48 protein-coding genes, 2 tRNA genes and 4 pseudogenes are annotated in these 54430 nt (G+C 58.0%); 31 read left to right on the top strand and 23 right to left on the bottom strand.

Translation table 11 applies throughout. The features are described 5' to 3' along the window. A pseudogene (locus HMPREF3155_RS13270) lies at positions 1-163 on the bottom strand (IS3 family transposase); the annotation flags it as partial. A 382-nt stretch (positions 164-545) separates the two neighbouring features. Here HMPREF3155_RS13270 and HMPREF3155_RS04375 point away from each other — a divergent pair. The 4 genes and pseudogenes from HMPREF3155_RS04375 to HMPREF3155_RS12840 form a co-directional block, all read left to right on the top strand. Further along, the gene (locus tag HMPREF3155_RS04375) at positions 546-1451 is read left to right on the top strand and encodes a UTP--glucose-1-phosphate uridylyltransferase (protein ID WP_070432677.1); all 906 of its coding nucleotides are present in this window, start codon (positions 546-548) and stop codon (positions 1449-1451) included. A gap of 189 nt (positions 1452-1640) precedes the next feature. Then, complete coding sequence (locus HMPREF3155_RS04370) at positions 1641-2870, top strand: APC family permease (protein ID WP_070432676.1); 1230 nt, start codon at positions 1641-1643, stop codon at positions 2868-2870. Between the two features lie 332 nt (positions 2871-3202). Next, positions 3203-3823, top strand: coding sequence for a COG1361 family protein (locus HMPREF3155_RS04365; protein ID WP_246817674.1), 621 nt, complete (start codon positions 3203-3205; stop codon positions 3821-3823). 284 nt (positions 3824-4107) lie between these two features. Then, positions 4108-4287 (top strand): annotated as a pseudogene (locus HMPREF3155_RS12840) (IS3 family transposase); the annotation flags it as partial. A 386-nt stretch (positions 4288-4673) separates the two neighbouring features. Here the strand turns inward: HMPREF3155_RS12840 and HMPREF3155_RS04360 are convergent. Next, positions 4674-6716: an ATP-dependent nuclease gene (locus tag HMPREF3155_RS04360; RefSeq protein ID WP_070432674.1), complete on the bottom strand. Its 2043-nt coding sequence runs from the start codon at positions 6714-6716 to the stop codon at positions 4674-4676. Positions 6717-7227: 511 nt separating this feature from the next. Here HMPREF3155_RS04360 and HMPREF3155_RS04355 point away from each other — a divergent pair. Further along, entirely contained in the window at positions 7228-7950 is a 723-nt protein-coding gene (locus HMPREF3155_RS04355; RefSeq protein ID WP_070432673.1) for a hypothetical protein, read from the top strand. 238 nt (positions 7951-8188) lie between these two features. Here HMPREF3155_RS04355 and HMPREF3155_RS04350 read toward each other — a convergent pair whose 3' ends face one another. The 4 genes from HMPREF3155_RS04350 to HMPREF3155_RS04335 all read right to left on the bottom strand — a co-directional run bounded on the left by HMPREF3155_RS04350 (position 8189) and on the right by HMPREF3155_RS04335 (position 11672). Beyond that, on the bottom strand, positions 8189-8422 hold the full coding sequence (locus tag HMPREF3155_RS04350; protein WP_070432672.1) for a hypothetical protein: 234 nt from the start codon (positions 8420-8422) through the stop codon (positions 8189-8191). Next, a complete protein-coding gene (locus HMPREF3155_RS04345) occupies positions 8415-8696 on the bottom strand; it encodes a hypothetical protein (protein WP_070432671.1) in 282 nt (93 codons plus the stop codon). The genes HMPREF3155_RS04350 and HMPREF3155_RS04345 overlap by 8 nt, the downstream gene beginning before the upstream one ends. A gap of 117 nt (positions 8697-8813) precedes the next feature. Further along, positions 8814-9098 carry a nucleotidyltransferase family protein gene (locus tag HMPREF3155_RS13455; RefSeq protein ID WP_371441323.1) on the bottom strand — a complete coding sequence of 95 codons (285 nt, stop codon included), beginning with the start codon at positions 9096-9098 and terminating at the stop codon, positions 8814-8816. A gap of 309 nt (positions 9099-9407) precedes the next feature. After that, on the bottom strand, positions 9408-11672 hold the full coding sequence (locus HMPREF3155_RS04335; protein WP_070432669.1) for a DEAD/DEAH box helicase: 2265 nt from the start codon (positions 11670-11672) through the stop codon (positions 9408-9410). A gap of 360 nt (positions 11673-12032) precedes the next feature. On the opposite strand from HMPREF3155_RS04335, the gene HMPREF3155_RS13015 reads away from it, so the two are divergent. Next, entirely contained in the window at positions 12033-12185 is a 153-nt protein-coding gene (locus HMPREF3155_RS13015) for a hypothetical protein (protein WP_168162304.1), read from the top strand. A 324-nt stretch (positions 12186-12509) separates the two neighbouring features. Here the strand turns inward: HMPREF3155_RS13015 and HMPREF3155_RS04330 are convergent, their stop codons facing one another. Then, complete coding sequence (locus HMPREF3155_RS04330; RefSeq protein WP_070432668.1) at positions 12510-13223, bottom strand: hypothetical protein; 714 nt, start codon at positions 13221-13223, stop codon at positions 12510-12512. 320 nt (positions 13224-13543) lie between these two features. Then, positions 13544-14878, bottom strand: a complete 1335-nt coding sequence (locus tag HMPREF3155_RS04325) for an AAA family ATPase (protein ID WP_070432667.1) — start codon at positions 14876-14878, stop codon at positions 13544-13546. A gap of 293 nt (positions 14879-15171) precedes the next feature. Here HMPREF3155_RS04325 and HMPREF3155_RS13265 point away from each other — a divergent pair, with 293 nt between their 5' ends. The 7 genes and pseudogenes from HMPREF3155_RS13265 to HMPREF3155_RS13445 all read left to right on the top strand — a co-directional run bounded on the left by HMPREF3155_RS13265 (position 15172) and on the right by HMPREF3155_RS13445 (position 17672). Beyond that, positions 15172-15420 carry a hypothetical protein gene (locus HMPREF3155_RS13265; protein WP_246815618.1) on the top strand — a complete coding sequence of 83 codons (249 nt, stop codon included), beginning with the start codon at positions 15172-15174 and terminating at the stop codon, positions 15418-15420. Positions 15421-15573: 153 nt separating this feature from the next. Then, positions 15574-15717, top strand: coding sequence for a hypothetical protein (locus HMPREF3155_RS13010; RefSeq protein WP_160330561.1), 144 nt, complete (start codon positions 15574-15576; stop codon positions 15715-15717). After that, positions 15678-16097: a hypothetical protein gene (locus HMPREF3155_RS04310; protein WP_061923868.1), complete on the top strand. Its 420-nt coding sequence runs from the start codon at positions 15678-15680 to the stop codon at positions 16095-16097. Before HMPREF3155_RS13010 ends, HMPREF3155_RS04310 begins: the two co-directional genes overlap by 40 nt. A gap of 103 nt (positions 16098-16200) precedes the next feature. Continuing rightward, positions 16201-16274, top strand: a tRNA-Ile gene (locus HMPREF3155_RS04305). Positions 16275-16367: 93 nt separating this feature from the next. Then, positions 16368-16880 (top strand): excalibur calcium-binding domain-containing protein, encoded by a 513-nt coding sequence (locus HMPREF3155_RS13260; protein ID WP_246817672.1) that lies wholly within the window; start codon positions 16368-16370, stop codon positions 16878-16880. A gap of 592 nt (positions 16881-17472) precedes the next feature. Beyond that, a pseudogene (locus HMPREF3155_RS13450) lies at positions 17473-17532 on the top strand (tryptophan-rich sensory protein); the annotation flags it as partial. Further along, positions 17529-17672 (top strand): tryptophan-rich sensory protein, encoded by a 144-nt coding sequence (locus HMPREF3155_RS13445; protein ID WP_083281246.1) that lies wholly within the window; start codon positions 17529-17531, stop codon positions 17670-17672. The pseudogene HMPREF3155_RS13450 and the gene HMPREF3155_RS13445, both read left to right, overlap by 4 nt. Positions 17673-17685: 13 nt before the next feature. On the opposite strand, the gene HMPREF3155_RS04290 is transcribed toward HMPREF3155_RS13445, so the two are convergent. Beyond that, positions 17686-18315 carry a hypothetical protein gene (locus HMPREF3155_RS04290; protein WP_070432662.1) on the bottom strand — a complete coding sequence of 210 codons (630 nt, stop codon included), beginning with the start codon at positions 18313-18315 and terminating at the stop codon, positions 17686-17688. A 124-nt stretch (positions 18316-18439) separates the two neighbouring features. Then, positions 18440-19166 (bottom strand): annotated as a pseudogene (locus tag HMPREF3155_RS12830) (IS256 family transposase); the annotation flags it as partial. A 39-nt stretch (positions 19167-19205) separates the two neighbouring features. Here HMPREF3155_RS12830 and HMPREF3155_RS04285 point away from each other — a divergent pair. Further along, positions 19206-19802, top strand: a complete 597-nt coding sequence (locus tag HMPREF3155_RS04285) for a hypothetical protein (RefSeq protein ID WP_239240877.1) — start codon at positions 19206-19208, stop codon at positions 19800-19802. Positions 19803-19851: 49 nt separating this feature from the next. On the opposite strand, the gene HMPREF3155_RS04280 is transcribed toward HMPREF3155_RS04285, so the two are convergent. The 6 genes from HMPREF3155_RS04280 to HMPREF3155_RS04255 all read right to left on the bottom strand — a co-directional run bounded on the left by HMPREF3155_RS04280 (position 19852) and on the right by HMPREF3155_RS04255 (position 28438). Continuing rightward, positions 19852-20988 carry a DUF3322 domain-containing protein gene (locus HMPREF3155_RS04280; RefSeq protein ID WP_070432661.1) on the bottom strand — a complete coding sequence of 379 codons (1137 nt, stop codon included), beginning with the start codon at positions 20986-20988 and terminating at the stop codon, positions 19852-19854. Beyond that, entirely contained in the window at positions 20975-24343 is a 3369-nt protein-coding gene (locus tag HMPREF3155_RS04275) for an ATP-binding protein (protein WP_070432660.1), read from the bottom strand. The genes HMPREF3155_RS04280 and HMPREF3155_RS04275 overlap by 14 nt, the downstream gene beginning before the upstream one ends. After that, positions 24336-24986 (bottom strand): DUF4194 domain-containing protein, encoded by a 651-nt coding sequence (locus HMPREF3155_RS04270; protein WP_062038040.1) that lies wholly within the window; start codon positions 24984-24986, stop codon positions 24336-24338. The genes HMPREF3155_RS04275 and HMPREF3155_RS04270 overlap by 8 nt, the downstream gene beginning before the upstream one ends. After that, positions 24983-26455: a DUF3375 domain-containing protein gene (locus HMPREF3155_RS04265; RefSeq protein ID WP_070432659.1), complete on the bottom strand. Its 1473-nt coding sequence runs from the start codon at positions 26453-26455 to the stop codon at positions 24983-24985. The genes HMPREF3155_RS04270 and HMPREF3155_RS04265 overlap by 4 nt, the downstream gene beginning before the upstream one ends. 142 nt (positions 26456-26597) lie before the next feature. Then, positions 26598-27017, bottom strand: coding sequence for an organic hydroperoxide resistance protein (locus HMPREF3155_RS04260; RefSeq protein ID WP_070432658.1), 420 nt, complete (start codon positions 27015-27017; stop codon positions 26598-26600). A 182-nt stretch (positions 27018-27199) separates the two neighbouring features. Further along, the gene (locus tag HMPREF3155_RS04255) at positions 27200-28438 is read right to left on the bottom strand and encodes a hypothetical protein (protein WP_062038049.1); all 1239 of its coding nucleotides are present in this window, start codon (positions 28436-28438) and stop codon (positions 27200-27202) included. Between the two features lie 354 nt (positions 28439-28792). Here HMPREF3155_RS04255 and HMPREF3155_RS12570 point away from each other — a divergent pair, with 354 nt between their 5' ends. Then, the gene (locus tag HMPREF3155_RS12570) at positions 28793-29056 is read left to right on the top strand and encodes a sugar phosphate isomerase family (RefSeq protein ID WP_235591259.1); all 264 of its coding nucleotides are present in this window, start codon (positions 28793-28795) and stop codon (positions 29054-29056) included. Here the strand turns inward: HMPREF3155_RS12570 and HMPREF3155_RS04250 are convergent. Further along, the gene (locus HMPREF3155_RS04250; RefSeq protein WP_062038052.1) at positions 29053-29355 is read right to left on the bottom strand and encodes a YrhK family protein; all 303 of its coding nucleotides are present in this window, start codon (positions 29353-29355) and stop codon (positions 29053-29055) included. The genes HMPREF3155_RS12570 and HMPREF3155_RS04250 overlap by 4 nt on opposite strands. A gap of 61 nt (positions 29356-29416) precedes the next feature. Between HMPREF3155_RS04250 and HMPREF3155_RS04245 the strand changes: the two genes are divergently transcribed. Beyond that, positions 29417-29815, top strand: coding sequence for a helix-turn-helix domain-containing protein (locus HMPREF3155_RS04245; RefSeq protein WP_062038055.1), 399 nt, complete (start codon positions 29417-29419; stop codon positions 29813-29815). Between the two features lie 27 nt (positions 29816-29842). Continuing rightward, positions 29843-30868, top strand: coding sequence for a DUF3039 domain-containing protein (locus HMPREF3155_RS04240; RefSeq protein ID WP_083281245.1), 1026 nt, complete (start codon positions 29843-29845; stop codon positions 30866-30868). Between the two features lie 194 nt (positions 30869-31062). Here the strand turns inward: HMPREF3155_RS04240 and HMPREF3155_RS04235 are convergent, their stop codons facing one another. Next, entirely contained in the window at positions 31063-31716 is a 654-nt protein-coding gene (locus tag HMPREF3155_RS04235; RefSeq protein ID WP_062038061.1) for a hypothetical protein, read from the bottom strand. Positions 31717-31806: 90 nt separating this feature from the next. Further along, on the bottom strand, positions 31807-33168 hold the full coding sequence (locus HMPREF3155_RS04230) for a lipase family protein (protein ID WP_070432656.1): 1362 nt from the start codon (positions 33166-33168) through the stop codon (positions 31807-31809). Between the two features lie 219 nt (positions 33169-33387). Between HMPREF3155_RS04230 and HMPREF3155_RS04225 the strand changes: the two genes are divergently transcribed. From HMPREF3155_RS04225 to HMPREF3155_RS04185, 9 genes are all read left to right on the top strand, one after another. Continuing rightward, positions 33388-34323: a sugar-binding transcriptional regulator gene (locus HMPREF3155_RS04225; protein WP_070432655.1), complete on the top strand. Its 936-nt coding sequence runs from the start codon at positions 33388-33390 to the stop codon at positions 34321-34323. A 104-nt stretch (positions 34324-34427) separates the two neighbouring features. Then, positions 34428-35177: a purine-nucleoside phosphorylase gene (deoD, locus tag HMPREF3155_RS04220; protein WP_062038070.1), complete on the top strand. Its 750-nt coding sequence runs from the start codon at positions 34428-34430 to the stop codon at positions 35175-35177. A gap of 20 nt (positions 35178-35197) precedes the next feature. Next, on the top strand, positions 35198-36607 hold the full coding sequence (locus HMPREF3155_RS04215) for an MFS transporter (protein WP_070432654.1): 1410 nt from the start codon (positions 35198-35200) through the stop codon (positions 36605-36607). A gap of 10 nt (positions 36608-36617) precedes the next feature. Further along, complete coding sequence (deoC, locus tag HMPREF3155_RS04210; RefSeq protein WP_061923817.1) at positions 36618-37265, top strand: deoxyribose-phosphate aldolase; 648 nt, start codon at positions 36618-36620, stop codon at positions 37263-37265. 27 nt (positions 37266-37292) lie between these two features. After that, positions 37293-38870, top strand: a complete 1578-nt coding sequence (locus HMPREF3155_RS04205) for a phospho-sugar mutase (protein ID WP_070432653.1) — start codon at positions 37293-37295, stop codon at positions 38868-38870. Between the two features lie 325 nt (positions 38871-39195). Next, positions 39196-40122, top strand: coding sequence for a PRC and DUF2382 domain-containing protein (locus tag HMPREF3155_RS04200; protein WP_070432652.1), 927 nt, complete (start codon positions 39196-39198; stop codon positions 40120-40122). 171 nt (positions 40123-40293) lie between these two features. Further along, the gene (locus tag HMPREF3155_RS04195) at positions 40294-41430 is read left to right on the top strand and encodes a trimeric intracellular cation channel family protein (protein ID WP_070432651.1); all 1137 of its coding nucleotides are present in this window, start codon (positions 40294-40296) and stop codon (positions 41428-41430) included. A 130-nt stretch (positions 41431-41560) separates the two neighbouring features. Then, entirely contained in the window at positions 41561-43147 is a 1587-nt protein-coding gene (locus tag HMPREF3155_RS04190) for a peptide ABC transporter substrate-binding protein (protein ID WP_070432650.1), read from the top strand. A gap of 58 nt (positions 43148-43205) precedes the next feature. Then, entirely contained in the window at positions 43206-44819 is a 1614-nt protein-coding gene (locus HMPREF3155_RS04185) for a mechanosensitive ion channel domain-containing protein (RefSeq protein ID WP_070432649.1), read from the top strand. A 153-nt stretch (positions 44820-44972) separates the two neighbouring features. On the opposite strand, the gene HMPREF3155_RS04180 is transcribed toward HMPREF3155_RS04185, so the two are convergent. Next, positions 44973-46679: an alkaline phosphatase D family protein gene (locus tag HMPREF3155_RS04180; RefSeq protein WP_070432648.1), complete on the bottom strand. Its 1707-nt coding sequence runs from the start codon at positions 46677-46679 to the stop codon at positions 44973-44975. A 129-nt stretch (positions 46680-46808) separates the two neighbouring features. Between HMPREF3155_RS04180 and HMPREF3155_RS04175 the strand changes: the two genes are divergently transcribed. Beyond that, on the top strand, positions 46809-47612 hold the full coding sequence (locus HMPREF3155_RS04175; protein WP_070432647.1) for a serine hydrolase domain-containing protein: 804 nt from the start codon (positions 46809-46811) through the stop codon (positions 47610-47612). 258 nt (positions 47613-47870) lie between these two features. Further along, positions 47871-48269 carry a hypothetical protein gene (locus tag HMPREF3155_RS04170; protein WP_062038085.1) on the top strand — a complete coding sequence of 133 codons (399 nt, stop codon included), beginning with the start codon at positions 47871-47873 and terminating at the stop codon, positions 48267-48269. 16 nt (positions 48270-48285) lie between these two features. Here the strand turns inward: HMPREF3155_RS04170 and HMPREF3155_RS04165 are convergent, their stop codons facing one another. Beyond that, positions 48286-49068: an HAD-IIA family hydrolase gene (locus HMPREF3155_RS04165; protein WP_061923793.1), complete on the bottom strand. Its 783-nt coding sequence runs from the start codon at positions 49066-49068 to the stop codon at positions 48286-48288. A gap of 2 nt (positions 49069-49070) precedes the next feature. After that, positions 49071-49370 (bottom strand): acyl carrier protein, encoded by a 300-nt coding sequence (locus tag HMPREF3155_RS04160; RefSeq protein WP_061923789.1) that lies wholly within the window; start codon positions 49368-49370, stop codon positions 49071-49073. 53 nt (positions 49371-49423) lie between these two features. On the opposite strand from HMPREF3155_RS04160, the gene HMPREF3155_RS04155 reads away from it, so the two are divergent. After that, complete coding sequence (locus HMPREF3155_RS04155) at positions 49424-50434, top strand: alpha/beta fold hydrolase (RefSeq protein ID WP_061923786.1); 1011 nt, start codon at positions 49424-49426, stop codon at positions 50432-50434. A 362-nt stretch (positions 50435-50796) separates the two neighbouring features. Here the strand turns inward: HMPREF3155_RS04155 and aceE are convergent, their stop codons facing one another. Beyond that, positions 50797-53553, bottom strand: a complete 2757-nt coding sequence (aceE, locus tag HMPREF3155_RS04150) for a pyruvate dehydrogenase (acetyl-transferring), homodimeric type (RefSeq protein ID WP_061923784.1) — start codon at positions 53551-53553, stop codon at positions 50797-50799. A 184-nt stretch (positions 53554-53737) separates the two neighbouring features. On the opposite strand from aceE, the gene HMPREF3155_RS04145 reads away from it, so the two are divergent. Then, positions 53738-54175, top strand: a complete 438-nt coding sequence (locus HMPREF3155_RS04145) for a DUF3052 domain-containing protein (RefSeq protein ID WP_070497700.1) — start codon at positions 53738-53740, stop codon at positions 54173-54175. 65 nt (positions 54176-54240) lie between these two features. After that, positions 54241-54316: transfer RNA gene (locus tag HMPREF3155_RS04140), tRNA-Val, on the top strand. Positions 54317-54430 lie beyond the last annotated feature (114 nt).

The raw sequence follows: 54430 nt of genomic DNA, 5'->3' as shown, positions 1-54430 counted from the left end.
CGCAGACGCTTGAGCTCTTCTTCCATTGTTTCGCTGCCTGACGCGTCAGAGTCATCGCGTACTGAGGCGCTGTCACGGTACCAAGCCCGCAACGTGTGGTTTTAGATACTCCAAGCAGCTTACCGACCTCCGTGTAGGCGCGCTGGAGAGAGCAAGACTCTAGGCATAGTTCAATGTTTTCCTAGCCGAGGTAGGAACTGAACCCAGGACACTTCATGCTCCGTTTCTTCGTCCACGGCTGCAGCACAATGCGTTCACGAAAACGTTGATACGGAGCATCCCGACCAACCGTCACACCGGCCCTCTTCAACCAGCGATAAACTGTTTCAATGCCGCACCCGATTTCATCGGTGGCATTAGCCGGATGCTCACCGCCGCGAATCCTATCAACCACCAGAGTTCGAAACTGTGCACTCGGATGCTTGCGTCCCACTCCACGAACCCCTTAACGCTAGGTAGGCCAAGGTGTAGCATTCACCACCTGAATGGACCCGTGGCACTATCCCTAAGCAGCGAGGCCATATGTCGTCCTCTAAGATTGGCTTATGGCTAATTCCACTTCCGTCCGCACTGTTGTTGTCCCCGCTGCTGGCATGGGTACACGATTTTTACCCGCTACGAAAACTGTCCCGAAGGAACTGCTGCCAGTCGTGGATACCCCGGGTATTGAGATGATTGCGGAGGAGGCCGCAGCGGCCGGCGCGACGAGGTTGGCAATTGTAACCTCGCCCCGCAAAGACGAAGTGATGCGGCACTTCGATGAGTTTCCGGAGCTAGTGGAAACTCTCCGTGCTCGTGGTAAGGATGAGCAGGCGGTAAAAGTTGAGCGCGCTGCGCAGATTATTCAGCCGATGGCCGTTGTGCAGGACAAGCCTTTGGGGTTGGGCCATGCAGTTGGACTGGCTGAGGGTGTGCTGGATGATGACGAGGATTTCTTTGCCGTCATGCTTCCGGATGATGTCATCGAGCCCACTGCGGCTATGAGCGAGATGATTCGCGTGCGCCAGGAACAGGGAGGCTCGGTGCTCCTAGCGGTTGAAGTGGATCCCGACCATGTATCTAACTATGGCGTGTTTGATATCGAGGACACTGACAACGACCGCGTAAAGAAGGTCGTGGGTATGGTAGAAAAGCCCGCGGTTGAGGATGCGCCCTCAAATCTGGCAGCTACTGGGCGTTACTTGCTCGACAGGGCGATTTTCGGTGCACTGCGGCGCATCACCCCGGGGAAGGGGGGAGAGCTTCAGCTAACCGACGCAATTGATTTGCTCATCTCCGAAGGCCACCCTGTCCACGTTGTTGTGCACGACGGTATTCGCCATGACCTAGGAAATCCCGCCGGCTTTATTCCGGCGAGCGTGGAGTTTGGTCTCCGTCACCCGAAATATGGGCCGACCCTGTTCCGAGACCTTGAGGCGATTATGGAGAAGTATCGGCCACAGTTGGGGTAGCGGTTAGTATCGCGTCCTCAAATCATTGGGCCTGCAGCACGCCCAATAAGTGTTCTCTAGACTCGTCAGGATCTCGCTGGGGACGACGGCGTCGGCAAGCTCCTGTACAAGCGGTGAATTGCCTGGGATGAAGTCAGCCGTCGTCGATATTGACCCTGTGGAGAACTATGAAGCCCTCATGGTTTCGCCATGGCGTTGGGTGCGGCATTTGGTTGGGGTGCTTATGTCTTGCCCCTCGATTGGATGCAGAAGGCGGGGCTTGCCGGAACGCTCATTGGCTTTGTCGTTGGTGGTCTGATGATTGCCATCATTGGTTTGAGTTACGGCTTTACTATTCGTGCGCTGCCGCTGACCAGTGGTGGGGTGGCGTTCGCTATGGCGGCGCTCGGCCGGACGCATGCGTTTATTGCTGGGTGGGCGCTGACGCTGGGGTACTCGTGCGTTGTCGCGTTGAATGCGTCGGCGGTCACGCTCGTCTTCCGCGTCACGTTCCCTGAATTGGTTATGAGGGGTGCGCTTTCTGGCCAGTTTCAGTTCTTTGCCGTTGTGATCATGATTGTGGCGGTGGTGGTCATAGTGGCGTCGATGGTGATTTATTACGTCGCCAAGCGCCCGGAGCTTGCACCAGCTTTCCCAGTGGACGTCCCGCTGGCGGCAGCGGTTGCGACCATTATCGCTTTTGCCCCGTGGGCCTACGTGGGCTTTGATTCCATTCCGCAGCTGGCGGGCGAGTTCAATTTCTCACCGAAGAAAGCGCTAGGCCTTCTGATATGGGGAATCTTTGCGGCGACCTTGATTTATTTGGCGATGATGCTCGCAACCTCTATCGCTGTGGGAACCCATCACAATGCTTATGAAGGGGAGGCATGGCCGCCGGCGGCAGCCATCAGCGAGGTGATGGGGCCTGTCGGTTTGGTTCTCATGGTTGTCGCCGTCAGTGCTGGAGTCCTTACTGGACTGAACGGATTCTTCACTGCGGCAAGCCGCGTGTTGTTTACTCTTGGCCGCGCCAATCTAGTCTCTAGCCGGTTGGGAGAGCTAAACGGGAAGCAGCACGCCCCACGTAATGCGATTCTCTTGGTGTGTGCGGTGTGCCTGGTAACCCCGTGGTTTGGGCGCGCGGCTTTGACGTGGGTCGTCGATATGTCCAGTGCGGGTATCACGGTGGCGTATTTCTATACGTGCTTCTGCGCATGGAAGATTGCGCGCACCGGGCAGGTTCCTGGGATGACCGAGCCGATTGCGCCGAACAAGTTCTATGAGTACTTCGCGCTGGCCGGGTGCATTCTCTCCGTCGGGTTCTTGGCGCTGCTCTTTGTACCGGGCTCGCCTGGCGTGCTGGGAACGGCCCCACTTATCGCGTTGGGTGGCTGGATTGTGCTGGGATTGGTGTCGTGGCCATCAAGAGCCGGTAGCTGAAGGATGTGCCGCCGGAGGAGACGGCGGCGTTGATTTTGGAGTAGTGAGGTGGGTTGTAGGTAGGGGAAAGGAGTAGCGGCCAGTAATAGGCAACCGAGGTGAAGACAGCGATGACTCCGCTGTTGTCAGAATTGAGAAACCCGGACGGCAAAGAGTGATGAAGTCGCTTACTACGCCGCCAGTGACTGGTCTCCATTCACGATGATGCTTCAATGAGGAATGTAAAGCACTATGGAACGAACATCGTGTGAAGAATAGCTACCTGAGAGAGGAGTCGTTTGATGGATTGGGTGTCGATGTCATGGTGGACAGCCGAAAGGTTAACCGCCGCAATGAATGTTGTGATTGCAGTAGCTGCCATCTCGTCTTTTGTATTGGCGTTACGATCGCTTCGCCTGAACCGAAAAATAAATGTCAACGCGAATAGGCCCATGGTTATGGCTGAAGTTCTCCAGCCAGACTATGCGCAGCAACCGTTAAGGCTAATGATTTCCAATCGTGGCCGTTCAGTAGCCAAAGACGTTGTGGTGGCGTTTGAACCGGATCTATCCGAAGTCAAAATGCAAAGCGGAAGCCGAGAAGGTGAAGCATTCCACTCAGCGGTCGACCGGGTTGAAACAATATTTCGGAACCGTGTTTTCTCGACTTGGGTTCCAGGCCACCAGATAGATGTAGCGTATTGGTTGCAACCAAGTGGAAAGCTAGTTGATGGTGGAACGATCGCCGATTCAGCTGAGGGGGTTCCTCCTGAGGTCTTTGCGCGAGTCGAGTATGACGACGAATTGGGTAACCACTACTCGGAGCGATATGAGCTGAATGTTCGCGCCGTCCTCGGAAACGACTTTCGGGTGAGCAAAACCAGGACTAACGGTCGGTTCAACTTCGAGGAACAGATTTCGAAAGATATCCAAGAAAACACGCGAATGCTGGGAAGGATTTCCCGCAGGCTATAGCTGTTGGAGATACTCGCGTTCTCAACAGGGGTGGGGTATGCACGCCGTGCTCGAAGAGGGTTCGAGCAAAGTTCTGGTACCAGGGCCGTTCATTTTACGGCCCCTATCGATGGGGCGGAAGAACGATTAGGATTCTAGGTCCAGTGGGTGGCGTAAGACTGTGATGTCTAGCCGATTTTTTGGACGTGGAGTCCAGGATGTTCTGAATGGGATGTCTAGTGGCTTTTGGACGTTTACGGCGGTGGAATAGCCGGATAGCTTTCCGGACAGTCAACTCTCTTTAAAAGGCAGAACTGATTCATGCTCAAGGTCCGTGGACGTCGGTCGGAGAAGTTGAACTAGCCACCTTGCGGTGAGTGCATTGGTGGAACACCAAGCAGCTTCATGAAGCATCGGACTACGCCACCTCACAGGAAATAGAAACCGAGTACTACCTCACCCAGACCATCGACACAGGGGCGTAAAAGAAGCGGAACTAAACCCAAGACGCTTCATAGATGGGGCGTCGAGTCGCTGGTGCTCAGGCACTGCGGTTGGTCGCGAGTGGTGGGGCTAAAGATGGCGAACGCATTGATCAGTCAGGTTTGTGTCAAATTTTGCTGCTTCACCTGCCAAAACGACAAGGTGGTTGGTAGCTCTCCCGATGATATTGGGCCCAGAAAGATTTGTTAACTGAATGGAACGAAACTAGAACGGTGAGGTCTAGCGTCCTTTGTAGACTTGGGGTCCCGATCTGCGAACAACCCTACGGAGCAGGAACACGAATCCGAAGTTCTTTCAAACGACACCGCCCACAGAGTAGTGGACACTTCTTGGATAAAAAGGCTCCTCGTATCCGTTGAGTGTTCGACTACGTGAAGTTCGAGTTGACGAGACTGCGAGTGGCTGCCAAGACATTTTTTAGAGCCTCGGGCATGTCTTCGAAATTCGACCCAGAAGCGACGCGTGCAAAGACACCCGCTTTCTTGGAATTGCGGAAGTCCTCTGCGAGTTTAAACTTTTTGGACTGGGCCCTGAAGGATGGCCATTCATGTAGTTCACTCTCTAAATCATGACCGAGAATGACGACGGACTCGCCGATTTGGACTCCTCCACCCCAAGTAAAATTCTCTAGACCGTTCCCCAGGCCAGCCTTGCGGGCCTCCTTTACGAATTTTTCTACACTGTTCTTCCAGCTACGCATTATCTGATCGCGTTTTTCCCTCGCAATTCTCAGGTGCTCTTCATTCTGGAAGTCTGGTTCGCATTGATACTTATTCAGTATCTCTTTTCGGCAGCGATTCTTTGCTGTGTCCATGGCGATCGTAGAGTCAGAATCACCATCTCTGACTACTAGTGTGGGGACGCCGAATGCTCGGATGACTTGTGCCATTGTAAGCAAAGAATCTGCGCCGCCAGCTACCGCCACAGAGACTCCCAGCTCCCGCAACGTCAGTCCGCTGTGATCACAGGGCATCGTATCAAATATTGCTCGTTCAGTATCTCCTTCAACTACTAGCGCACCCTGTGAGAAGAGGCTTTCAGTGACGGTTTCAAGAAAATATTTGTCTAGTTCGCCGTTAGCTTGTTTTTTGAGGAGACTTCCCTCGAGAGTGGGGCGACGAACAGTGGAACCGTCTCGTGATCCCTCTACACGAAATGTGTATTCCAGTTGGGAAGGATCTAAGAAATAGGGGCTGTGCGTAGCAACAACGAATTGCACGCTACCTGTATGCGCGGCTGTTATAAAAGAACGTGCCATAAGGCGGGCTTGGACAGGGTGTTGGTAGACTTCTGGTTCTTCGATAAACACGATTAGGGGGTTATTACCATTTTCGTCCTCGGCGCTCGCCTCTTTTTCGTTCTCTCGGTCTTGAGCCAATTCGGAGCGTGATTCTGCTGTAGCTTGGAGCAGAGCCAGCAGGGTGGCCCGTTGCACGCCGTGTCCTTCCCGTTCAATTAAGAATTCACTTCCGCCTTTGCGCATCTTCGATAGTGCATTTGGGCTAGCTTTTGGAGCCCAATCTTGTAACCCCACCTGAAACTCAATTTTCGTGTCAGGAAGGTACTTTTCTAAGTGATGATTAACTCTGCTGGCACGCTGGTCAAGCTTACGAGCAGCTGATTCTTTTACAGTACTTTCTAGCTGCTCCAGTACGTCTCTATTCTCTTTTGTCCACTCAGCTACGGACTGCCCTACGACGCCTTTCAGAATGTCACCGAGTAGTAGTTGGAGAGCGGAACCTTTACCCGAAACGTCGAACTGTCCGGTCAGGTCAGGTGCAGCGGGAATAAACACGAATCCGGAATCTACTTTTAGCTTATCTGTGCCTATGGCTCCGAAGAAGTGATTTGCCTGTTCGTCGGAAATTGGCTCTAGGTGTGGTTGATTTTCCGGGACTGCCTCCCAATCGTCGAGAGCTGCTAAAATCTCACTTTTAGAAGCCTTACTGGAAATCTCAAGATTCGAAAAGTGTTCGTAGGAGCTTCTCAGTTCTTGTAGTTGCTTGCGCATTTCCCCGACTTTTGTGCCATTTCGCAATTCGGTGAATGCTTTGCAAACTAACCGTTCCCCGTAGAGCTTGGACTTTCTGTCAAATCCGCCGATGCGTGTTAGCACTATTTCATTTCCACGAGCGTAGGGGCCAAAATTCTCGCGATCAGTAGTCGTTAATTGGTCAAAGGTAACTGACACTTTAACGTCTTTCTTGAGTACGTTCTTGGCGTCTTCTGCGTCTTTGGCGAAAATGTCTGAGGGCTCTAGTTCGAAGTCATCGAAAAACCATCTCACCGCGTGAAGGATGGATGATTTTCCCCCGCCGTTGTAACCGATGAATGTGGTATAGGGGCCAATGTCCTCGTTTAGAGCTGCAATGGCTCTAAAGTTTGTGATGCGCAAGTGCTTGATCTTCATGGATTCAAACTTACAGGCGCTTCGCGTGGAAGATGTTGCGAAGCAGCTGTTAGGTAGCTCTTCTACGTCCTAAGAGGGGTGGACCTGACGTACCTAGCGCATGTTTTCTCGAAGGGGGCAGCTAATTCAATACCTTGATGTGGGGGACTCATTGATTTAGGATGCTTCAGACTGCTTCACAATGAAAAGCGTGTCTATCGAGCATCCTCCAAATCAGCTATGGTACTAGGGGGGTAGATTGGTTGGACTTGGTTTCTATTTCAAGCGACTTTTAGCAGGCTAGGGTCGCCCTCAATTACTATTTTAAAATTTTGATGAAAGTTCGATTGGCTTGATGGACCTTCCTAAGGCAATTCAAAGTCACATTTGGCGAATCGATGGAAGGAATTCTAAGAATTTACCCGCTCAATTGGCTGAACACCCTTATTACCGATGGAGCTGTGAACGTCCCAGTGGTCTCTGGTGATTGCTGTGCTTGGGAGAGCAATGGTCACCTGAACAAGGATACGTAATGCACATTCTTCCCCAAGATGCTAGTTGGTTTTCGATCGCGAGTGGCACAGTGGCTGCGGTTTCATCTGTCGTAACCATCATTTTTTCGCTGATGCCTGTCTTTGAGGTAAATCGAATTGGAAAGAAACTCGCGCTGGTGAATTCGATCGTCGAAAAAGAAGATAATCCAAGCCGCTTAAATACTCTGATCCTGGAAAGAATTTCACTAGAGGCGAAGGTCATCGCACATCAAATTTGTCCAGTTTGGAAAAGTGCTGTTTCTCTCTCCCTATCTTTGTTCCCTTGGTTCTATTTTATGCATCTTGCCTCGGATTTTGAAGGGGCTGCTCTTAGAGTACTTGCGCTGGTTGTCGTCTGGATAGGGGGTTTGGTTTTGATCGACGCATGGGGCTCATCAATTTTTCAGAATCGAGTCATTGAAGCTTTCTATATTGCGGGCGAGCCTTTACCCCGCTCTAGGGTCAGCAGATTTGATGGGGAACTTCCGAAACCCTTTCAACTCTTGGCAGCAGAAGCCGCTGCCGCTATTCATTTAAGCATTTATTTTTGCAATTACTTATTGTTGCAATGGCGGGGAGCCGAAACACTGGAGGTAATGGGCACGGCCGTCATGCTGCTCTCCTTGAATAGTTGCATGGGATTGAACATATACCGAACACTTGTGGACGAAACAGAAAAGCGCGCTGCTCTATTGTTGGGGGCCAGGCAACTGTGCGGCTAGTTCTTCAAGCGAAGAGCGATTTGTTATTAAGCCATTTCCTTATGCAGAAACAGCACGTTGCGTGAAAGCTATATTTACACAGGTTCAAAAGGCAAGCTTGTCAAGCTGGCTCTGACGGGAGTCATAGACATGTGCAGCGAAGCCTGGCTAGGCGTACTGAAGACCTGTGATGTGTGTGCGACCTTTTAAGCGCAAATCAAATTAGTTAACCCCGTAGAGAGGCGACTCACGTGCAGCTTTAGGCCGCGTCCACTTTACTGCCTTCGACTTCAACGCTGCCCATGAAATACCGGGAATGTGACTTTTTCAAGGACTCCAAGGAGGGGGATGAGATGTGGACGATCTCAATATCAGGATCGTCAATCGCTGCTTCGCGGCGGAGGCGTTCCTTAAGCGCTTGAGTCGAGTCCGAGAATTGCTCGATAAAACACTCACCTGAGTTACGTTTGTAAGTGATTATGAAATCAGCCATTAATCTGCTCGCTTTCGATTGGCAGGTCGGTAAGGGCGTCCTTTAGTTCTCTCAGCGATTTGAGGGTCTCATTGTTGTTCTCGGCAGTGTCTGCCAATTCTAGCTCATAGCTCGCCATATACATATAGAACTTGGCTCGTTCTCTGTGTACTCGTGGGTCTACCGGGATGGCTCGTGATGTCGCGGTTATGGTCTGCAAACCACTTTGTGCTGATTCGTATCCCTCTTCCAGATCTGTCTCTATGCCGTAGAACTTGTCGGAGATTTCGAGCAAACTATCCAATATAGATTGCAAGGTGGGATGACCTGGACGGTAGTCATCTTCATACCGAATTCGGCGGCCCGTAAGATCAGCTAGTTTTTCAAATGTATTTGCCCATTCTGCTTCGAGCTAGGTGCGCAATTGAATCTCCACGCGACCAGCAGTTTTGCTGGTAGCCCAAACATGTACCGTGCGGTATCCTCGCTGGGGATTCGATAGGTAATTCTTGATGGTAACTTTGGCATTGACCTGCTGGCCTAAAGCCTCGATAAGGTGGGCAATGTCTAGAAGCGTTGAGTGTGTGGCGCCCGGGTCGAACCGAACACCGGCGAAGTCTTGCATCGCTGACAATCGGGCGCCTCTGTTAATTTTGTCTGCAATCGATGACCTAGTTTTGACTCGAGCGGATTGCACGACCTCGAAAGGTCTTAGCCCGCCGGAGTATATGGTTTGAACCGCAAGCAAGACCAGCTTCGATGTCTCGTCTTTTAACCATTCGTACCAAGAAATGATTTCTTCTTGGCAATCAGGCGGTGTACTACGTTTTCCTGCATAGAATTCCCCCAACTTATCTACTTGCGAGTTTGAGAAGGGATGCTTCTCGCAAAGGGATTTGGCGTCGATACCTATTTCGTTGCTAACTATTGGCCTTTCCCGAGCAGAACAAAAAATTTTAATTGCTCATAGCCCCTAATCTAGCGGGATTCTGTCGAGTACGGGGCTCTAGCTGTTGTCGTGAGTGAATCCCTGCTTGGCTATGGTCGAGCTTCTCTTTCTGAAGGCTGCGGCGAGGGCAGGGACGTTGGCATCGAGAAAGTCGTGGACGGTGGCGGAGATGTTCTCTTTATCATCGGTATCGCGAGTGACTCGGCCAACCTGCTGAATGACAACTCCGCGGAAGCTTACTGGGGCGGCCAGCACAAGAGCATCCAGTGCGGGAAGATCGATGCCTTCGCCAGCCACCTGGGACATGGCTAATAGGACGAAATGCGGTGTTGCGGCAATTTGTTCACGGACGGCTTGCCTCTCGCTTGCCTTTTGTCCGCCGTGTAGCTGAAGGACGGGGAAGGGGTCGTCGGTAAGCAGGGCGTTGAGGGCAGCGAGGTGTTCGCGTCGTTTCACAAGGACGAGGACCGTGTGCTCGTCTTGCACTGCTTGTGTGATGACATCGACGATGAGGCGGTTTCGGTCCTCATCCGCCGCCAGAGCGGTGTCGAGGTCGGGCCAGAACAGGTAAGGGGAGTCGTACGTGAACTCGGTGTTATGGACTACGTAATCGCGGCGTCCGGGGCGCTCGAGCTCGACGGTATGGCGGATAGGGCCGCAAATGAGTGGAAGCAGCTTATCGAGGCCGTCGGAGCGGTACGGTGTGGCGGTCATTCCGAGTATAAAGCGAACGTTGAGGTGTGCGAGGACGTTGGTTAAACCCGCAGCACCGACTCGGTGGCATTCGTCAACGATGATGTGACCATAGTTGGAGAGAAAATCTGTCTTGGAATCATTGCGGCTGATGGACTGAGCTGTAACAATGTCTACGACTCCGCTGAGCTTCTTCTTGGTGCCCGAGTATTGCCCAACCTGAACTTCCGGGAGGAACCGTTTGAGGGCTTGGCGCCATTGGGTAGCTAGCTCCCTCGATGGAACTATCACTGCGGTGGGGACCGAACGCTGGGCGATGATTGCACACGCCATGACGGTCTTTCCGGTGCCAGGAGGGGCAATGAGCATTCCAGACTTGTGCTTGAGTATCTGTTTGACGGCCGAATGCTGGTAGGAACGTAGTTCGCCGGCAAATGACGCATCGATGCGCCGGGGCTTAGGCGTATGGCCACGACGTGTGACGGTATATCCGGCAGTCTTCAAGATGTCGAGGACGTCATCGAGCGTGCCGCGGTCGAGTGTGAGGACTTGGTCCTTCTCATCAAAGCGCACGATGATCCGTGGAGTTCCGAAAGTGGAGAAACGCTGGGCCTGTTTTATATAGAACTGCGGGTTGGCAATAGCGCCTAGGTGCCGCAGGGCTGTACGAGTGGTGGCATCGACGCCTGATAAATCGACGTGGACATGTGAATCGTGCGTGACGTGGACTTTTCCCGAGGCCTTGAGCTTCTTTAGTTCTGCGCGGGTGGGTGCCTGGGGAAGGGATGTTTCGGGATCGGGCTGAAGCGCAGCGTAGATTTTCTTGAGCTCGGAAAGCGTTGACTTCTTCGTTCTTGCCAAAGCTTCGAATTGGTCTGGCAAAGGTTGAAAATTACTGTCGACGAATACTGTTGTGCCTTCGGAACGATGGTGGCCTGCTAATGGGAGGGCAATCAGATTGCCGAAACCACGGCCTTTCGTCGGCAGTGTGTCTTGAGATGGAAAGAACCGATCGAAACTGGAGAAGTAGGAATCCGGGCTAGCCTTGGCAAGAAGCCCGATGCCAACTGAACGAGCGAGGCTGGCGGGAATGGGCTCGTCGAAGAAGAGCCAAACGTGAGCTCCGTTCCCTGATCGTGAAACCTCGATAAGCGGATCGAGGCCGTGGTCCTTGCATTCCTCTGCGTAGGCGCGGGCGGCTTGCTTGAAGTCTTCATAGTCAAAATCGCAAACCAACAGCCGGCAACTGTCATCTGTACACAGCGGATAAAGGCCAACATGAAAGCGGTTGTCCCGACGCAAATGTCCTTCAATCACCTTTGGCGTCAGGGGCTTTAGGTCGGGATTTCTTCGGTCATAGTAGCCATTGCTAGCCGGGTACCAAGCCTTCTTTCCCGCAGTATTCTTGGCCACTGCGTAGACATCTGTCCTCCCCGTGAAGTAGTCCATGAAGAGGGCAATCTTCTCTTCCGGTGAGCGGTTTTCAGAGTGAACGTTCGCCGGCGTCGGTGTGATAACAGTACTGGGGTGCGAAGGAGCATGACCGAGGGCCTGCAGTAGTTGAGCTACCTGGGACTCCAATTCACTAACGCGAGTTTCAAGTGCTTGGAGGCGTTTCTGTTCAGTCATGGTGGGTGTTCCTTGTGCGTCGGAACTAGTTTATCGGACGGTGAGCGGCTAAGAGCCTTGTAGGCATGGCGATGTATTGCTTAGAATAATCGCACGACGAGCCGGCTACCGGAACGTTGTCGCCTGGAGCCGCGAAGGCTCCAGAGCTTTTTGGAGGGCCTCCTAGGCGCAGAGATGGAGTGCGTGCTTTAACAGTCAAGCCTTGATTCTGATAGGTGTGCGGGACAGGCGCAGCAAGTGGAGAGCGTTGAGGTGGCCTCTAGACATTCGCACACAATTCGGTTGTCCTTAAGAAGAGTCTCACTGAAAGGTGAAAGACGCTTCAGGTGTAGGTGTCATGCTGGGAAAGGAGGGATTAACTTGACAAAGTCGACCGTTTCAAAACCTAACCACATTAATACTTCTGTAACTCAGGCCCAAGATATGGATGAGGAAGACCGTCGCCGATACGTCGAGTACTTAGGGCGGGAGATTGCCAATTGGTCCGCGGAACTTAACCGCCGTCTAGCTTAACCGTTTATCCCGACGAGGAGGAAGGCTTAATCGTCGGGGAATTAGCTTGAGGGCCCTCCGCAAATCCGTAATTCCAATCAGTTTTAAGCAAACGTCAACCGGCCTATGATTGTTAAATAACGCCGTATGCCATCCGTGAGACTCCCGACGGGACATTGGAGTCTGATGAAACTCCAGTTCGCGTTGAGTATCGAAGGCGGCGCCGAGGAGATGGCGTTGTGCCTCTTGACTGGATTGGGCTAAATAAGGCATACTCTGAGACAGGAGCAGCCCTACATTATGTACAGCTGCTCGACCCTCACCGAGGCTACTGGCAGGTGAGGGTCATTTAATTTTTCCTGGAGCTTGCGAGGGCTTACGCCTCGGTACCACCATCAAAATTTGGCAATGCTCTCCCAGATACTTGTTGAACCACGCTGTGCTCTGACCGCCGTGAGTCAGCGTTCGGCGGTACATATAGGCCACAAGATCTGGTACCCAAAGGCACGTTTCGTCGGCTGGGCTAACCCATGCTGCGGGAATTCCCTGTGGAAGAACGTTTGATTTTCGTAAGCGCTTTAACGTGTTTCTATCTTTGTCGTTATCAGATTGGGAACGCCGTTCTTCGAAAATGATTCCGTTGAGCGAAGGGTCTTGCCCAGTGATAGTGGTGATCAGTTTTTCAAGGCAATCTTGGCGGGCGTGCTCAACATCCTGGTCGTACTGAAGGGGGCGAAGGCAAGCGACAGAATGGGAGTCACCAAACTCATAACAAAGCCTGAGCATTGCCTCGACCCTTTCTTGACCTTCTCTGGTCTGCATTGAATCAGTAGTATGCCAATAGGTGGATTGTGCAGCTTCTTTCAGACAAAACCGGGTGTCGGCAAGGTGTTTGAACTTAATGGCGGTTGCGACCAGCGAGTAAAAGGAATCGGAAAATTCCTCACCGGGGGCTACGTAGCTCTCGTCGATAAAAACAATCGTGTCTTCGGGAGAAGCTTGTTGGAAGATACGAGTTAGAGAAGGGTGGGGTCGGTGGGGCAAAAGCGATTCCTCCATTCACTTTAGATAACCTGTTCGGCATTGTGGTAAGTATACCTTTTGCGTGGGACACAACTTTGTTCATGCGAAGAGGGGAACCTACGATCTGTGCAGTTTGTAAGCTTTTGGTCGTATAGGTGTTCGTTTGAGCGCGTCTTCGACCTCTTCTATTGGGTAGAATTCTTGTTCAACCTGGGTACGCGCATGCGCAAATGGAATGCGTTCCTACTCAATCGCAGCTAGCCTTTGGTGAACAGCAAGCGGAGATGTGGACAATCTCGATCTTGGGATCGCGGTGGAGTGGTCGGCGGGGAGATGTCGCCAAGCGCCCGCGCCCTTTATGAGCTGTCCCTCACGAGCTCCTTGAGCGTATTGAGCGCCTGGCGGGAGGCGGTGCCGTAGCGCCCGCGCAGGAAGTGATGGGTGGCGTCGGGGTTGTCCAGTGATAAGTCTGTGCCGCTGAGGTTGTGCAGTTCAGATTCGCCGGAGGGCGTCTTCTCCACGGACCAGAAGCTTTCCGGGCGCAGGCCCAGCTCACCGGCGCGTTCGAGGGCGCTGAAGGCGTGGGAGGCGAAGATGAGCTGCGCGCCATTGACGTTGATACTGGGCTCGCGGAAGGCGTGGATGATGAAGTCGAGGAGCGCTGGGCGCAGGGCGGAATCCAGCTCATCGGCAACCAGGGTCCCGCCGCGGCGCAGGGTGTCCAGGACTAGGGGAGCGGTGGCCATCCAGTTCTGCGTGCCACCGGATTCATCGGTCAGCTTCAGCTCGTAAAAGGAATCATTGGCCTTGTGCTCCACGATGATGGCGTGCAGCAGGGATTCAATCTCCGCATCGGAGTAGGCGCTGAACTCGTCGGGGCGGCGGAGCCGTGCGTTGCTACGGCTGAGTGCATCGATGACCGGGCGCATCTGGCGGAAGACGTGCTCCGGGATGTGGTCCTGGTTGAGCCGCACGGAGTGGATACCGGCATCGGCCGCGCGCAGTAGGGCGGCAGCCTCATGCAGGTGTAGCTTGCCGGTGCGGATGAGGGTGGTGATGCGGGAGGCAGTGCTCATCGCAGTATGCCCGTGCGGCAGGTAGGCCACGTCGTGCACCAGGGCGCGGGCCAGCGGGGCGAGGACGGGGTGCCCGTCGCGCAGGCCGGCGGAAAGGATCAGCTCGGTGTCTGTTACGGGGCCGAGCTTGGCCACATCCCCCTTATCCATAAAGGAGCGCGTCCACTGCACCTCCTCACCGCGGGTGCGCACGAAGCAGGGGCTCCACTTGGTCGATGGCACGCGGCTGAGCCACTCGGCATGCACACCGGTGAAACTCCACTGGAAGCCGTAGAGGTAGCGCACGTCATCGAGTTCGAACTCCAGCTCAAAAGTGCTGGGCAAGCGCTGCGTGCGGGGGTTGAGGCGGTACGGGGCGTGGGGGAGTTGGTTGGGTGGGGCGTCGGCAAGCCAGGCGGTGGCAGAAGACTCGATAGCAAGCAGTGCGAAGGCTAGGGCGTTGAGGACGCTGCTCTTTCCGGAAGCGGTGGGGCCGATGAGAACGGTGATGGGGTCGCTGACCTGCTCCCAGCCTTCCTCCGGCGCGGTGGAGTGCTGCCAGTGGTGGTACAGCGAAAGTGTCTGCGTGGCGCGGATGCTGCGGAAGTTAGACACACTAAAGGAAAGGAGCCTCATGGTCGCAAGACTACAAGCCCACCATGTAAATCGGTCCTAGGTTTGGGTGCTGAGATTCGTTTTCTTCCCGTGCCTTAACCCGGTGGGCGCTGGTAGCGTTTTAGTACACACCGCAAAAGCAATCACAGGAGGCCACATCCTATGCACGGGGATACTACCGAGCTGCTCGTGTGTCTCGGGTTGGTGGTTGTCATGGTTCTCTACTGGACCTATTACATCCGGAGTGTGCGAAAACTCCCAGATCAGAAAGATGGTATGACACAGCCGATTCGGAAGGTGCCAAAAGTGATGGCGTGCTCTTTATTTATCCTTATGGCACGCTAATTATGGGCGCTGCCGGTGCCACGGGGTTGGTTGCAAATATGAACCTTCCCGAGCCTGTTGAAGCGGTGCTGTTTCTTCCATTTATTGCTGCTTTTGTCATTGGGGCGATTGGTTTTACAGGCGCTTGGGATTCCGCTTCCGTGGTCTTTTGTGCCGCGTTGGGTCGTGGACATCCGCAAAGCGAAACGCGCTCGGAGGCGCGAGCGCAGGCAAGCTAAGAAAATGAAAAAGCAAGAAAAGAAGGAATAGGCTTGGGCTCCGCTAACCCAGTGTCCGAAGGCTGTGCGCAGTGGTCCGCTGTGGAGTCTGGGGTTGGGGACGTTTCAGTTTTGTGGGTGAAAGTAGCGGTGATGCGCGCTAGGCTTTCTGGCATGAAGTATCGGAACGTTAACATCAGCTCCGTCGCGGCGCTTGTCATGAGCCTTTTAGGCGCGGCGTTCTTTGCTTTGGGGCGGGTCATTTTTGACGTTGGCGGATGGGCCGCATTCTTCTCCATTCCGGCTGGGGATTCATAGCCATTGCGCTTCTTGGACTGTGGTTTATCCCTGTACGCAGCGTGAAGGAGGACGCGGATGCTGGGACGTATAAGGCCTTCGGGTGGCGTGAATCTTGGGCCTTCATCGCGGTGACGGCGTTTCTCTTCCTGACCGGCTTCTTTATGGTCGATTCCGGTGATACGGATGAAAGCGTGAAATCCGCCTTCACTCAGATTGTGGGGCGGTGGGCTTTAGATCTTTCCGCGGTCTTGTTTTGGCTCTGCTGTCTTGGGATGATTGCGTCCTACATCGTGGGCGTAGTTGTGGCGGTGAAAAGGCGGAAGACCGTTGCTGAGGACTCGACGCAGAGATCGGGCCCGGAAAACCTCGGTGAGGATGGCGGCCAGGACGGGCCCTAAATTGCCATTTTCCGGGCCTGCCGATTAATGTTGCTGGGAGCGGATTCGCTGTTTGTATCGTGCGCTAGTTGAATACTGGTGCCCTTAGCAGGCAGGGATACGCGGGGCTATAGCTCAGTCGGTTAGAGCCGCGGACTCATAATCCGCTGGTCCCGGGTTCGAGCCCCGGTGGCCCCACTCTTTGGGATTCTCATCACAAAGTGCCAGCGTACAGGGTGAATCTTTGTAATCTGAAGAAGCCTTAATTCTTCTCTTTCGGAGGTTCTCCCGATGTCTCGCTCTCTTGGTTTGATGGTAACTACTCTGGGCGCTGCCGCACTACTTGTAGGCTGCGGTGGGGGAGGCTCCGATTCTCAACCTACGTCGGAGCCAGCCACGACGACATCGCAGACCACCACTTCCTCTTCTAGCTCGGCTACTTCCGCTACTTCTTCTGTCCAGCCTTCTGAAGTAACCCCGCCGCCGACGGAACCGGCGGTGCAGCCAGAGGTAAGTCCCGCGCAGGTAATGGAAGAAACCGTCCAGCAACAAGCCGGATTTTTGGCTCCACCAGCGGACGTTGATGCAAATGTCGATCCTGATGCAGGCGCCTACGTTGAACAGCCGGCTCCGGAAGCACCAGCTGTTGAGGAACAGCAGGCTCCAGCGCCGGCGCCAGCGGCTGCTTACTATCCGAACTGTGCAGCGGTTCGTGCTGCTGGTGCAGCCCCGATCTATGCGGGAGATCCTGGCTACAGCTCCGATCTCGATCGCGACGGTGACGGCGTAGCTTGTGAAAACTAGCTAAACGGCAACTGTTAAGGAGAAGGCATTTGCGCGGCGTCGCCAAGCATGTGCCCTTTCTTGTCGTGCCTGCCTAGTTGATAAATAGTGGCAGCAGGAACGCCATGCCGGTGCTCCAGACAAGGTGGAGCGTGGTGGTAGAAGAACAGGAAATTGGGCGCATCGTGTTCTTGGGTGGGCTGCGTCCTTCGGATGAAGAGCTCTCGGAGCGTCTGCAGGGCGCTATTGGTCCGGATTGGATTCGCCATGAGATTACGCCGATTTCGGTGCGCGATGTGGTCTTCTACCTGGCTAGCGCGGCGGAGCTACCAGCTGATGCGAATCGCACTTTCGATATTGGCGGCCCGGACACTCTGGAATATGCCTTCATGATGAAGGAGTACGCGAAGACGGAAGGCTTGTTGCCGCGCTTGGCGTTCTCCGCGCCGGTGACCACCCCGGAGTTGGCTGCTCGGTGGATTGCTTTGGTGACGCCGATTAAGACGGGCCTGGCGGAGCCGCTCATCGGCAGTCTGCTGCACAATACTGTGGCCAAGGAGCGCGACCTGGAAGAGATAGCCGCCACTACCGCAGCCTCAAACTCCCGAACTGGCAGCCGCCGGCCATCGCGTTCCCAATTGTCTGGACTGCGCTGTATGGGCCGGTGCGCTGACCGCAAGCTCTGCGGATTTAGTTCGTCGCGCCTGGAAGTCCGCACCTGAGCGCGGTGCGTTGCTAGCACCCTATGCGGCATGGACGGGCTTTGCCACCGTGCTCAGTGCGGAGATTGCGCGATTGAATCGCAGACACTAGCACTGCGACTGCGCTAGAGGATTGTGACCCGGCCATGCCAGAACGGCCCGCTATTTACGGTAAATGAGGCGCCGGAGTTGTGATCACCGTCTTTTTCGCAGCCAAGGGTGTCACCAGCGGAACCGATGCTGCAATCGACGTTGTAGGTCTGGCCAGTGGTTGGGCTGGTGACTGTCACGGTCGTTTTCGGGACGGAAGTGACTTGAGGTTTGTATGGACCATAGGTGTAGGTCGCTGCGGTTGCTGCCTTGTAGAGCTCCGCTACATAGGCACAGGAACTCATGCTGCCAGGGCGAACGGTGATGTCTGCGGGGAAGTCGTAGCAGTCGGTTGAAGCGATGGCATCGCCGTTGGGATAGGTGTTGCTGCCAGACTGGGTATCTGGATTTGCGGCAGCCCCGCTAGCGTCTTGGGCGTTGGTGCCCTCACTGCGATTGGCCAGAGTTGGCTGTGGACCTTGATGTCCCTTTGCAGCGTCTTCGCTGGAGGTTGAACGAGCATCGGATTGCGTAGCGCCGGCAGCTTGAGAAAAGGAGGTTTCCGGCAGTGTCTGGGCAGAATCCTCGCTGTTGTTGCTGCAGCCGGTCAGAAGAAGCGTTGCTGCAAAGGACAGGGAAAGTAGGCGAGAAGAGAGTTTGTGCATAGGAGTAATCTAAGCCGATTGCACAGCGCACTGCGGGAAAATGGGGAATCTTCCCCTACGTGCGTTCCTTGCCTAAATTTGGCTTCGCGGAGCGTGTCAAGTTTTTGTGTGGGGTTTGGTTTTCTTAGAGGTATTTATTGAAGCGGTCGGGGTAGGCCACAGCCATTTGGTTGATGGCTTGCTTCCAGCCGGAAACCTTTTCGCCCTCGACAAGTCGGCTCGCTGACGCTGCGGCCCGTTTCCTTTCTTGGCGCGTTGATCAGCGCGTTTGTCTTCAATAGTGCAGATCATCAACCACAGTGTCTTTAGCGCGGATTCGTCGTTGGTAAATTACACTCGATTGCGGGTGGCTTTACGCAGCTCATTGTTAAACGACTCGATAGAGTTCGTCGTGTAGATGACTTTCCTCGCTGCCGAAGGAAACTGTAAAAACTGCACGAACTGCTCCCACGCGTCCTGCCAGACTTTAACGGACCGGACGTATTTCTAACCCGGCTCAGAGCCTGCAAATTCCTCCAACGTCGCGGCAGCACTGGCCTCATCTGGGGCGGTGTAGATTTCTTCAACGCCGCTGACACTTTCTTCCGGTCCCCGTAGGCTACCCACCGGTTGGCGGCACGTATCAGGTGCACGACACAGGTTTGCACCATGAAACCAGGCGACCGCGTCAGGTAAGCCTTCAGCCCATCACAGCAGACAATTAAGACGTTCTTAACCCCACGGTTCGACAAGTTAGAGCTCACTTGTGCCCAAAACGACACTCCTTCTTCTTTAGCTATCCATAGTCCCAAGATGTGCTTGATTGCTTCGATATCAACGCCGATGGCCATGTAGGCAGACTTGTTGATCACCCAGTGAAGTGCCCCGAGTTTTGTTCCTAGGCATTTGCCTTGATTTCTATTATTTCCTGTGGCGGGATCTGCTTCCAAAAGGTCAAGTCCGCGTCCGTGGTTCGGGCGCTTGCCCGCATCAATATTTTTGTTTTCGTCCCACGCCGCACCCCTGCAGACGCTGGTAGCGTTTATACATACCGCAACCGACAGCCACGGGAGGCCTATTCTATGGACGGCGATGTTACTGTGCTGCTTGTATGCGCCGGGTTAGTGCTTGTCATGGTGCTCTACTGGACCTACTACATTAGGTGCGTGCGGAGGCAACCCAGATCGGAAAAGTGGTACGACGATGTCGACTTTGTAGGCGCAGAAAGTGATGGGGTCCTTTTCATTTATCCTTACTGCTCGCTCATTATGGGCGCTGGCGGCGCCATGGGGTTGGTCGCAAGTGCCAACCCTCCCGAGTTTGTCTACACGGTGCTGAAGGTTCCGCTCGTGGCAGCTTTCGTTGTCGGAGTCATTGGATTTACGGGCGCGGTCGGGGTTCCGCTTCCGTGGCCTTTTGTTCCTCGTTGGGTCGTCGATATCCGCAAAGCAAAGCGTGCCCGAAGGCGTGAGCGCAGACAAGCCAGAAAAAGGGAAAAGGAAGAATAGCTACTGCAGGAAGAGGCCATTTTGTGCAGCGTTCGCGGGGGTGGCAGCGTCACGCTGCTGCGAGCGTTGCATGAATCACCGCATTCACATGAGCAAATGGAATCCGCTCCTGCTCAATGCGCAGCCGGCCCGCAGTGAAGAGAAGGCGGTAGGCGCGCTGCTCTTCGGTGGTGAGGTGGGTAAGGGTGGCGGAGCCGTCGCCGGGGTCGGGGACAGCCAGGTGCTGGAATTCGGTGACGGTGGCTGTGTCCATGAGCAGTGACGTCGTGTGGGGGAAATGGGCGCGCACGGCGTTGAGGATGGCAAAGCCGGCGGCGTCGAGGTCGCCCCAGTAGGTGATGTCGATGAGGTTAAGCCAGTCCAGTGCGTGGAGTTGGTGGGCGGCGGTGCCGGCACCGAGGAGGGCGACGGTGGGAGGGGAGGTGTCCGGAAGCGTGGGCAAAGCCAGGAAGGTTTGTTTGTTCTCCACGATGAGGACGCGGGGAGGGGTATGCGGGAAAAGCGTGGCGGCGTGAGCTAGGGGGATTTCGATATCGCTGAGCGCTGGAGCGTGGTTGAGGTAGCGCAGGCGGATTCGGGCGTCGCTGCGGCGCAGGCCTAAGTCTGTGATGCCAAACGGCGCGAGGAGTGTGAGGAGTAGGCGGCGGTGGGTATCAATCCATTTGCCGTCCACACCTTTGACCGGCACGGCGCGCTCCCACTCGCCGGAGTCAGGGTTGGCGCGCAGCCAGGTCAGGCACGGTCCTAGGCATTTCAGATCATAGGCGCTTAAATCCTTCCATTGGGTATAGCTGCGGCGGACGGTGTGGGCGAAGTCGGGGGAATCGGGAAAGACGGCAGCGATGCTGTGCGCTCGTTCACGGGCGCGGGCGTACTCGAGGTTAAGGCCCGCGGCGGTGGCGATGCGTTCGGCACCGTTGATTGTGATGCGAGCCGGTATGTTGTTCGTGCCCAGGCCCGCGCGCGACCAATTGCGGGACTCGTAGATGACGTCCTCCTGGTGGGGCCAGCGCTGCCAGGCACGGATGAAGCCCTGCGTGGCGTCGATATCGCGGGCGGCAGCAGTGGCAGTGGGCGGGTGCAGGGGCCAGTCGACGCGCACAGAATCCGGGTCAGCCAGTGCTTCGGCAAAGTGATTGCGCAGGTATTTTGACGCGTGTGCTTGCAGGTCTTTAGGGCTGCGCATAGTCGGGGTCCTGGTAGGTGGAGGCGTCGATAAGCGAATAGCCCGTGCGCGCCCGCGGGCGGCCATTGATGATGGGCTCATCGTACTTGACCACAATCGTGCCATCCACGTAAGGAGACAGCGTCTGGATGAGCTTGAAAGGCGTGGCCAGAATCATGTGGAAACCAAAAGACGTAAAGACGGACATGGCAGTGCGGGTAAAGGTGGGATCGGCGCGGTCAAAGGCCTCATCCAGAATGATGGAACCATAGGTGGGCACGTCTTGGTCCGGCTCCGCCAGCCGGAAGCGCAGGGCCGCAGCCAGGCAGAAGAAGACGAGCTTTTGCGCTTGGCCGCCAGACAGCGAGGCGGAATCCTGATAGGTATTGGCTGTCGTTCCGTCGGGGTACAACTCACGGCCGATAAAGCTCACGTGCCGGCGGGTATCTAGCACCACGTTGCGCCAGCGGAGATCCTCTGGCTGGCTCGAGCCCAAACGGCTCAAGATCTTGTCCAACGCGTGGTAGCGCGCAAGGGCAGCCTCTGTATCATCGGAGCCGAATTCGCCCAAGCTGTGGGAGGTGGCGGCATCAAGATCCCGCTGGAAATCCTGGACCACCTGGCCGCGAGCATCCTTGACGTCGATGCGCAGGGTGCGCTCACCGTTGAAGGGAGAGCGCTCCAGGGACTTGTTGATGAATTCCATGCGCCTCTCAATATCACTGCGAGCACGGCGCAGGTCTGTGGTGAGGTGGGAGAGGTTTCGCACGGTGGAGCCGTTGAGAAGCTCGAGGAAGCGGGCGCGGAAATCCGCCAGGCGGTCGGCGCGTAGGAACTTGAGCTTCTCGATGCCCTCGCCAGCGAAGCTCGCCTGCGGCTCAAGGTCCGCGGCCTCCGCCGGCCACTGGGCCAGATATGTGTGGAGGACAGAGACAATTTTGGCGTTGGCGTCCTCGATGCGCCGCGTGGCGGTGCGGGCGGTGTTCTGAAGACTAGCCTGCACCTCATCGCGCCGGGCATCGATGTCATCAATGGTGAGCTTGCGCTTGCCCTTGTGCAGGGCATCTTCGACTGCTTTCGCGATGTCCTGGTCCTCGATGGCGGGCACAATACCGATGCTACGGCGGCGCTCGGTTGAGCGCTCAAGCTCGCCTTCGACGTTGCCCAGGTTCTTCTGGGCGGCGTTCAGCCTGGCGCGTGCGGCCTTGAGCTTGGCCTTGGCTTGCTCGTGGGCTGCGGCGAGGGCTTGGGCCTCCGGGGAGGAGGCCAGCGAGTCATACTGCTCCTGCAGATCCTGCCGGTGAGCCTCGGCGGAGGCGGTGTCGATATCCTGGAAGGAGGTTTCCAGCACCTGCTGGGCTTTATCGCGCTGGGAGCGCAGAACGTCCATCTTCCGGTTGAGGTTCTGGACCTGCTTGGCCGTGGCACGAGCAGTGGCCTTGGCCTGCGTGAGCTGGGCGCGTAAGAGCTCAATCTTGGCGGTGTTGGTGGAACCCACCCGGTACCAGGTAGTGCCGCTAAAACGCTTGCGGTCATCCTTGATGAAGCGGGTTGAGCCGTCTTTATCCTTGGGGCGGCTTTCCAGGCCATCGCGCGTTACCGCCGGGGTGGTGGTGACATGGTCCAGTTCCGCAACCGAGTCCACACACTCGTAGTTGAAGCGGCGCGAAATATGTTGGCGAATCCAGTGCGCCATGGCGTGGTCTTGGAATTCCAGTTTGTGGATAAGCTGCCGCGGGCTGCGCGCGGAGGCCTGCGGTGATGCAAACTCCGGAATGGTGCGGTACTCCAAACGGGTGCCCACGTTGCGCGAATTGACCCACTGGTTGATGGTGTCGCGGGCAGCTTCAGGAACGAGCAGGGTGGCGGCAAAGCCGTGGAGGAGCTTTTGAATCACCGGCTCCCATTCGGCCTGCTGCGGGCTGATATCGATGAGCTCGCCGGCGAAGGGAAGCTCGGATTCGGCATAGCCGGTATCGCGAGCCAGCTGCGCGCGCAGTTCAACTAGAGCCTTGTCGATGTTGGTGCGCCGCGAGCTAAATGAGCGCAGCTCGCTATCGAGCGCGGCACAGGCGGTGGCAGCGTCCCGGGCGGCCACGCCAGCTTCTTGTTGCTCGTTGATGAGGTTGGCGAAGTCAACCTTAAAATCTGCGATGCGCAGCTTCGCGGTGGCCTGCAGCTCGGCGAAGCCGTGTGGACTGAACTCGTAATCATCAGTCCACGCTCCAGCGGCCGCAGCCAACCGTTGGAATTCCTTCGTGCGGTGCTCAATTTCTTTGTCCGCAGTTTCTATCTTGGCGCTTAAGGCATCGAGCTCGCCAGCGCTGAGCTGGGTAACAGCCACCGCGGCCAGGCGCTCGGCATCATCCAGGTGTGCGACCTCAGCGTTGAGGGTCTCCGACTGCGACTGGGCCTCCGATAGCTGTGCTGTGAGCGCACGGATGCGGAAGTCTAGTTCCTCTGTCACCAGGCGGGCGCGTACGGCCGGCAGCGCCTCACTCATCGCCTCTGCTTTCTCCTTATCCGCTTCAGCACTAGACCGCTGAGAGTGAAGTTGGGGCAGCGGCCCGAGCGTATCAATCTGCGCCTTGACGTCCTCAACCCGCAGGTAGGCCTGGCGCAAATCCTCAAACTGTTCCACGGCCTCATCCGCTCTGGTGAAGGTATCCGGCACATCCAGCATGTAATCCCTAAAGAGCTGGTCCAGGCTGGACAGGGACTTCGCGGATTGAGTGCGGTGAAGAAGAAGCTGGCCCTCCACATTCTTAATCCCCAAGCGTTTGCGGAAGCGGTCCGCAAACGTGGCATAGGTCGGCGTAAAGAACGCGCCGGGGCCCTTATACAGGGCCCTGATCTTGCGGCTATCCAAGCTGCGGGTGAGCAAGGGGCTGAGCTTATCGATGTCCTCATCGCCCGGCACCAGCCCATACAACTTCTTGATCTGGCCTACGGAGTTCTCACCGCCGTTGAGGCGAAAAATGGCGATGAGGGTGTGCTGCTTGCCCTGGCCATTGTCGTAAGTCAACGCCACCACTGAGTTGGTCGCACTTTCACGCAGGTATTCCGGGGTAATCTCACCAGTCTGTGTATTCTCCTGCTGCCGCCACGCTCCGCGCACGTAGGAGACCAAGTTACGGCCGTTGTGCCGACCGAGGTCTTGCTGCGAGGCGGCGTTGAACTTCACGTGATTCTGGGGGACAAGGACGGCTGACATGGCATCCAGCAGTGTGGATTTACCTGATCCTGAGCCACCCGTAATGAGGAAACCTTTCCGCGCTACCGGGATGGAAAAATAGCCATGGAAGGTGCCCCAGTTAATCAGCTGGATGCGGCTGATGCGATACTGGCCTGGGTAAAGCTCCGTGTGCTTAGTCATCTGAGGTGTCCTCCTCGGTATCCTCGGCTCGCGCCAGGCGGGCGTATTCATCCCGGATGGCGGTGACCGTGGAGGCATCGAAAAGCTGGCGCAGCACCGGCGAGACCTCCAACCGGCCTTCTGTCTCCGTGGTGCTGAGCAGGGAATAGTCATTCTGGATGCGCTTAATAGCCGCGTTGAAGCGCTTGGTGAATCCGGCCTCGTCGCGGTTATCCACCGCGCGGACATAGCCGATGCTCTCCCGGAGATCTTCTACGTCCACGATGACGCGCTCGCCGGGCAGAGCCAGCCCCAGCTCCTGGCGCAGGTTCAACAAGATAGCGGTATCGATGTGCTTGAGCTTGTCCGTGCGCAGCACCTGCGGGATGCTCAGGCTGTCTTCTTCCACCATGCGGGTAAAGGCAAAGCCCTCGGTCTCATCGATGACGAGCTCCAAAAATACCTCGTGCAGCCTGGCACGCAGATTTTCTTCGTCAGAGATAATTGCTGACCACAGCACTGGTTCCTTCTGCACGCGGATAAGTGGTCCTTGGAGCAGCTGCACTAAGGCGCGGCGCGAGTGGTAAGTCAACGTTCCTTTGTCGTGCTCCCATAGCGGGGGCTCGTGCGTAGAATCCACGCGGGGGCTGTTGGCGGTGGTCACTGAAGCTCCTCAACGGTTGTGTGATCGAAATACATAGTGGGAATCTGTGCGGCACGTACAGCACCGTCTTCTTCAGTCCACGTGATTTTTTCTTGCGACTCCCGTACAGCAGGCAGCGGATGTTGATCAGCAATATGGACCAATCCCACCACGCTGGCTAGGCCTTGTGTTGGGGGATGAGCTTGCAATACCTGCGCAATGGTGCACGGGCCAGAGTCGCTCACTGTCTGCCGAATCGCCTCGTGCAACTCCTCAAAGTCGATCTCGGACTCGCGTACCAGCTCATAAAGGGCGTGTGCGTCGTCCTCGCCCGGTTGGTAGGACACGGGTGCTTCCTCCACGACCTCCCGTCCAGGGTTAGCCAGACGAATGCGGGAGACCGAGTGAATAGACATGCCGATGCGCTGTAGCGGCGTGTCCATCCGGTGGAAGGCCTTGAGTTCTGAGCCTTGCGCGGCATCAATAGCCATGCCGCGGGCTTCTCGCAGCAGCTCAATCATGCGCCGGTCCTCCGCGAACTGCTCCGAGGACACGTAGTGGCGCAGACTCCGTGCCAAGCCCGTCATGGTCTGGTTGACCTCAAAGCTGGTTTCTTCCATATCGCGAAAGAGACGACGCAGCTGCCGTCTTCTCTCCGGTGCCACATCTTGGCCCGCTTCACTATCGAGCACCTGTTCAATCCACTGGTCCAACCAGACGCTGCGTTCCCTATCCATAAGGAGGGAATAAAAGCCTTGGAAGCTGCGGCCCGCATCTGATTCTGCGATGTGGTCTACGCCGTTGAAGATCTCCTCCAACACATCACCGCGGTAGCCTTCCGGATCCAAAAGCTGCCGGCGCAGCTGGTGGTTGAGCGCTTCAAGATCGTGGCGAACTCTGGCGAAATCGCTCGGCACCGCCATAGCCATATTGAGTACATCCTGGACTCGTTCCTCAGTCTCGGCGGCGGTGAGCCTTTCAAACTGACCCAGCTGTGCTTTTTCAATCTCGCGGTCAATGCGCGCGCGTTCTGCCTCCAAACTGGCCACGCGGCTGGCGATGTCCTCATTGGTATCCCGCGCCAACCTCTGCAGAGCCGAGCTAATGGATTCAACACGCGAGGCCGTCACCGTGGTCACCGGTTGTTCCCAGCGCTCAATGGCTTCCAACGCGGATAGGGCTTCCTCGCTGGGCTCGAGTGTTTCACCACGCGAACTCCTTCCGGATTTACGCACTAGCCAACCGGCCTTGACCCAGTCATTGCAATAGTTTTGTGGGGTGCGCGGCATGGGAAACTCGCTGGCAATCACTTCGAAATCGGTGACCATGAGCTCATAGACTTCCGCCGCCGGACGCGCCCGGGTGCCGCGTGGAAAGTACTCCGCAATCAGCGCCAGAATCACCGGCGCATTATCCGCGGCGAGGAGCCGAATCGCGGCGGAATCATGCATCAAGCGCCGGAGTGACAAAGCGCGTGCTTCAACAGACATGACTCGATTCTGACAGGTGGGACGGACATATGCAGGGAAATATGGCTCAATAGTTCGAACAACACCCTGCCATGATAAGGGTCCACTTGTGAGTGAAAAGCGCGAGGCATTGAAAGTTCTCGCGCGTCAGTAGACCACCTTCTTAGTCCTGTGCAACACCAACGTTGACTTCGATGTTGCCGCGGGTGGCCTTGAAGTAAGGGCACATCTGGTGTGCGGCGTCGGCAAGCTCCTGTGCCTTGGCGTCCTCAACACCTGGGATGGTGACCTCGAGGTCGACGCCGAGGTAGAAGCCCTCGTCGTTCTTGCCCAAGTTAACGCGGGCACCGACGGTGGAATTCTCGGCATCTACGCCCTTGTCCTTGGCCACTGCCTTGAGCGCGGAGTGGTAGCAGGCGGCGTAACCGGCAGCGAAAAGCTGCTCGGGGTTGGCGCCCTCACCGCTGCCGCCCATTTCCTTTGGAGCGGTCATGGTGAAATCCAGATCGGAATCCTTAACTACAGCTCGGCCGTCGCGGCCTGCTCCGGTGGAGAGCGCTTCGGTGCTATAAACGGCGTCCATAATGACTCCTTTTCTATCGGGTCTTTGTACGTCCGCCGATTGTACGCAAGAACGCTAGTCTGAAAACCTGGGGCACTTCACGTAGTGGATGTTGAGTTTGCTGGGCACGGCAGTCAGGTCGAAAAACTTCCATAAGTGTGAGAGGTGTGCGCCGGAACCTGTCTAATCCTCGAAGAGGGGGTTCAATTCGACCTCGGGGTGGTGCGCTCGATGCGAATACGCCAGGGGATCTTACCGAGTGCTTCGTTGTAGGTGTCGACGACGCCGTCGCCGGCGCGTTCGGCGGTGCGTTTGATGGCGTCGCTCCAGCCGGTCGACTCTATGGACTCGCGGGTGTAGGCGTCGATTCCGGCGACGGTAGCAAACTCATTGAGCTGGTGGACGAGGCGGTTGCCCGCTTCGGCGGCCTTGGTATTGCCGCCGAGGCGGAGGACGAGTTGAAGATCCTTGAACGTGGCGGAGTCGTTGGCTTTGTCGGCGATGGCGTTAAGAGCGTTGATGATGCGTTCCTCACGCTTGGCCTTTGCTTCGGCGATGCCCTGGCGGTGTTGCTCGAGGTGGTCGGGTTCGCTGGCGGCGACGCGGTTGAGCTCGAGAATATTCAGCTGATTTTGGAGAACCATGACTCGGGCAAGCTGGAAAATCCAGTACGTGGCGTTTTCCTCGGCCTCAGTGAAAGCCTGGTAGGCCTTCTTGGGATTGGTGGCCTTCTTCGCAATTTCCTTGGCTACTTCGTCGAGTTCTCCAATGATCTGTCCCTGAAGCCGTTTGAGGTCGACATCGAGGTCATCGACCTTGCTCCACGTCACGGCGCCGACTTCGCCGGTCTTTTGGAGCAGACTGAACGCCTCTTCGATGGCCTCAGTGAAGCCGTTGATATCGCCGTTTACTTCGGTCTTGCGTTGCTGGATGAGCTTCTGGACGTTCTCGGAGACTTCTTCGAGGTAGTCGAGCACCTGGTCCATTTGTGCTTGTGCAGCGCTTTCTTCGAGGATGGCGGCGACCGCGAGAGGAGCCGCTGGTGTGGCGAGAAGTGCGGTGTTTTCGAACTTCAGGTGCTTGACGATGGACCCGGCATTTCCTTTGGCGCCGGGGAGGTCGCCGACGCGGAGGACACCCGCGCGGATCTTTTCGGCGGCTACCTTGTTCTCTTTGAGGAATTGCGCACTGTCCTTTGAGAGTTTGAGGTAGCGGCCGCTGTTTTCTTGGAATTGGCTCAGCGTGCGGGCGGACTTGCTCAGGTTATGCGCCACCTTCGGGGCGACGCGAGCGAGCTTCTCCTGAGGAGAAGACTCATCGAGTCGTGTCAGAGCGGATTCAGAGCCGAGGAACATGAGTGAGTCCCCGTGGAGGATGACCTGGAGTTCGGCGTCGCTCGCGCCAGGATTCTGGGGAAGTGCGGAACTTGGTGAATCAGACATGGGGTAAGGTTCCTCGGTGCGTGAGACTTTTTAAGGGGATGTATGTAGCTTACTGGAGCTGTGCGCCTGGATACTAAGTTGTCGAAAGTAAACTCGCGGGCCTTGTTCGCCGTTTCGGCGATGTCCGTGTGGAGCGCGGTCGGCACGATTCGTTGAGGGACACCCCGGTGAACGTGCAGCCAAGGTGGTGGAGGCGAAGCGCCGCGCTATCGGCGTCGGCAGTGCAGACTGCAGCCTGGATGGGATCGGGGGCTTGAGGGACCGGTTGGTGTGGCAGGATGAAGTAAGCGTGACGGTCGCACACATGGTGGGGCGCGTCGGGTCGAGCGGCGCGGGACGCCTAAGCCTTTCAGGGTGCGGCAGGCAGAAGACTCGGAGGCGAAGGCGGCGATTGCGCGGGCGGCATCGGAGTTAATTGGAGATGACGACGCGGTCATTTTTGACAACGGCACGACGGCGCAAGCCATTGCACAGCGGCTGGCTGGCCGGCCCATTACGGCGATATCGAGGATCTGCATCAGCTGGTCACGACCACGGACGCGCCAGCGGAGCTCCTCGCGCAGATTCGCGACCTTGGGGTGCAGGTCATTACTGTGCCCGCGGGTAAGTAAGGCTTAGTAGTAGGAGCCTTCCTCGTTCGTGACCTCGCGGTCGGCGCCGATCTTTTGCAGGTACATGCGGCGGTGTAAGCGGATGGCGGCGCGGGCGGCCATGGCGAGGCTGTCCAGGAGGAAGAAGACGGTTCCTACCTTGGTGAGGCTGAACAAGAAGAGGAGGGAACCTGCGATAAAGACCACGGAGATGGAGACATCGACGGCGATGGAGGCCGTCTCAAAGCGGTTGCGGATAACGAATTCGTTGTGGTGGGGTGTCGCGTCACTTTGCTTTACACTTTCCCATCTTACCGGTAGTGTCACTTACGACAGATAGTGTAGTGAGATTGCTACACACTATGTTGTGTTGAAGCAGAGGTTGACCATGCGTATTCTCCAGGACGAAAAGCTGACTCCTCAGCAGCTGGAGGAGTTTGATGCGCTTGCGAAAGCGAGCGAATCGCCGGTTGTACGTACTCTTATGCAGAACATCGCAGAGGTGCTTCGTAACGGTGGCAATTTGCTGAGTGCAGAGGAAGATGCTGCGTTGTCGCCGAATGAAGCAGCTAAGCAGCTCGGCATGAGCCGTACATTTCTCAATCGCCTCCTTGATCAGGGAAAAATCCCCTACTTTAAGGTGGGGACGCATCGACGCATCCGTGTAGTCGATCTCGCTCTATTCGAGCAGCAGCGCGATTCGGATCGTATTGAATTGGCACAGCGTCTGGCACGCCAGCAGCAAACCACGCGTGCAGTAGACGCGACGATTGCGGACTTGCTCTAGTTTTGGTTCTGCGGTACGAAAAGGGCTATGCATAGTAGGCGCGGGCGTCCCACGCTTCGAGTGCTTAAAGAGGACTTGAGGGACGGATGGCAAGAACCGTTCGTCATGCGTGCGGTGGGTGATGAGCGTTACGAAGATTTGTTGCCGTTAAGCGAGCTTGCACATCCTATCGTAAGGAAGACCGCTGATTCCTTCACCGACACCGCAGCCGCCGATAACTACGTGGGAGCTATTGGGAGTGCTGTCTCCATTCGTCTGCTAGAGATTAAGCAGTCCCAGTGGCGAGGCGGGGTGTGGACCGATCCTGAAACTGGAGTGCGCTGGCTGGTTGCTGCAGGACTTGCAAAAGGCGGTCTTGAGGACAATGACGATTTCTATAAATTTGTGGAGCGTGAGGAACACAACGGTACTATTACTCGGCTATTGCCGACAGAAGACGATAAACGCTTGCTGAAGTTGGAGACGGCGGCGCGTATTCGTACGGAGTGGGAACTCAATATCCAGCGTGAGGTGCTGGCTGCGTTGCAGGAGATTCGCGGCGGTGGGGCAGCGCGCTTTGACGTAAACCATCCGCTAGCACGATTGGGTAGGTTCGCTACCATCGAGTTATACGTGGAATTGGTGCGGGGCGAGGACCGCATTGCCACAGATGAAGTCATCGTTGAGTTCTTTCCGCAGCGTGGAGTCAACTTCAGCGAGGAGCTCTACTGGCAGCTCATCGTTCGTGTATTAGCTTCGGTCTACCCGCCCGCACAGGGCTGGGATCGTGCTGGGGACGAGTTTCACCAAATGGAAGAATCGGGGAGTCTCGACAAGCGCATTTCCGAGCTAGAAACGCATGATGTGAAGCGCACCCTCGCGGAGGTTGAGCTCGGAGCCGTCGCACACTTCACCCACCGTGAACATTTAGCAAGCAAGATCATAGATGGGACTGGTGTGCGTTCCTTGTGCGGAGTCTATTTTGTTCCCGCACAAGACGCAGACTCGTTGCCAACATGTCCGCAGTGCGACGTGCTGTATGCTGCATTGCCGAAGCTACCCTTGGGCGATTAGCGGCGAAAATGTCACTCTCCGTAGTGCATTCGGTGTCTCAGCTACTTGCGTTCCTGGGGGGAGGACCGTTCCTTCGTAGTGAACCGCATTGTGGATGAATTTGAAACTACCCCGCGGCGGCAGTGATTTACTGCGCCGCGGGGTGGCTATCTGAAGAAGAAGTACTTTCGTGCTTTGTCTGACTTTCTGCCGCTTTAGCGGTCGGCGGTCAGGGTGATGCCGTTGGTCTCGGCGGTCTGCTGCAGTGCAGTGAGAGCCTTGGCGTCCTTTTGCAGGTCGTAGGTCTCAGCGAAGCCAACATGGACGTGAGTTGAATCGTTGACGTCCAGCTCGAACAGCTTGTGGCCGGCTTCCTGCTCCAGCTGTGCGGCCTTGTGCTTCAAGGCGTTGATGCCGGTTGGCAGGTTCTCCTTGTTGGAGTCGGTGTTTTCACCGGCGTTGTCGCCAGCTTCGGCCTGCCCGTCGGTAGTGGCGGCCTGTGCCTGGGCGTCGGTGTTACCGCCGAGGAGCTCAGAGAAGTCCGGGCGGTTGCCGCCGAGCAGGGAGCTGCCTAGCTGCAGGAGGGCAGCAGGGTCGGCAGAGGACAGCTGGTTCAGCGGGGTGTCCGCGTCGATGCCTGCGGTGTTAGCAGTGCCAGTGGCATCGGAGTCTGCAGCCGGATTTGTTGCGGCGCCGTCGGCAGCCGGCGCGGTTGCGGTGGTGCCGGTGGTGGTGGCGGCAGCCGGGTTTGTTACGGCGCCGTCGGCAGCGGTGGTCTCAGCGGCGGTGGCGTTGGCGGCACCGGCGATTACGACTGCGGGAAGTGCGGCGGCAATGGTTGCGCGGCGCAGGGCGTTCATGGAACGCATAGGATAAATCCTTTCTATCGTTGCGGTCTTTCGGACCACGGGTGATGTTAGGAAGCGTTTCTGTGGCGAAGCTGGCTTCTAGCTGTCGGCTTATTGCAAAGCAGACTCGATTGCTTTCAGGGATTCCTTGATGTGCGGGATGGTGCCTGCCACATGCGAGCCGGCATCGTTCGGGATGAAGGTGACGTTGCCGCCGCGCTCAGACCACTCCTTGGCCAGCTGCTCAGCAGTGGAGAAAGGAATCACATCGTCGCCGCGGCCGTGGGTGATGACCACCGGGATGGATGGGGCGTCGTAGCCAATGTGCTGGTCGGCCAGGATCTTGTCGTAAGGTGCCTCAGCGATGAACTCGTCGACGTTCTTGCCGTCGATGCTGACGTCTTCAATCTTCTTGCCCGCGAAGCTGGTCAGACCCAGGGTGCAGGAGTTGGTGGCGTTCTGCAGGACGGTCTTGCCCTCCTCATTGAGGTGGGAGTACAGGTCCACGTCGTAGGAGTTGCTCAGCCCCAGTAGAGCGAAGGACTCGAAGAGGAAGTAAAGCGTGCCGTCGAGAGCCGGCGGCAGCAAGGTCAGATCCGCAGGAGCGGCGCCGACGGTGGCGAGCTTGACGTTGAGCTCCGGGGCGTAGTCGTTGTAAAGCTCAGCGGCAGCAGCGGCGGCGCCACCACCCTGCGAGTAACCGTTGATGATGACCGGGTTATCGGCGTTGATATCCCAGCCTTCTAGCTGGCGGGCAGCGCGGGCGCTATCGAGCACGGCGTGTGCCTGCGAGACACGGTCCATGTAGGTATGCATGCCCGGGGTGCCCAGACCCTCGTAATCGGTGACCACGACTGCGTAGCCCTTCTTCAGGTACTGCTCAAAGAAGAACTGCTCGTAGTCACCCACGCCGTCGGCAATCTTGCGCGAAGGTGCGCAGCGGTCGGCCACACCCTGGGTGCCCGGTGCGAAGGCGATGAGCGGGCGCGGACCGTTGCCGGTCCACTCCGCCTTCGGCTCAATCACGATGCCGCTGACCGGAATCTTCTCACCCTTGCGGTTGGTGGAGGAGTATAGGATGCGCTGTGCCTTGTACGGGCCCACGTTGGTAATGCCCAGCGTGTTGGCGGGATTGCGCACGGCATCGGAGCGGAAGAGCTGGCCTGGCTCAGAGCCTTCGAGCTCGACTGGGTCGTGGTAGAAGGCCTTGTACTCGTCGCCGACCTTGTTATCGGAGGGGGCTGCGGCGTCGGTGCTTGGCGCGGCGTCGTCAAGCTCCTTGGCGTCGGTTGCGATGTCGGAGGCCTCAGCCGGGCTCTCGTCAGCGACTGGATCTTCGAGGGCCTTTTCAATGAGGGCGCTTTCAGGCAGCTCGGTGTTCGGAGCATCGGCAGCGACGGCGGCGGGGCAGATGCTGAAGGTCAGGCAAGCAGAAGCAAGCAGTGGCAGGTAGGTGCGCAGTGATTTTTGCACGGTAACGTCCTTTCTAGAGATCGGAGGAGTCTTAGTGTTTGTCTGGCTACGCCGTTAGGGGGCGGGGAGAGCGCTGCGCGGTGGAGCTGACACCGATTATTATTGGTTTAATTTTGCTAACTAACAATGGGGAAATGAATTTAATCCGTTTGTACAGGCCCGTATAGGGGTGTACGCCGTTAGCATTACGTTTCTGAGCGGGCGTGCTTGAATGGAATCATGATTGACGCGCGCGATAGGCAGGCCCTGGATGTGGCCAAGCTGTACTACAACTCGCACCTATCCCAAGCGGAGGTAGCGCAGTGTCTGGGTATTTCGCGCCCCACGGTCTCCAAGCTTTTGCAGCACGCGCATGACCAAGGCTTCGTGGTCATCAGCATTAACGATCCGCGCGAGCGCTCCGATGAGCTGGTGCGTGAGCTAAAGGAGCGCTTCGCTCTTGCCGACGCCCGCGTGGTCACCACCCCACGCGGCGGCAACCTCATGCAGGACTTGGGCGCGGCCGGCGCCGCGCTGCTAGAAGAGCTCGTCCACGACGGCTCCAGCGTCGGCGTGTCCTGGGGCCAGACCATGTCCGCCGTGGCGGAGCACCTGCGCCAGCTGCCTCTCGAAGGGGTAAAGGTGGTGCAGCTAAAGGGCGGGCACTCGCACACGCAGCGCTCCACCAAGGACTTTGCCACCCTCCAGGGCTTTGCCCGCGCGTTTAATGCGGAGACCTTTATGCTGCCGCTGCCTGTCATTTTCGATTCGGCCGAGACGAAGCAATGGGTGGAAAAAGATCGCCACATTGCCCACATCGTGGAGATGGGCTCTCATGTCGACGTCGCGGTGTTCACGGTGGGCGCGGCCGCGCGCGAGTCTTTGGCGCTGAACCTGGGCTATCTCAGCGAAGAAGAAACGCAGCTTATCTTGGAGCGCGCGGTGGGGGATGTCTGCTCCCGCTTCTTTGACACTGAAGGCCGCGTGGCCGTGCCCGAGGTGGACGCGCGAACGGTGAGCATTACTTTCGACGCCCTGGCGGCGCGGCCGGCACGCGTCCTCGTTGCCGGCGGGCCGGAAAAGGCCGGCGCCATCCGGGTAGTACTCGAGCAAGGATTGGCCACGCATTTGGTCATCGATCACAACACGGCGCAGCGCGTTCTGACAGGGGAGTGAGCCGTATCATAAAGGTGAACAAATGTAAATAGCATCATTGACATTTGTGCTGGCTGGAGTAGGGTAATGCCTGAAAGTCATTATCCTTCCGATAGGAGTTCACCGTGTCTGAAGCCGCACACGCAAACGAATTTTCCACCGAAATCGCCACCCCGCACATCAACCCCAAGGGCGCGGAAATCGCAGAGACCATCCTGCTGCCAGGTGACCCACTGCGTGCAAAGTTCATCGCCGATACCTTCCTAGAGGACGTCGTCCAGTTCAACGAAGTCCGCAACATTCTCGGATTCACCGGCACCTACCAGGGCCACCGCGTCTCCGTCATGGGCACCGGCATGGGCATGCCTTCCATCGGCATCTACTCCTGGGAGCTCATCCACAACTACGGCGTGAAGAACCTCATCCGCGTCGGCTCCATCGGCGCGCTGCAGGAGGACATCGACCTGCACGACGTCATCGTCGCCTCCGCCGCTTCCACCGACTCCAACTTCCTGAGCCAGTACAACCTGCCGGGCCAGTACTCTCCGACGGCTTCGTGGAAGCTGCTCAAGGGCCTTGTCGATGAGGCAGAAAAGCAGGATGCCCACATCCACGTCGGCAATGTCTTGAGCTCCGATGTCTTCTACAACTTCGACCAGACCGTCAATGACCGTTGGGCACACATGGGCGTGCTCGGCGTCGAGATGGAATCCGCTGCGCTTTATGCCACCGCTGCCGAGGCAGGCGTGAACGCCCTCGGCCTGTTCACCGTCTCTGACAACATTGCTGCCGATACCCACCTTTCGGCTGAGGAGCGCCAGACCGCATTCCACACCATGATGAAGCTCGCGCTGCCACTGGCAGGCCTGGACTAGGAAGGATGGCTTAAAAAGCCATGTCAAAAGCTACAAACGCTAAGCCATCGGGCGTCGTAAAGCGCGGCGTCGATGCAGCCCTCAACCCTAAGGCAGCCGTACCGGTGCTGCTATTCTGCTTCGTCTTTTCCCTCGTGGTGGATAATGGTTTTAAGACCATGACCATGCCGATTGCGCAAGGCTTGGGCATTGATGACAACACCGCCTCGCTGCAGGCATCCCTTGCCGGCGTCATCATCGGCATCGGCGCCGTCGTCTACGCGGCGCTGGCGGACTCCGTGTCCATCCGCAAGCTCATGATCACCGGTGTGCTCCTCGTGGCCGTCGGCTCGACTATTGGTTTCGTGGGCTCAGGCTCTTGGCCCATCGTGCTGGCCGCCCGCCTAATCCAGACCACCGGCCTGGCCGCCGCGGAAACCCTGTACGTCATCTACGTGACCAAGCACCTATCTGAAGCAGACCAAAAGACCTACCTCGGCTTTTCTACCGCCGCCTTCCAAGCTGGCCTGCTGATTGGCGCGCTGACCTCCGGCTTTATCTCCACCTACATCTCGTGGACCGCGATGTTCCTCGTGCCGCTCATCCTCGTGCTGTGCATCCCGGCCATCCACAAGATGGTGCCCGAGGACGAAGCAGTGGAGTCAAACCTGGACGTGCTCGGCCTTATCCTGGTGGGACTTTTCGCCACCGCGCTGACCATGTTCATGCAGGCGTTCAACTGGAAGTGGCTCCTCCTGGCCGTCGTGGCAGTGATTGGATTTACGCTGCACATCCGCTCCGCTAAGGCGCCCGTGGTGCGCCCGGAATTCTTCACCAACGGCCGCTACGTGTGGGCAATCACCCTGGTGTTCTTCATCTACTCCACGCAGCTGGGCTACATCTTCCTGTTGCCATTTGCGGCCAACGAGCTGCACGGCATGAGCATTGACCGCGCCAGCCTGCTGATGATTCCGGGCTACATCTGCGCCATCTTGGTCGGTGTCTTCTCCGGCAAGATCGGCAAAGTCCTGAACTCCCGCCAGACCATCTACACCGCACTGGTCATGATCGTCGGCTCCCTGGCCGTAGCCGCTCTCTTCGTACAGGAGCACGTCGCCGTGCTGGCCGTGACCATCGTGACCTTCGCATCTGGCTTCGCGCTGATGTATGCACCGCTGGTCAACACTGCGCTGCAAAACATCCCGGCCGCGAAGTCCGGCATTGCCATCGGCTTCTACAACCTGACCATCAACATCGCCATCCCGCTCGGCATCGCGTACACCGCAAAACTCATTGACGTAAGCGATGGCTTCAACCTCGCCCTCGGCGTGCTGACCGCCGTTGGCGCATGTGGCGCCGTCCTCTACGTCGTGGCCGACCGCATCATGGCCCGCAAGGCGCGAGATGTTTCTCGCGCGAAATCTGTAGATGCTTCCGAAACACTCGCTTAAAGGAGAAGAAATGTCATCCAACGTCGCATCCATGATCGACCACACCCTGCTCAAGCCGGAAGCCACCGCGCAGGACGTCGCCGCACTCATCGAGGAAGCCCAGCGCCTGGGCACCTACTCGGTGTGCATTTCCCCGTCCCAGCTGCCGGTCGAGGTTCCCGAGGGTCTACACGTGGCAACCGTGGTGGGCTTTCCCTCCGGCGCGGTCAAGCCGGAGATCAAGGCCGCCGAGGCAGGCCTTGCCGTGGACAATGGCGCCGAAGAAATCGACATGGTCATCAACATCGCGCTGGCCATTGAGGGCCGCTTCGACGCACTCGAGGAAGAGATCCGCACCGTGCGCAGCGCCTGCCAGGGCAAGGTCTTGAAGGTCATCATCGAGTCCGCCGCGCTTTCCGACGACGCGATTGTCGCCGCCTGCCGCGCCGCCGAGGCTGCCAGCGCTGACTTCGTCAAGACCTCCACCGGCTTCCACCCAGCCGGCGGCGCCAGCGTTCACGCAGTAAAGCTCATGGCAGATACCGTGGGCGGCCGTCTCGGCGTGAAGGCCTCCGGCGGCATCCGTACTGGCGCGGACGCGCAGGCGATGATCGACGCCGGCGCCACCCGCCTCGGCCTGTCTTCCTCCGCCGCGGTGCTGGCGGACCTAGAAAACTAGTGGCTTAGAAGCTGAATCGAGGAAACAATGTCACTTGTTGAATACGCTCGCACGTGGGCCGAACACGACCCAGACCCGTTAACCCGTGACGAGGTCTTGGGCTGGATTGAAGCTGGCGACGAAGCCGCGCTGTCCGGCGCCTTCGCCGGCCCGCTGGCCTTCGGCACCGCCGGACTGCGCGCCGCCGTTGGGGCAGGCGAGTCCCGCATGAACCGTGCCGTGGTCATCCGCACCACCTATGGTTTGGTTTCGTGGCTAAAACAGCAGGTTGAAAACCCAGTCGTGGTCATCGGCTGCGATGCCCGCTACGGCTCGGCCGATTTCTACCAGGATGCTGCGGAGGTTATCTCCGCTGCCGGTGGCCGTGCCCTGGTGCTGCCCAAGCAGAACCCCACGCCGTTGACCGCCTATAGCGTGCGCGAGCTCGGCGCCGACGCCGGCATCATGGTCACCGCCTCCCACAACCCTCCAGCCGATAACGGCTACAAGGTTTACCTGGGCGGCCGCGTGGCCACCGGTGACGCCAACGGCGTGCAGCTTGTCTCCCCGGCGGACGCAGAGATCTCAGCGGCGATTGCTGCGGCGCCGTTTGCCAACGAAGTCCCGCGTTCCACAGACAACATCGAGGAAGTCGATACCCGCGCGCAATACCTCGAGCGCGCCGCCAAGCTGGTGGGGGAGTCCACCAGCGCCAAGATTGCGCTGACTGCCATGCACGGCGTGGGCGCAAAGCTGGGCACCGCGCTGCTCGAGAAGGTCGGCTTCGAGGTTTCCCTCGTGCCGGAACAGGCCGAGCCGGACCCGGATTTCCCAACCGTTTCCTTTCCCAACCCGGAAGAGCCCGGCGCTCTGGACCTGGGCAAGGCGCACGCGGAAAAGATCGGCGCAGACATCCTCATCGCATACGATCCGGATGCTGACCGTTGCGCGGCCGCTATCCCGACGCACGGTGCGCAAGGCGGCGTCGTCTGGCGTCAGCTCACCGGCGACGAAACCGGCGCCCTGCTGGGTGACTACCTGGCGCGCCGGGGCGTGGGCGGAACGTTTGCAAACTCCCTCGTGTCCTCGCGCCTGCTGGGCCGCATTGCCGCGCACTACGGCCTGCCACATGAGGAAACGCTCACCGGTTTCAAGTGGATTGCCCGTACGCATGACTTGAGCTTTGGTTACGAGGAAGCCATCGGCTTCTGCCCCGACCCGCAGGCCGTGCGCGACAAAGACGGCGTTGCCACCTCGGTGGTTCTGGCCAGCCTGGCCTCGGAGTGCAAGGACGCAGGCATCACCCTGCAGGACCGCCTCGCAGAGATTTACTCCACCGTGGGCCGCCTGGCCACCGCTCCGCTGACCTTCCGTGTGGAAGACCTTTCGCTGATTGCCCGCGGCATGGAAAAGATCACCTCGACCCCACCGACTCAACTGGCGGGCTCGGAGATTGCAAAGGCAGAAAAGTTTGCTCAAGGCATGAAGCTCTACACCGTGGACGATGACCGCGTCATCGTGCGCCCGTCTGGCACCGAGCCGAAGCTCAAGTGCTACTTGGAGTCCCCGGATCCGGCCCGCCTGGATGCCATTGCAGAGGATCTGCGGGTCTTCTTCGACATGTAGCTGCAAGTTCTTTGCCCTAGGCCGTGATGCCTGGAAGGAGATGGGGCGTAACGCTGAGTGCGTTACGCCCCCTTTCGCGTCTGGTGCCATTAATTTTAAGAAAATTATGGGTTGTGACCTAACCGTTATCTAACCCTATAAGCTGGCTTTTAACGCTTGAATGAAGACATTTCACAGGTTTATGACAGGCGATGTTCACACATTGAGGTGGCGGAATCTCGCGACTTCCGTACTGTGGGTTTCGGCGCCGTAAAGAGAGCTAGCACAAACGCTTAGTTTTTCCAAACGGCCTGATAGTTGCCCATTTTTAAAGGAAGAGGAAATTATGACTAACCAGAATGCACGCGATATCAAGGACCTGTTCAACAAGACCGCATACGACGTAAACGGCGACAAGCTGGGTTCCGTCAAGGAAGTATTCGTTGATGACAACTCCGGTCAGCCAACCTTCGTTGAGGTTAGCCACGGTCTGTTTGGTATGAGCGAGTCCATCGTTCCGATGCGCGGCCACAAGTTCGCTGGCGAAGACGACCTCATCCTCGCATTCGACAAGGAGCGCATCAAGGATGCTCCAAGCGTTGACACCGACAAGGCTCTTAGCGCAAACGACCAGAACGAAATCTTCCGCCACTACGGCGTTGACACCATGAAGGACGAGCAGGCCTACACCGGTGGCCGCCACGACGTTTCCGATAAGAACAAGGCTGGCCTGGCTGCTGGTGCAGGTGCAGGTGCAGGCGTTGGCGCTGCTGCTGGTGCAGAGCACGCTGCTGGTGCAGAGCACAAGGAGCACGCTCGCAAGGACCACGTTGCTGGCACCGAGGCTGCAGACCACACCAAGAACGCTGGCCACACCCACGTTGACGTTGATGACCGCGATTCCCTGGTTCGTTCCGAGGAGCAGCTGGACGTTAACAAGGAGCGCGTCGAGACCGGTGAGGTTCGCCTGCGCAAGTATGTCGTAACCGAGACCGAGAACGTTGAGGTTCCGGTTACCCGCGAAGAGGTTCGCGTCGAGCGCACCCCAATCTCCGAGGAAGAGGCTGCTTCCTTGCGCGGCAAGAATAACCTGACCGATGACGAAGCATCCGTCACCCTCCACGAGGAGCGCGTCCGCGTTGAGAAGGACACCGTTCCGGTTGAGAAGGTTGAGCTGAACAAGAAGCAAGTTACCGACACCGAGCGCGTCTCCGAGGATCTGCGCAAGGAGCGCATCGAGACCGAGGGTGTAGACGGCAAGACCACCAAGTAAAAACTTGGATAGTACAAGGTAGCTAGTACCTAGTACAGACACCTCCTAAATAGGCCGCTGGCAGTATTGCCGGCGGCCTATTTGTCTTTATGTCTTTCTCGCTTCCTCCCGCGTTCGGAAAAGACTAGGAACTTCCCTGCCGTAGGGCGCCTCTGCCCATAGACTGGAATCATGAATGTTGAGGTGGATCCGCTGATTGAGGCGCTGTACTACTGGTCCGACGTCAGCGGCGTGTTATTGATGGGGATCATCGGTGGCACGCTTGCGCGCCAGCGCGGCTATGACATTGTGGGCTTTTTCTTTATCGCGATGTTCTCGGCCTTGGGCGGCGGCATGATCCGTGACGTCCTCATCAACCGCGGCACTGTCGCTGCTATGTCGCAGCCGGAATACCTCTATCTTGCTTTCGCCGGAGCGCTGATTGCACGATTCTTCTACTTCAAAGGCAGAACCTGGGACTATATCCAATCTCACGGGGATGCCATAGTCTCCGCGCTGTGGGCGGCCACCGGTACCGTGAAGGCGCTGACCTATGGCCTGCCGCTTATCCCGTGCGTGATGATGGGCGTGTTTACCGCAACGGGCGGTTCCATGATCCGTGACATCAGTATGGGCCGCGAGCCAGCCGTCTTTGGCGATAATCAGCCCACGGTGATCCCCGCGGTGGCCTGTGCCGCAGTGGTGCTCGTGGCCGATTCCTTCGACCACCTGGCCACTGGCATGCTGGTGGGCCCGGTCGTTTCCTTCATCCTGACCTTGTTCGGCATCTGGGCCGGCTGGCGCATTCCTGCCCGCCAGGAATGGGCGCCGCTGAACGATACTGCGGCGCAGGTCATGCTGCTCGCGCGCAAGGCCGAGAGCAAAGGCCGGGCAGTGGGGCGTCGCCTAGAGCCCTCCAAGGTGCGCAGCTGGCGGCACCAGCAGATGGAAAAGGCCCTGCAGCGCCGCATCGAAAAGCAAGTGGAAAATGGTCGCCTCCGTGCGGCCGCCACCAGCGATGCCACCGAGCTTCTTGAGTCCTTCACCGACACCATGGAGCAGCTCCACGGTGAGGCCATCCCAGCCACCAACTCCGATTCTGCCGCGAAGAATAAGGAAGCTCTAAGCCAAGAATCCAAGGGCATCCTGCAGGAAATCGGCGTGGACTTAAGCGGCGATTCCTATGAGGACTATGACGAGGATGCACCGCTGCTCGATCCAGAAATGCTCAAGGAGCAGCGTGAGAACCTAGACATCGTGCTCTCGGATGAAAAGCTGACCGATGAGTTGGTGGAGCACTTAGTCCAGCGCTATAAGAAGCAGAATTAAAAAGTGGATACTTAAGTGTAAAAACTCACCTTTTCTTCTGCTTAGCTGGGCACTCATATAAGCTTATGCGGTGGAATCTTTCAGGATTTTCCGAGGCGATTCCTTATATAAGTGGAAAGGGGGAAACGTCATGTTAAAGCGCGTATTAAGCGTTAGCGCAGCCGCCACCCTGGTATTGGCATTATCGGCGTGTGTTCCCCCGGACCAGACCCCGGATATCTCGGGCGTTGACTTCATCACCACTGACGGCGCGGAGCCGCAGAACCCGCTGCTGCCAGCGGATATCAACGATGTGCCGGGCGCGACCATCGTTAATCTCATCTACTCCGGCTTGGTCTACCTCAACGAGGAAGGCGAGGCGGAATACGACGTCGCGCAGAAGATTACCCAGACCTCGCCTACTGAATACGACGTCGTCTTGCGGGAGGATGCGAAGTTCTCCGACGGCTCTTCAGTTCGTGCGCGTGGCTTCGTGGATTCCTGGAACGCAGCTGTTCAAAACAACATGCTTTCCTCCTACTTTTTCAAGCCGATTCTGGGATTTGGGGAGGGCGAGCCCACCATGCGTGGTCTTAAGGTAACAGGCGATAGAACCTTCCACATTGAGCTGGCCGAGCCTACCGCGGACTTCGTGAAACGTCTAGGCCATTCGGTCTTTTTCCCCATGCATCCTTCAGCCAAGAAAGGCTATGACGCATATGGCATGAACCCCATCGGCAACGGTCCGTACCGCCTAGCGCGCTGGGATAAGGATGAAAAGATCAACCTCATCCCAAACGCGGAATATGTCGGCCCGCGAAAGTCCCGTAACGAGGGGCTGGAGTTTCGCTTTTATGAGACCGAGGAGGAATCCTATGCTGCCCTGCGGCGCGGCGAGCTGGACTTGGTCACGGATGTGCCGATCACGCATATCCACCGCTTTGAGGAGGAACTGGACGGGCGAAGCTTCAACGAGACTTCCGCCATGTTCAGCTTCATCACCATCCCGGCCAATGACCCGATGTTCCGCGGAGAGGCCGGCGCTTTGCGACGCCGCGCCATCTCCATGTCCTTCGATCGCACCCGCATCGCGCACGAAGTCTTAGACGATACCGTCACTCCGGTTACATGTTTTGCCACCCAAAAATATTGCCCTGAGATGGGGATGATTCCGGGTCAGGAAGTACTGGTTTATAACCCAGAAAAGGCACGCGAACTGTGGGCAAAGGCTGACGCCATCTCGCCGTGGACGGGGCCATTCCTTCTGGGATATAACGCGGATGGCGGGCATGCGGAATGGGTCGATGCGGTAACTGAACAGGTTTCAGAGACACTTGGTATCGAGGCTTATGGCCGTGCTTTTACGACCTTTAAGAAGTACCGGCAAGCCGTAACGGACCGTCAGATGCGCGGTGCCTTCCGTTCCAGCTGGCAGGCCGCGTACCCCTCGGAGGTCAACTTCCTGGAGTCGGTCTTTGCATCTAACTCGTTGCTCAACGAGTCCGGCTTTAATAACCCGGAATTCGACAGGCTGTTCAAGGAAGCCAATTCCGAACTCGATAAAAAGGTCCAAGACCAAAAACTGGTCGCAGCACAGTCCATCCTTTTGCATGACCTGCCGGCGCTGCCGCTGTGGGAATCCAACGTGGTTGGCGGCTATGACACCGATATCGCGCGTCCACATTTCAGCTGGAAGGGAAAGCCGTTTTACTTTGAGCTGACTCGCGACAAAGGCTAACAGCGCATTTTTAGCTTTTAGCCGGTTGTCGTTGCGGAATCCTGGCTAATCTAAAAATATGAACCTCGTTGGCTACTTCTTTTATCGGATGTGGCAGGTCGGAATCGACCATGTCCTGCCGCTCGTCGCGTTGTTGCTGCTGGGCATGTTGGTGCCGCGGCTGGGTCGGCTGGCCATCCGCGTCCTGGAATCGCGGCTCGATGAAGGCGAAGAGTCCACGAAGGCGCGCCTGGCCTTGGGCGGCGCTTTGGTCTACGTATTGCAGGCGGTGGCTTATTTCCTGCTCGTGCTGGCCGCACTCTCGAACGTGGGCGTGCCGGCGCTGGGCGCGGCAATCCCGGCGACTGTGGTTTCTGCCGCCCTTGGTTTTGGCGCGCAGAAGATAATCGGGGACTTCCTCGCGGGCTTTTTCATCCTTTCGGAAAAGCAATTCGGCGTCGGTGACTACGTGAGCTTTGAGGGGACAACGGGCGTGGAGGGAACCGTGGTGGCGCTGACCTTGCGCACCACGAAGGTACGCACGCCCACGGGCGAGGTGGTCATGGTGCCCAATGGCTCGGCGGGCGTTATCACCAACTTCTCGCAGGATTGGTCCCGCGCTGTAGTGGACCTTTCGGTGCCGCTTCACGAGGGCGAGACCCTTGAGGAAATCACTTCTCAGGTGCGCACGATCTCCCAGCAGGCCATCAAGGATCCGGCCATTGCTGGCGACGTCGCCGGCGAGCTCGAGATCCTTTCTGCCACCGGCATCGTGGAGCCAACCGTGGCGGGCCAGCCTTGGCAGGTTAAATACCGCGTGCTCGTGCAGGTCAACCCTTCGCGGCAGTGGGCGGTTGAGCGCGCAATCCGCTCCGCGCTGCTCTCGGCGTTTTGGGATCACTACAACCTACCCAGCAACGCGACCGGCGTATTTCCTGCAGGTCCTTCCAGCTCCGTGGAAAAGCCCGGTATCGAGCGCACCCCTGAAACCGCGGCGGAAAAGGGGCTGGGCGCGGCAGTGGCGGCGTCGGCAAGCACAGATGGCGTCGCAGCGCGCGCTAGCGCCCACAACGCAGACAATGATGACACCGCCCTGGAGGAAGTTGCCAAAGCCAAGGACCATGGCCCCGGCAAGCCCGCGAGTGCGGATGTGGAAAAGGAAGAAAAGCCGGCCACCGGCATCTGGCGTGCGGATACCCCAAGCAGCAAGTTCCAGTACGTGTGGACTGCCGGCGGGCGCGTTCGTTCTTCTACCACCACGCTGCTGGCGGCACTTGCGATTACCGGACTGCTCATCTTTGCCTCCTGGAATCCGGAGGACGCCGGCACCGGTTGGCTAAACCCTGCCTACTGGTCACAGCGCGACGCCGCCACCTCGGAAGCGCCCGCCCCAGTCGCGCCGGGGGAGGAGGCCGACTCCTCGGCGGAGACCCCGCCTGCCCCGGGGACCACCACCCCGACCGAGGCCGCGGAGCCAACCACAAGCGCGGAAAGCTCTGCCGATTACGGCTCCAGTGAGGACGGCTCTAGTGAGGACGGCTCTCGGGCGGACTCGCGCTCGGGCTCCTCGGGCGCTGACTCCGACGCCGCCACCACCGTACCTGCTGAAACCGCAACACAGAGCGCGGTGCCTAGCGCGGAGCCCACCGCGGCAGAAGAAAGCGCCGCCGCTGGGGGAAGCGACGGCGCTTGAGCGATAGGGAGGATAGGGCAATAAGTGAAGGGGAATAGGGGGAGATTCCCAACGGCGCCCGCGCGCCGCGTAATGGATATCGAAACGCGCAGGGAAATGTTAACAAGCAACCAGATTGGGGGTAACCGGGGGTAAATTCCTTATTTAAAGCCCCTATTTGAAGCCCTGCCCCTTGCGCCACGTCATCGTGAGGCTATCGCGAACTGGCGAGCCGGGAGTCAAGATGTCATCCACGCGCAACCAATGCATCTCCGCTTCCTCGCGACGCACGGTGACGAAGGAATAACCGTGGTTATCCAGGTCCACGTGCTTGCAGTGTGGGTTGGCGCTGCGCAGGATGTGCTCGGCGGCGTCGGAAAGCGCGTTATTTTGCGGAAGCTTCAACTGCTCGTTGATGTTCGGTGCCGTAACCGAAGCGCACACCAGCTCCGCGCCGATGATGTTGCCTTGGTGGGTGATGTTGTGTGCCCACTCGGTGTGGATATCGCCGGTGACGAAGAGCGCCTGGGAGCCCTTGGCGGCCAGTGCCTCGATGACGCGGCGTCGCTCAGCGCTGTAGCCATCCCACTGATCACCGTTGACGGGGATGCCCGTGATGTTGGAAGAAAGCGCCGAAGATACCTTTTCGGTCTGCGGATCCTGCTGCAGCGTAATCAGGTTCAGCGGGGAAAACATCACGGAATTGCCCAGCATATTCCACGCGGTCTGCGAGGTTTCCAGCTTGCCGAGCAGCCATTCATATTGCTCGGAGCCCAGCATCGTGCGGTCCTCCTTGGCAAAGCCCACCGGGTCCCAGGAAAGCTCCTTGTCGCGGTAGGTACGCAGATCCATCATGGTCAGCTCCACCAAATCACCGAAGGTAAGTGAACGGTAGATGTGGCCATCCTGAGAAGGATTCGTCATGCGCACCGGCATCCACTCGAAGTAGGCCTGCATCGCGCCGGCGCGCCGGGAATTCCAGTCGCCCTCGGTTGCCGGATCGTGGTTCTCGGCGCCGCCGGCCCAGGAGTCATTGGCTGTTTCGTGGTCATCCCACACCACAATCCAAGGCAGTGCGCCGTGGGCTGCCTGCAACTCTGGGTCTGTGCGGTAGCGGCCGAAGCGCACGCGGTAATCCTGCAGCGAAACAATCTCGTGCGCCGGGTGATGGTGGCGCACCGGTCCAAAGCCCGAGTACTCGCCGACGCCGTATTCGTAGATGTAATCGCCCAAGAAAATCATGTAATCCAGCTGGCCAGCGCGCGCCCGCTTGGCGATGTCCGTATAAGCACTGAAAAAGCCCGACTCCCAGTTCGCGCAGGAGCCCACACCAAAGGTTAGCTGTTCCGGGGAAGCATTCGCCGCTGGGGCAGTCTTCGTGCGTCCGACCGGGCTTGCCTTGCCCGCGTGCTCGCCGTCGGTGACGCGAAAGCGGAAGAAGTACGTGGTCTCGGGGTTAAGCCCGTGCGGGTCCACGTTAACGGTATGGTCGCGCTCGCCTGTGGCTACCACGTTGCCACGCTTGACGACGTCGCGCATCTCCTCATCTCTCGCCACCTCCCACTCGAGCGTGATGTCGGGACCCACGCCGGAGCCAGGCATTGTGTCAGGCGAGGAGGTAACTCGGGTCCACAGGATGACGGAATCCGGAATCGGATCGCCGGAGGCCACGCCGTGCAGGAAAGGTAGCTCGCCCTTTGGCGGATCGATGAGCTGGCGTTTGTTGCCGGGAAGTGAGCTCTGCGCGTTGGCCGGGCTAAGCCCGCCCGCGGTCAGCGCCGCGGCGGAGGCGACGCTGCTGGTTTGGAGGAAGCGGCGGCGGTTAAAACCGCGGCGGGCAGGCGCATCATTCTGAGAGTTGTTTCGCGGAAAAATATTCATGTTCCCCAAATATTCTCCGGTTTGGAAAGCTCGCAACTCGGGGAGGAAGATTTATTTTTGCCTTTACTTGCGGTTTACGTAGCGTTTTTCTGGCCTTTCGAAAGGATGGGGCTGGGTACGCTGGAATGCATGAGTGAGTTCTCCAAGATTTCCGAATGGCCAGCTGACAATATCGCTGGGGCGCTGCTGCATCGCGGCGAAATCGTTGAGTCGGTGGGCGCGCTGGACAGGGCCTTCTCCGTCGCATCGGTGACCAAACCGGTGGTGGCCTATGGCGTTGCCATGGCCGTGGAGGAAGGCGCGGTGGACCTCGATATGCCCGCCGGGCCAGAAGGCTCGACTTTGCGGCACCTGCTGGCGCATGCTTCGGGCGTGAAGTTTGATTCCCGCGAGCAGCAAAAGCCGGTGGGCGAGCGGCGCATCTACTCCTCGGCCGGCTACGAGTGGGCGGCAGAGGTGGTGGAAAAGGCCACGGAGATGCCTTTTCCGGAGTATCTGCGCGAGGGCGTGTTTGCTCCGCTGGGGATGGGCTCGACGCGTCTTGAGGGCTCTGCCGGCCACGGTTTGGTGACTACGGTCAGTGACCTTGCGGCCTTTACCGCCGAAGTCTATTCGCCACAGCTGTTGGACCCAGGCACTGTGGCCGAGATGCGCCGCGTACAGTTTCCTGGCCTGCGTGGAATTGTGCCGGGCTATGGCAGCTTCAAGGATTGCACCTGGGGCTTGGGCTTTGAGATTCACGGCGAGAAACAGCAGTGGATGGGCGCGCTGCCTTCCAGCGCTGTAGGCCACTTCGGTATGTCTGGAACCTATCTGTGGCTGGCGGGGGATTGGGCCATGGTGGCTCTGACGGATCGCGATTTTGGCGACTGGGCCAAGCTCTTGTGGGCGGAGGCGAACACAGCGATTTGGAAGGAGTGTCAGGCGCGATAGGCGTTACTGGTGAGGCTCTCGAAAACCCTTGTTAACTAATGTTTCTCGTGTGAATTTTCAACCTTTGGTTGAGGTTTATTAAACGGGGGTTGAAGTGGTTGTTTAGGGTTGATGGGGCTCATGTGACGCGGGAGAATCGGCCCCAACGCGCAGACAGTTCGTTGGGGAAGACGAAGCTCGTCTGGCAGCACTTGGAGGCCGCCCCTTTTTAGGGAGGTCTGTGAAGCGCTGCTTTAAACATGTCGAAGGAGAATCGGCGTGAATACTCGCGTTCACGAAGCCGTCGCCACTGCAACGGCACCCAGCGCCTGGCCGCACCGCAATGCCGGTCAGGTGCACACCGCCGTGCTCACCATTGCGGGGATGCCCCGCAAACTGCGCCCGGCAGTAGAGCGTGCCATGGCACGCTGCATCACCACTGAGTCAGAGTTCATCGTCCCCGGCGACGATCCACTCACCGCCCAGTGGTGCACACGGTGGTACCGGGACATGCCCGGTGACGCCGAACTTGTGCGCGCCGTCGTACCGGCACGCGTGGGTATCGGCTGCCGCCAAGTCATCACCGGCACGCAAAAAGAGCTCGCCGCCCTCGAAAGGGAAGTCGAGCTCTTATCAAGCGAGCACGCATTCAGCGCGCGCGTTGACGTAACAATCTAGCCTTAGCTCCGAAGAACTAGTCCTCGGGGAAGGGGCTAGTGACGCGATCAGCCAAATCTGCCACCGAATCCAGCACCTGGTTCGGGCGGAATGGATAGCGCTGGATTTCGCGATCGTCGCTAATGCCAGTGCGCACCAAGATGGTCCGCAGGCCGGCCTCCAAGCCGGACTTCACATCGGTGTCCATGCGGTCACCAATCATGACCGTGTTCTCGGAATGCGCGCCTATGTTATTGAGCGCCGAGCGCATCATGACCGGGTTTGGCTTGCCCACGTAATAAGGCTCCCGGTTGGTTGCCGCGGTAATCAGTGCCGCGACCGCACCCGTTGCTGGCAACACGCCCTGCGGCGCCGGGCCCGTGACATCAGGGTTGGTGGCAATAAAGCGCGCGCCGCTGCGGATGAGATTAATGGCGGTGGTAATAGCCTCGAAGGAGTAGGTGCGCGTTTCGCCCAGGACCACGAAGTCTGGGTCGTTGTCGGTGAGTACCCAACCTGCTTCATGGAGGGCCGTCGTCAAGCCGGATTCGCCCACCACATAAGCCTTGCCCTCGCCCGTCTGGGTGGTCAAAAATGCTGCGGTGGCGGTGGCGGAAGTCCAGATGCGCTCGGCCGGAATCTTCAAGCCCGTGTTGTGCAGGCGCGCGGACAAATCGCGCGGGGTGGACATCGAGTTATTCGTCAGCACCATGAACTCGATGTCATTGTCATAGAGCGCCTGGATGAACTTATCGGCACCGGGCACCATCTCGCCCTCTTTGATGAGGACGCCGTCCATATCGGATAGGTAAGAAATCAAAGCTAAACCTCCATATGCTTATCTAGGTATTCGGTCAGTTGGCCGACGGTGTGGATGTCTTTCATTGCGGCCTCGTCAAAGCGCACCTTGAAGCGTTCCTCGGCGCGCACAGCCAGCTCGATGCGCTCGAGCGAATCCACGCCCAAGTCCTCGAGGGCGGCCTCACGCTCTACGCCCTCCGCGCTGCCAGTGACTTTCTTGATGAGCTCAGCCACCGCGCCGAAAGTGTCTTGGCGCTTATCCTCCTTTTCAGGGGCTTGGTTGAAGCGAGCTTGCAGTTGCGCGGAAAGGTCGTTTGCCATGCGTCCTAGTCTAATAGGGTCATATAGGTAGGTGCGGCTATTATGGGAAGGTCATGATTTATAGGGCTCGAGCAAAGACGATTGCGCACAGTTGGGCGCGCCGTTTGCGGCCGACGCGTCGCAACGAACAGCACCTCATGTACGAGTCCTTGCACAATCACACGGACGAGCCTGGGCTGACTGGAATCGATTCCTTGGGCACCGTGCGCAACGATGGCCTGGACATCGCGTGGTACGAGGTCGGCCCGCAGGACTCGGACATCACTGTGGTGTTCATCCACGGCTACTGCCTGTCCGCGGAGGCCTACTACAGTCAGGTGGACTACATGCGCCGGCATTTCCCGGAGGCACGCTGCCTGCTTGTCGACATCCGCGGCCACGGCCTTTCCCCCGAAGTCACCCCCGCGCAGTGCACGGTGGACGCCGCGGCTGACGACGTCCTCGCTGTCCTTTCCAAGCGCGCCTCCCGTGGCAAGCTCGTGGTCGTGGGGCACTCTTTGGGCGGAATGGTGGCGCTCAATGTGATTCGCCGCGCGCCGGACGAGGTGTACCAGCGCGTTGACTCGGCGCTGTTGATTGCGACGTCGATGCGCCGCTTTGCGGCGAAGGGTGTGGCGCAGATTCTCGAGTCGAAGGCGCTGGGCAGTTTGTATAACGCGTGCATGCGGCTGCCGAGGCGGATGGACCGCATCCGCTTTGAGGTCGCGCAGTGGGTTGCGCCGCTGTTTGCTGCTTTGCTGGCGGGTTTTCCGCAGATGGAGAAGCTGCAGTTCCACGTGGCCATGCTGATGGACACGCCGCTGTCCAGTTACACGGGCTTCTTTGACGACCTTCTCGACCACTCCGAGTATGCTGCCGCCGACCGTCTGGCCCGCCTGCGAGGCGAGGTCATCGTGGGTTCAGCCGACATCGTAACCCCGCGCAGCCAGTCGGACGTCATCTTGGAACACTGGCCGGCCGCCCGGCTGACTGAGGTGGACGGCGCAGGCCACATGGTCATCCTCGAGGAGCCCGAGGCCATCTCGGAGGCGCTTGGCCGACTCTTGGTTCCGTTGGTGGACTAGCGTTGCCGCGGCCGCCGGCCCTTTGCCGGCCCTCTACCGACCACCGCGCGCCTCCGCTTGTTTCCCAGAACCCCCGTAGGTTTGGTCCCATTCGTTTGGTCCCATTCGTTTGGTCCGTTTGTGGGGTAAAGGGACCACTAGCGGCTTCTGTCCGGAACCGGTTACTCGTAAAACTACCCTTAGTAGGGGACCCAACCAATGGGACCAGTTGGCCGGTCGGCCAGCGAGTTCGTTGTACGACAAGCCTGCGCCCTTCTGCGCCCTTCTGTGCCCCGGCCGCGCCGCAAAACGAGAAGACCGCCCCTTGGCGCCCTGCTAGGAGGGCAACCGAAGAGCGGCCTAAACCGTCCTAGAGCGAGTTATTACTCCTCGTCAGAGGAGGTGGACTCGGTGGCGGTCGGGTCATCGAGCTTCAGCTTCTTCGCTGCTTCCTCGACGACGGAACGCTCCACCTTGCCCTCGCGTGCCAAGCCCTCGAGGACTGCCACGACGATGGACTCGGCATCGATGTTGAAGAAGCGACGAGCGCCCTCGCGGGTGTCGGAGAAGCCGAAGCCGTCTGCGCCCAGAGCGATGTAGGTGCCCGGAACGTAAGGGCGAATCTGCTCCTGCAGGTCGGTGGTGAAGTCAGAAACACCAACGAACGGACCATCAAAGCCCTTGAGCTGCGTGGTGGCGAATGCCTCGGTCGGCTCGACGCCCTTCTGCAGCGCCTCCTTGTTGCGGCGCGCGCCGTCGCGAGCCAGCTCAACCCAGGAGGTGACAGAGAACAGGGAAGCCTTGACGTCGTAGTCCTTGGCCAGGATGTCCTGTGCGCGCAGCGCCTCGTGCACGCCCACACCGGAAGCCAGGATGTTGGCCGGGATGGAGCCGGACTCAGCGGTGTTGTAGTGGTAGATGCCCTTGTGCAGGCCCTCGATGTCGAGGTCCTCCGGCTCAGCTGGCTGGGAGACCGGCTCGTTGTACACGGTCAGGTAGTACATGACTGCCTCGGAGTCTTCGCCGTACATGCGGTTGATGCCGCGGTGGATCAGGTGAGCCACCTCGTAGCCGAATGCTGGGTCGTAGGAAATAACAGCCGGGTTGGTGGAAGCCAGAACCGGGGAGTGACCATCCATGTGCTGCAGACCCTCACCGGTCAGGGTGGTGCGGCCTGCGGTAGCGCCGATGATGAAGCCGCGGCCCAGCTGGTCGCCGGCTGCCCAGAAAGAGTCGCCGGTGCGCTGGAAACCGAACATCGAGTAGAAGATGTACAGCGGGATCATGGCCTCACCATGGGTGGCGTACGAGGTTGCAGCCGCGGTGAAGGACGCAGTAGCGCCTGCCTCGGAAATGCCCTCGTGCATGATCTGGCCGTCGGTAGCCTCGCGGTAGGAGAGCATGAGCTCGTTGTCCACTGGCACGTAGTTCTGGCCGCGTGGATTCCAGATCTTCATGGTTGGGAACCAGGAGTCCATACCGAAGGTACGAGCCTCGTCCGGGATGATCGGAACGATGCGCTTGCCCAGCTCCTTATCACGCATGAGCTCCTTGAAGGTACGCACAAGCGCCATGGTGGTAGCAACGTTCTGCTTGCCCGAGCCCTTACGCACGGAGCGCAGCTTCTCGATGCCCGGAGTGACCAGCGGGGTGAACTTGTCACGGCGCTCCGGCAAGAAGCCGCCGAGTTCTTTACGACGCTCCAGCATGTACTTGATCTCCGGTGCGTCCTCGCCTGGGTGGTAGTACGGCGGTGCGTAAGGATCCTGCTCGAGAACTTCGTCGGAGATCGGGATTTCCTGCTTGTCGCGGAAGAGCTTCAGATCCTCCAGAGTCAGCTTCTTCATCTGGTGGGTTGCGTTGCGGCCCTCGAAGTTGTGGCCCAGGCCGTAGCCCTTAATGGTGTGGGCCAGGATGACGGTCGGCTTGCCAGTGCCCTTGTTGGACAGTGCCTTCGCGTAAGCAGCGTAGATCTTGCGGTAGTCGTGGCCACCGCGGCGCAGGGCCCAGACCTCGTCATCGGAAAGATCCTCAACCAGCTTGAGGGTGCGCTCGTCGCGGCCGAAGAAGTGCTCGCGGACATACGCGCCGTCGTTTGCCTTGAAGGTCTGGTAGTCACCATCCGAGGTGGTGTTCATGATGTTGACCAGGGCGCCTTCTTTATCGGCGTCGAGAAGCTTGTCCCAACCGCGGCCCCAGATGACCTTGATGACGTTCCAGCCAGCGCCGCGGAAGAAGGACTCCAGCTCCTGGATGATCTGGGTATTGCCGCGGACCGGGCCGTCGAGACGCTGCAGGTTGCAGTTGATGACGAAGGTGAGGTTATCGAGCTCGTAGAGCGCGGCGGTCTGCAGGAGGCCGCGGGACTCTGGCTCGTCCATCTCACCGTCACCCAGGAAGGCCCAGACGTGCTGATCGGAGGTGTCCTTGATGCCGCGGGTCTCCAGGTACTTGTTAAAGCGTGCCTGGTAGATAGCGTTCATCGGGCCGATGCCCATGGAAACGGTTGGGAACTCCCAGAAGTCAGGCATCAGACGCGGGTGCGGGTAGGAAGGCAGACCCTTGCCTTCGCCGCGGGAAACTTCCTGGCGGAATCCGTCGAGGTCTTCTTCGCTGAGGCGGCCTTCCATGAACGCGCGGGCGTACATGCCCGGGGAAGCGTGACCCTGGAAGAAGATCTGGTCACCGCCGGAAGGATCGTCCTTGCCTTTGAAGAAGTGGTTCAGGCCGACCTCGTAAAGCGGGGCCGCGCCCGCGTAGGTGGAAATGTGGCCGCCGACGCCGATGCCTGGGCGCTGCGCGCGGTGCACCATGATTGCTGCGTTCCAACGGATCCAGCGGCGGTAGCGCTTCTCCAGCTCTTCGTCACCTGGGAACTCCGGCTCCATGTTGGTCGGGATGGTGTTGACGAAGTCAGTGGAGGTCAGGGCGGGCATCGGAACGCGCTTGGCGGTCGCACGCTCGAGCAGGCGGAGCATGAGGAAGCGGGCGCGTTCTGGATCGGCGTGATCCAGCAGGCCGTCGAGGGATTCCATCCACTCGCGGGTTTCCTCGGGATCGCTGTCGTGCAGGTAAGAAGCAACTCCGTCGCGGACGATCGGGAAGTTGGACTCATCCTTTACGGCGTCCTGGTCGGCCATTTAAACCTCCTAGATTGGTTTTACACAGTTTGCATCCCAGGATACGCGTACCCTGATCATCTGTGTGTGTGAAGGGGGTTAATAGTCATATGTGGCCGGTGAAAGGTGCTATTTGCTAACTTTGCAAAACTTCTGTGTGCAGTAAATCTCCTGTGTAATCGCGAAAACTACTGTGTAAGGCGTTATGATCTTGCTCATGCCAGAAAATGGAAGGAATAAAGCAGTGGCTGATGCGGCCAGCAAGCTCGGAATCACCGAGGGGCAGATTGCCCTTGAACTCGGGTGGGACGAGGATTGCGATTCCAGCATCTCCGAATCTATTGAGGATGTCCTTGGAGAGGATTTCCTCGATGAAGAAACCGACGAGCTTTGCGACGTCGTGCTTCTTTGGTGGCGCGCCGAAGACGGCGACCTCGTCGATGGTCTTGTCGATGCAACCCGCCCGCTAGGGGACTCTGGCCGGATCTGGCTTATGACCCCAGGGGCAGGCAAGCCGGGCAACCTCGCGCCGGGTGACATCTCCGAGTCCGCTCAGCTCGCAGGCTTGGTGCAGACTAAAGCGGAGCGCCTAGGCGAGTGGCAAGGTTCTTGTTTGGTTGCTCGCGGATATACCAAGAAATAACTTTTACCAGGCGATTTGTTAGCTAACGCTTGTGTGGGCTAATCTTATGCAAGCGTTAACGCAATGCGGCTTTAGCTCAGCTGGAAGAGCAACTGGTTTACACCCAGTAGGTCGGGGGTTCGATCCCCTCAGGCCGCACCATTGTGAAGTCTCGAGACATCGTTCCTTTGGATGGTGTCTCGAGACTTTTTGTTTCCTTCAAACGCCCTTCGCATTGCCAGGCGTGGTTTCATGTACCGATATATGTAAATAGCG

This window comes from Corynebacterium sp. HMSC06D04 (genome assembly GCF_001807315.1).
Taxonomy (GTDB): Bacteria; Actinomycetota; Actinomycetes; order Mycobacteriales; family Mycobacteriaceae; genus Corynebacterium; species Corynebacterium simulans.
This window is presented reverse-complemented; position numbering and strand designations above follow the sequence as displayed.

Coding starts and splice junctions, on each gene's coding strand:
- HMPREF3155_RS04375 (WP_070432677.1), top strand. CDS start 546: ATGGCTAATTCCACTTCCGTCCGCACTGTTGTTGTCCCCGCTGCTGGC.
- HMPREF3155_RS04370 (WP_070432676.1), top strand. CDS start 1,641: ATGGCGTTGGGTGCGGCATTTGGTTGGGGTGCTTATGTCTTGCCCCTC.
- HMPREF3155_RS04365 (WP_246817674.1), top strand. CDS start 3,203: ATGAATGTTGTGATTGCAGTAGCTGCCATCTCGTCTTTTGTATTGGCG.
- HMPREF3155_RS04360 (WP_070432674.1), bottom strand. CDS start 6,716: ATGAAGATCAAGCACTTGCGCATCACAAACTTTAGAGCCATTGCAGCT.
- HMPREF3155_RS04355 (WP_070432673.1), top strand. CDS start 7,228: ATGCACATTCTTCCCCAAGATGCTAGTTGGTTTTCGATCGCGAGTGGC.
- HMPREF3155_RS04350 (WP_070432672.1), bottom strand. CDS start 8,422: ATGGCTGATTTCATAATCACTTACAAACGTAACTCAGGTGAGTGTTTT.
- HMPREF3155_RS04335 (WP_070432669.1), bottom strand. CDS start 11,672: ATGACTGAACAGAAACGCCTCCAAGCACTTGAAACTCGCGTTAGTGAA.
- HMPREF3155_RS04330 (WP_070432668.1), bottom strand. CDS start 13,223: ATGGAGGAATCGCTTTTGCCCCACCGACCCCACCCTTCTCTAACTCGT.
- HMPREF3155_RS04325 (WP_070432667.1), bottom strand. CDS start 14,878: ATGAGGCTCCTTTCCTTTAGTGTGTCTAACTTCCGCAGCATCCGCGCC.
- HMPREF3155_RS13010 (WP_160330561.1), top strand. CDS start 15,574: ATGAAGTATCGGAACGTTAACATCAGCTCCGTCGCGGCGCTTGTCATG.
- HMPREF3155_RS04310 (WP_061923868.1), top strand. CDS start 15,678: ATGGGCCGCATTCTTCTCCATTCCGGCTGGGGATTCATAGCCATTGCG.
- HMPREF3155_RS13260 (WP_246817672.1), top strand. CDS start 16,368: ATGTCTCGCTCTCTTGGTTTGATGGTAACTACTCTGGGCGCTGCCGCA.
- HMPREF3155_RS04290 (WP_070432662.1), bottom strand. CDS start 18,315: ATGCACAAACTCTCTTCTCGCCTACTTTCCCTGTCCTTTGCAGCAACG.
- HMPREF3155_RS04280 (WP_070432661.1), bottom strand. CDS start 20,988: ATGCGCAGCCCTAAAGACCTGCAAGCACACGCGTCAAAATACCTGCGC.
- HMPREF3155_RS04275 (WP_070432660.1), bottom strand. CDS start 24,343: ATGACTAAGCACACGGAGCTTTACCCAGGCCAGTATCGCATCAGCCGC.
- HMPREF3155_RS04265 (WP_070432659.1), bottom strand. CDS start 26,455: ATGTCTGTTGAAGCACGCGCTTTGTCACTCCGGCGCTTGATGCATGAT.
- HMPREF3155_RS04260 (WP_070432658.1), bottom strand. CDS start 27,017: ATGGACGCCGTTTATAGCACCGAAGCGCTCTCCACCGGAGCAGGCCGC.
- HMPREF3155_RS04255 (WP_062038049.1), bottom strand. CDS start 28,438: ATGTCTGATTCACCAAGTTCCGCACTTCCCCAGAATCCTGGCGCGAGC.
- HMPREF3155_RS04245 (WP_062038055.1), top strand. CDS start 29,417: ATGCGTATTCTCCAGGACGAAAAGCTGACTCCTCAGCAGCTGGAGGAG.
- HMPREF3155_RS04240 (WP_083281245.1), top strand. CDS start 29,843: ATGCATAGTAGGCGCGGGCGTCCCACGCTTCGAGTGCTTAAAGAGGAC.
- HMPREF3155_RS04235 (WP_062038061.1), bottom strand. CDS start 31,716: ATGCGTTCCATGAACGCCCTGCGCCGCGCAACCATTGCCGCCGCACTT.
- HMPREF3155_RS04225 (WP_070432655.1), top strand. CDS start 33,388: ATGATTGACGCGCGCGATAGGCAGGCCCTGGATGTGGCCAAGCTGTAC.
- HMPREF3155_RS04215 (WP_070432654.1), top strand. CDS start 35,198: ATGTCAAAAGCTACAAACGCTAAGCCATCGGGCGTCGTAAAGCGCGGC.
- deoC (WP_061923817.1), top strand. CDS start 36,618: ATGTCATCCAACGTCGCATCCATGATCGACCACACCCTGCTCAAGCCG.
- HMPREF3155_RS04205 (WP_070432653.1), top strand. CDS start 37,293: ATGTCACTTGTTGAATACGCTCGCACGTGGGCCGAACACGACCCAGAC.
- HMPREF3155_RS04200 (WP_070432652.1), top strand. CDS start 39,196: ATGACTAACCAGAATGCACGCGATATCAAGGACCTGTTCAACAAGACC.
- HMPREF3155_RS04195 (WP_070432651.1), top strand. CDS start 40,294: ATGAATGTTGAGGTGGATCCGCTGATTGAGGCGCTGTACTACTGGTCC.
- HMPREF3155_RS04190 (WP_070432650.1), top strand. CDS start 41,561: ATGTTAAAGCGCGTATTAAGCGTTAGCGCAGCCGCCACCCTGGTATTG.
- HMPREF3155_RS04185 (WP_070432649.1), top strand. CDS start 43,206: ATGAACCTCGTTGGCTACTTCTTTTATCGGATGTGGCAGGTCGGAATC.
- HMPREF3155_RS04180 (WP_070432648.1), bottom strand. CDS start 46,679: ATGAATATTTTTCCGCGAAACAACTCTCAGAATGATGCGCCTGCCCGC.
- HMPREF3155_RS04175 (WP_070432647.1), top strand. CDS start 46,809: ATGAGTGAGTTCTCCAAGATTTCCGAATGGCCAGCTGACAATATCGCT.
- HMPREF3155_RS04160 (WP_061923789.1), bottom strand. CDS start 49,370: ATGGCAAACGACCTTTCCGCGCAACTGCAAGCTCGCTTCAACCAAGCC.
- HMPREF3155_RS04155 (WP_061923786.1), top strand. CDS start 49,424: ATGATTTATAGGGCTCGAGCAAAGACGATTGCGCACAGTTGGGCGCGC.
- aceE (WP_061923784.1), bottom strand. CDS start 53,553: ATGGCCGACCAGGACGCCGTAAAGGATGAGTCCAACTTCCCGATCGTC.
- HMPREF3155_RS04145 (WP_070497700.1), top strand. CDS start 53,738: ATGATCTTGCTCATGCCAGAAAATGGAAGGAATAAAGCAGTGGCTGAT.